The sequence below is a fragment of the Clostridium muellerianum genome, assembly GCF_012926525.1.
GTDB classification, from domain to species: Bacteria; Bacillota; Clostridia; order Clostridiales; family Clostridiaceae; genus Clostridium_AM; species Clostridium_AM muellerianum.
In genome coordinates this window covers 115,343-173,013 of the sequence record NZ_JABBNI010000066.1, presented here as the reverse complement: position 1 = coordinate 173,013, position 57,671 = coordinate 115,343, and the positions used below count along the sequence as shown (strand labels likewise).

At 29.1% G+C, this 57,671-nt stretch carries 55 protein-coding genes and 1 riboswitch (1 of these 56 cut by a window edge); of the genes, 4 read left to right on the top strand and 51 right to left on the bottom strand.

All coding sequences use genetic code 11. From position 1 onward, the window contains the following. Window positions 1-2: 2 nt before the first annotated feature. The 3 genes from HBE96_RS24435 to HBE96_RS24425 all read left to right on the top strand — a co-directional run bounded on the left by HBE96_RS24435 (window position 3) and on the right by HBE96_RS24425 (window position 2,726). Complete coding sequence (locus HBE96_RS24435) at window positions 3-524, top strand: sigma-70 family RNA polymerase sigma factor (protein ID WP_169300323.1); 522 nt, start codon at window positions 3-5, stop codon at window positions 522-524. Then, a complete protein-coding gene (locus HBE96_RS24430) occupies window positions 514-1,449 on the top strand; it encodes a DUF4367 domain-containing protein (RefSeq protein ID WP_169300322.1) in 936 nt (311 codons plus the stop codon). Before HBE96_RS24435 ends, HBE96_RS24430 begins: the two co-directional genes overlap by 11 nt. A 197-nt stretch (window positions 1,450-1,646) precedes the next feature. Then, window positions 1,647-2,726, top strand: a complete 1,080-nt coding sequence (locus HBE96_RS24425) for a protease complex subunit PrcB family protein (protein ID WP_243187056.1) — start codon at window positions 1,647-1,649, stop codon at window positions 2,724-2,726. 224 nt (window positions 2,727-2,950) lie between these two features. On the opposite strand, the gene dut is transcribed toward HBE96_RS24425, so the two are convergent. The 14 genes from dut to purB form a co-directional block, all read right to left on the bottom strand. Beyond that, complete coding sequence (gene dut / locus HBE96_RS24420; RefSeq protein ID WP_169300321.1) at window positions 2,951-3,397, bottom strand: dUTP diphosphatase; 447 nt, start codon at window positions 3,395-3,397, stop codon at window positions 2,951-2,953. A 114-nt stretch (window positions 3,398-3,511) separates the two neighbouring features. After that, on the bottom strand, window positions 3,512-4,384 hold the full coding sequence (locus HBE96_RS24415; RefSeq protein WP_169300320.1) for a radical SAM/SPASM domain-containing protein: 873 nt from the start codon (window positions 4,382-4,384) through the stop codon (window positions 3,512-3,514). Window positions 4,385-4,589: 205 nt separating this feature from the next. Beyond that, window positions 4,590-6,038: an amino acid permease gene (locus HBE96_RS24410; protein WP_169300319.1), complete on the bottom strand. Its 1,449-nt coding sequence runs from the start codon at window positions 6,036-6,038 to the stop codon at window positions 4,590-4,592. Between the two features lie 120 nt (window positions 6,039-6,158). Beyond that, window positions 6,159-6,336, bottom strand: a riboswitch (Lysine riboswitch). 276 nt (window positions 6,337-6,612) lie between these two features. Continuing rightward, window positions 6,613-7,071 (bottom strand): translation initiation factor IF-3, encoded by a 459-nt coding sequence (infC, locus tag HBE96_RS24405; protein ID WP_425350799.1) that lies wholly within the window; start codon window positions 7,069-7,071, stop codon window positions 6,613-6,615. 283 nt (window positions 7,072-7,354) lie between these two features. Continuing rightward, window positions 7,355-8,596, bottom strand: coding sequence for a flagellar filament capping protein FliD (gene fliD / locus HBE96_RS24400; protein ID WP_169300318.1), 1,242 nt, complete (start codon window positions 8,594-8,596; stop codon window positions 7,355-7,357). 380 nt (window positions 8,597-8,976) lie between these two features. Beyond that, window positions 8,977-9,924, bottom strand: coding sequence for a sulfite reductase subunit C (gene asrC, locus HBE96_RS24395; protein WP_169300317.1), 948 nt, complete (start codon window positions 9,922-9,924; stop codon window positions 8,977-8,979). A 15-nt stretch (window positions 9,925-9,939) separates the two neighbouring features. Beyond that, on the bottom strand, window positions 9,940-10,731 hold the full coding sequence (gene asrB, locus HBE96_RS24390) for an anaerobic sulfite reductase subunit AsrB (protein WP_169300316.1): 792 nt from the start codon (window positions 10,729-10,731) through the stop codon (window positions 9,940-9,942). Further along, window positions 10,732-11,733, bottom strand: coding sequence for an anaerobic sulfite reductase subunit AsrA (asrA, locus tag HBE96_RS24385; RefSeq protein WP_169300315.1), 1,002 nt, complete (start codon window positions 11,731-11,733; stop codon window positions 10,732-10,734). 172 nt (window positions 11,734-11,905) lie between these two features. Beyond that, window positions 11,906-12,595: a Crp/Fnr family transcriptional regulator gene (locus tag HBE96_RS24380; RefSeq protein WP_169300314.1), complete on the bottom strand. Its 690-nt coding sequence runs from the start codon at window positions 12,593-12,595 to the stop codon at window positions 11,906-11,908. A gap of 118 nt (window positions 12,596-12,713) precedes the next feature. Beyond that, the gene (gene clpA, locus HBE96_RS24375; RefSeq protein ID WP_169300313.1) at window positions 12,714-14,933 is read right to left on the bottom strand and encodes an ATP-dependent Clp protease ATP-binding subunit ClpA; all 2,220 of its coding nucleotides are present in this window, start codon (window positions 14,931-14,933) and stop codon (window positions 12,714-12,716) included. 2 nt (window positions 14,934-14,935) lie between these two features. Continuing rightward, on the bottom strand, window positions 14,936-15,235 hold the full coding sequence (locus HBE96_RS24370) for an ATP-dependent Clp protease adaptor ClpS (protein WP_169300312.1): 300 nt from the start codon (window positions 15,233-15,235) through the stop codon (window positions 14,936-14,938). Between the two features lie 46 nt (window positions 15,236-15,281). Then, on the bottom strand, window positions 15,282-16,748 hold the full coding sequence (lexA, locus tag HBE96_RS24365; RefSeq protein ID WP_169300311.1) for a transcriptional repressor LexA: 1,467 nt from the start codon (window positions 16,746-16,748) through the stop codon (window positions 15,282-15,284). A gap of 161 nt (window positions 16,749-16,909) precedes the next feature. Then, a complete protein-coding gene (locus HBE96_RS24360; protein ID WP_169300310.1) occupies window positions 16,910-17,164 on the bottom strand; it encodes a hypothetical protein in 255 nt (84 codons plus the stop codon). A gap of 158 nt (window positions 17,165-17,322) precedes the next feature. Next, complete coding sequence (gene purB / locus HBE96_RS24355) at window positions 17,323-18,759, bottom strand: adenylosuccinate lyase (protein WP_169300309.1); 1,437 nt, start codon at window positions 18,757-18,759, stop codon at window positions 17,323-17,325. A gap of 205 nt (window positions 18,760-18,964) precedes the next feature. On the opposite strand from purB, the gene HBE96_RS24350 reads away from it, so the two are divergent. After that, window positions 18,965-19,204 carry a DUF378 domain-containing protein gene (locus HBE96_RS24350; RefSeq protein ID WP_169300308.1) on the top strand — a complete coding sequence of 80 codons (240 nt, stop codon included), beginning with the start codon at window positions 18,965-18,967 and terminating at the stop codon, window positions 19,202-19,204. Between the two features lie 27 nt (window positions 19,205-19,231). On the opposite strand, the gene HBE96_RS24345 is transcribed toward HBE96_RS24350, so the two are convergent. From HBE96_RS24345 to topA, 37 genes are all read right to left on the bottom strand, one after another. After that, window positions 19,232-19,492: an HPr family phosphocarrier protein gene (locus HBE96_RS24345; protein ID WP_169300307.1), complete on the bottom strand. Its 261-nt coding sequence runs from the start codon at window positions 19,490-19,492 to the stop codon at window positions 19,232-19,234. 174 nt (window positions 19,493-19,666) lie between these two features. Beyond that, complete coding sequence (locus HBE96_RS24340; protein ID WP_169300306.1) at window positions 19,667-20,860, bottom strand: pyridoxal phosphate-dependent aminotransferase; 1,194 nt, start codon at window positions 20,858-20,860, stop codon at window positions 19,667-19,669. Between the two features lie 130 nt (window positions 20,861-20,990). Beyond that, window positions 20,991-21,347: an SMR family transporter gene (locus HBE96_RS24335; protein ID WP_169300305.1), complete on the bottom strand. Its 357-nt coding sequence runs from the start codon at window positions 21,345-21,347 to the stop codon at window positions 20,991-20,993. Window positions 21,348-21,349: 2 nt separating this feature from the next. Continuing rightward, window positions 21,350-22,597, bottom strand: a complete 1,248-nt coding sequence (locus HBE96_RS24330; protein ID WP_169300304.1) for a glycosyltransferase family 39 protein — start codon at window positions 22,595-22,597, stop codon at window positions 21,350-21,352. 45 nt (window positions 22,598-22,642) lie between these two features. Continuing rightward, the gene (locus HBE96_RS24325; RefSeq protein ID WP_169300303.1) at window positions 22,643-23,509 is read right to left on the bottom strand and encodes a decaprenyl-phosphate phosphoribosyltransferase; all 867 of its coding nucleotides are present in this window, start codon (window positions 23,507-23,509) and stop codon (window positions 22,643-22,645) included. Window positions 23,510-23,783: 274 nt separating this feature from the next. After that, window positions 23,784-24,044 carry a stage V sporulation protein SpoVS gene (gene spoVS / locus HBE96_RS24320; protein ID WP_007060056.1) on the bottom strand — a complete coding sequence of 87 codons (261 nt, stop codon included), beginning with the start codon at window positions 24,042-24,044 and terminating at the stop codon, window positions 23,784-23,786. A 140-nt stretch (window positions 24,045-24,184) separates the two neighbouring features. Further along, a complete protein-coding gene (gene rny / locus HBE96_RS24315; RefSeq protein WP_169300302.1) occupies window positions 24,185-25,726 on the bottom strand; it encodes a ribonuclease Y in 1,542 nt (513 codons plus the stop codon). Window positions 25,727-25,987: 261 nt separating this feature from the next. Beyond that, window positions 25,988-27,055 carry a recombinase RecA gene (gene recA, locus HBE96_RS24310; RefSeq protein ID WP_169300401.1) on the bottom strand — a complete coding sequence of 356 codons (1,068 nt, stop codon included), beginning with the start codon at window positions 27,053-27,055 and terminating at the stop codon, window positions 25,988-25,990. Between the two features lie 475 nt (window positions 27,056-27,530). Continuing rightward, window positions 27,531-28,118, bottom strand: coding sequence for a CDP-diacylglycerol--glycerol-3-phosphate 3-phosphatidyltransferase (gene pgsA / locus HBE96_RS24305; RefSeq protein WP_169300301.1), 588 nt, complete (start codon window positions 28,116-28,118; stop codon window positions 27,531-27,533). After that, a complete protein-coding gene (gene rimO, locus HBE96_RS24300) occupies window positions 28,102-29,439 on the bottom strand; it encodes a 30S ribosomal protein S12 methylthiotransferase RimO (protein ID WP_169300300.1) in 1,338 nt (445 codons plus the stop codon). The genes pgsA and rimO overlap by 17 nt, the downstream gene beginning before the upstream one ends. 93 nt (window positions 29,440-29,532) lie before the next feature. Continuing rightward, window positions 29,533-31,800 (bottom strand): FtsK/SpoIIIE family DNA translocase, encoded by a 2,268-nt coding sequence (locus tag HBE96_RS24295; protein WP_169300299.1) that lies wholly within the window; start codon window positions 31,798-31,800, stop codon window positions 29,533-29,535. A 101-nt stretch (window positions 31,801-31,901) separates the two neighbouring features. Next, entirely contained in the window at window positions 31,902-32,582 is a 681-nt protein-coding gene (locus HBE96_RS24290; RefSeq protein WP_169300298.1) for a ClpP family protease, read from the bottom strand. Between the two features lie 64 nt (window positions 32,583-32,646). Then, complete coding sequence (dapG, locus tag HBE96_RS24285) at window positions 32,647-33,852, bottom strand: aspartate kinase (protein WP_169300297.1); 1,206 nt, start codon at window positions 33,850-33,852, stop codon at window positions 32,647-32,649. 54 nt (window positions 33,853-33,906) lie between these two features. Beyond that, window positions 33,907-34,179, bottom strand: a complete 273-nt coding sequence (locus tag HBE96_RS24280; protein WP_169300296.1) for a YlmC/YmxH family sporulation protein — start codon at window positions 34,177-34,179, stop codon at window positions 33,907-33,909. Between the two features lie 272 nt (window positions 34,180-34,451). After that, window positions 34,452-35,750 carry a M16 family metallopeptidase gene (locus HBE96_RS24275; protein WP_169300295.1) on the bottom strand — a complete coding sequence of 433 codons (1,299 nt, stop codon included), beginning with the start codon at window positions 35,748-35,750 and terminating at the stop codon, window positions 34,452-34,454. A 75-nt stretch (window positions 35,751-35,825) separates the two neighbouring features. Next, window positions 35,826-37,973 carry a polyribonucleotide nucleotidyltransferase gene (locus tag HBE96_RS24270; protein WP_169300294.1) on the bottom strand — a complete coding sequence of 716 codons (2,148 nt, stop codon included), beginning with the start codon at window positions 37,971-37,973 and terminating at the stop codon, window positions 35,826-35,828. A gap of 154 nt (window positions 37,974-38,127) precedes the next feature. Further along, window positions 38,128-38,391, bottom strand: coding sequence for a 30S ribosomal protein S15 (rpsO, locus tag HBE96_RS24265; RefSeq protein ID WP_169300293.1), 264 nt, complete (start codon window positions 38,389-38,391; stop codon window positions 38,128-38,130). Between the two features lie 113 nt (window positions 38,392-38,504). After that, on the bottom strand, window positions 38,505-39,443 hold the full coding sequence (locus tag HBE96_RS24260) for a bifunctional riboflavin kinase/FAD synthetase (protein WP_169300292.1): 939 nt from the start codon (window positions 39,441-39,443) through the stop codon (window positions 38,505-38,507). A 6-nt stretch (window positions 39,444-39,449) separates the two neighbouring features. Continuing rightward, a complete protein-coding gene (gene truB, locus HBE96_RS24255) occupies window positions 39,450-40,325 on the bottom strand; it encodes a tRNA pseudouridine(55) synthase TruB (RefSeq protein ID WP_169300291.1) in 876 nt (291 codons plus the stop codon). 21 nt (window positions 40,326-40,346) lie between these two features. After that, window positions 40,347-41,306: a DHH family phosphoesterase gene (locus tag HBE96_RS24250; RefSeq protein ID WP_169300290.1), complete on the bottom strand. Its 960-nt coding sequence runs from the start codon at window positions 41,304-41,306 to the stop codon at window positions 40,347-40,349. Continuing rightward, complete coding sequence (gene rbfA / locus HBE96_RS24245) at window positions 41,293-41,658, bottom strand: 30S ribosome-binding factor RbfA (RefSeq protein ID WP_169300289.1); 366 nt, start codon at window positions 41,656-41,658, stop codon at window positions 41,293-41,295. Before rbfA ends, HBE96_RS24250 begins: the two co-directional genes overlap by 14 nt. Window positions 41,659-41,732: 74 nt before the next feature. Continuing rightward, window positions 41,733-43,820, bottom strand: a complete 2,088-nt coding sequence (infB, locus tag HBE96_RS24240; RefSeq protein ID WP_169300288.1) for a translation initiation factor IF-2 — start codon at window positions 43,818-43,820, stop codon at window positions 41,733-41,735. Between the two features lie 18 nt (window positions 43,821-43,838). Then, the gene (locus HBE96_RS24235) at window positions 43,839-44,153 is read right to left on the bottom strand and encodes a ribosomal L7Ae/L30e/S12e/Gadd45 family protein (protein WP_169300287.1); all 315 of its coding nucleotides are present in this window, start codon (window positions 44,151-44,153) and stop codon (window positions 43,839-43,841) included. After that, a complete protein-coding gene (gene rnpM, locus HBE96_RS24230) occupies window positions 44,143-44,412 on the bottom strand; it encodes an RNase P modulator RnpM (RefSeq protein WP_169300286.1) in 270 nt (89 codons plus the stop codon). The genes HBE96_RS24235 and rnpM overlap by 11 nt, the downstream gene beginning before the upstream one ends. Window positions 44,413-44,435: 23 nt before the next feature. Then, window positions 44,436-45,551 carry a transcription termination factor NusA gene (gene nusA, locus HBE96_RS24225; RefSeq protein WP_169300285.1) on the bottom strand — a complete coding sequence of 372 codons (1,116 nt, stop codon included), beginning with the start codon at window positions 45,549-45,551 and terminating at the stop codon, window positions 44,436-44,438. 17 nt (window positions 45,552-45,568) lie between these two features. Beyond that, window positions 45,569-46,036 (bottom strand): ribosome maturation factor RimP, encoded by a 468-nt coding sequence (gene rimP / locus HBE96_RS24220; protein ID WP_169300284.1) that lies wholly within the window; start codon window positions 46,034-46,036, stop codon window positions 45,569-45,571. 218 nt (window positions 46,037-46,254) lie between these two features. Next, window positions 46,255-47,304, bottom strand: a complete 1,050-nt coding sequence (ispG, locus tag HBE96_RS24215; RefSeq protein WP_169300283.1) for a flavodoxin-dependent (E)-4-hydroxy-3-methylbut-2-enyl-diphosphate synthase — start codon at window positions 47,302-47,304, stop codon at window positions 46,255-46,257. Between the two features lie 163 nt (window positions 47,305-47,467). Continuing rightward, entirely contained in the window at window positions 47,468-48,478 is a 1,011-nt protein-coding gene (rseP, locus tag HBE96_RS24210) for an RIP metalloprotease RseP (protein WP_169300282.1), read from the bottom strand. A gap of 37 nt (window positions 48,479-48,515) precedes the next feature. Beyond that, complete coding sequence (locus HBE96_RS24205; protein ID WP_169300281.1) at window positions 48,516-49,679, bottom strand: 1-deoxy-D-xylulose-5-phosphate reductoisomerase; 1,164 nt, start codon at window positions 49,677-49,679, stop codon at window positions 48,516-48,518. Between the two features lie 291 nt (window positions 49,680-49,970). After that, a complete protein-coding gene (locus HBE96_RS24200) occupies window positions 49,971-50,768 on the bottom strand; it encodes a phosphatidate cytidylyltransferase (protein ID WP_169300280.1) in 798 nt (265 codons plus the stop codon). A 143-nt stretch (window positions 50,769-50,911) separates the two neighbouring features. Further along, entirely contained in the window at window positions 50,912-51,673 is a 762-nt protein-coding gene (locus tag HBE96_RS24195) for an undecaprenyl pyrophosphate synthase (RefSeq protein WP_169300279.1), read from the bottom strand. Between the two features lie 78 nt (window positions 51,674-51,751). After that, window positions 51,752-52,309, bottom strand: coding sequence for a ribosome recycling factor (gene frr / locus HBE96_RS24190; protein ID WP_169300278.1), 558 nt, complete (start codon window positions 52,307-52,309; stop codon window positions 51,752-51,754). 20 nt (window positions 52,310-52,329) lie between these two features. Continuing rightward, window positions 52,330-53,043, bottom strand: a complete 714-nt coding sequence (gene pyrH, locus HBE96_RS24185; protein ID WP_169300277.1) for a UMP kinase — start codon at window positions 53,041-53,043, stop codon at window positions 52,330-52,332. Window positions 53,044-53,174: 131 nt separating this feature from the next. Next, on the bottom strand, window positions 53,175-54,095 hold the full coding sequence (tsf, locus tag HBE96_RS24180) for a translation elongation factor Ts (protein ID WP_169300276.1): 921 nt from the start codon (window positions 54,093-54,095) through the stop codon (window positions 53,175-53,177). A 75-nt stretch (window positions 54,096-54,170) separates the two neighbouring features. Then, on the bottom strand, window positions 54,171-54,872 hold the full coding sequence (gene rpsB / locus HBE96_RS24175; RefSeq protein WP_169300275.1) for a 30S ribosomal protein S2: 702 nt from the start codon (window positions 54,870-54,872) through the stop codon (window positions 54,171-54,173). 281 nt (window positions 54,873-55,153) lie between these two features. Further along, entirely contained in the window at window positions 55,154-55,930 is a 777-nt protein-coding gene (codY, locus tag HBE96_RS24170; protein WP_169300274.1) for a GTP-sensing pleiotropic transcriptional regulator CodY, read from the bottom strand. Window positions 55,931-56,186: 256 nt separating this feature from the next. Next, window positions 56,187-57,671 carry the 3' portion of a type I DNA topoisomerase gene (gene topA / locus HBE96_RS24165; RefSeq protein ID WP_169300273.1) on the bottom strand. It continues 621 nt past the right edge of the window, so 1,485 of the gene's 2,106 nt are visible here — the last part of the coding sequence; its start codon lies beyond the right edge, outside the window; its stop codon occupies window positions 56,187-56,189.

The following is a 57,671-nucleotide window of genomic DNA, read 5'->3' as shown; positions in this document are numbered from 1 at the left end:
ACATGGACAAGGAACTAGAAAGGTTAATGAATAGTTATGGAGATGATGTACTAAGGATTGCTTACATGTATCTTAAAGATAAATATTTAGCAGAGGATGTTTTTCAAGAAGTATTTATAAAGATTTATAAAAACTTTTCTAAATTCGAAAAAAAAAGCAGCGAGAAAACTTGGATTATGAGTATTACTATAAATGCTTGTAAGGATATATTAAGAAATGCTTGGTTTAAAAAGGTGTTTACGTTGGATGATAGCAATAATTTTTCATTAACAAATCGTTATGTAGACATAGACGTAGATGATAAAGTTATTAACTCAATCCAATATGAAAAATTATTAAGCGAAGTTATGAATTTACCTCGTAAATATAAAGAACCTATACTACTTTATTATTATGAGGAACTATCTACTGCAGATATAAGTAAAATTCTAAAGATACCAGAAGCAACAATCCGAAGTAGACTTTTTCGAGCTAGAAAAATGTTAAAAATTAATATAGATGGGAAGATTGAATATGAAGGATAATATGGATAATTTTAAAGAAACCTCAAATTTGATCCTGAAAGATATTTATGCTAATGATGAATTAAAAAAATTGACCTTAGAAAAATGCAAAACTCAAAAGAAGAGCAGAATAAAACCCATAATCGCCACAGCGGCTTCTGCAGCTTTTTTAATAATTGGATTTACATATAATTACTTTTTCAACAATTTAATTACTGCCCATAATTATATAAATAGCGATGAGCAAAAATATAAAAATCCTGCAAACAATGATAAAGTTAAAGAAGCCTTAAAAACAGATGATAGCAAGAACTTAGCTAAACCAACAAGTAATTCTTCAAATGATAAAAATGATAAATCCGAAACATCATCAACTGGTAAAGCAAATATTGCATCATCAAAAAATAGTAATAGCACTAATAATATAGCTTCTAATACTTCGAAAACAGATAGTAGTATAAGTGAATCTTTTAAAAATTCAACTGATGTTTCTTCAAACAAAAATTTAGCCCAAAATTCTTTAGTTGAAGGTGAAAACAATAAAGAATCCTCTAATGGATTTCGTGGTTTAGCTGCGTTACACAAAAACTTGGATATGTCAACTGCTGAAAAGTATTTTGAAAGCAGCATTATAACTCCATCTTATGTTCCAGAAGGATTTAACCTTACCGATATATCCATTCCGGATACAAAATTGAAGTGCATTAAATTAAATTACAGCTCAGGTTCCTCATACTTTCAAATATATGAAAGTAAAAATTTATCTAATGTAGAGGGTGCTAAAGTTGTACCTATTAAAAATAATAAAGCTTACATCAATTATTCTAAAGATAGTAAGTCTATAACTACTACACAAATAACCTGGATCATGAATAATATTCAATATGATTTATCAAGCACTTTGCCAGAAGATGTATTAATAAATATAGCTAAATCTATTAATTAAAAAAACATAAAAATTCTTGAAACATTTTTGACTGTAGATACGTCTAATTTAATATACGGAGGAAGTTCTATATATTTTATTATTTTAGTAGGGTATTAAATTATGCCCTATTAAAATAACGCTTCACAATTTAAGATTTTTAAGACATAATTTCATATTTAATTAACTAAAGCAATACGTTCAGGGAGGTCTCATTTATGAGAAAAAAATTTTTAATATCCATGTGCATTACTTTCTCAATAGGGTTAGTATGCACACCAATTAAAGCCAAAGCTCAGGTTTTAGCTTCAAGTTGTTTTGCATCAAATCCTACTTCTATAACTTATAATAGTTCTAATTTCAATGCTGTATCTGAAAGTCAAGCTCCTAATGAGTTACTAAAAAAAGTAGAACTCTATAAAAATAATGAGGGCTTTGTTTCTTATAGCGATCCTACTTCTAATAAATCATATATAGCTATTATGAGAGGCGAAAAAACTACTACTGGTTATGGAATTACTGTAAAAAGTGTATCGAATTCTGATGGAAAAATAAATGTACTCGTTGAAGAAACTAATCCTGATAAGAATTCTGTACTATCACAAGTTGTAACTTATCCTTATACTATAATCGAAACAGATATTCCTTCATGTGACATAGCTGTAAAAAATTCTAATGGTAAAAATTACAGCTATTATGATATAGAAAGAAGTTTGCCGCCTATAATTGGAATATCATGGGCTTCTGGAAATTTAAAAAACATCTATAAAGAAAATAATTTTATATTTTTGCAAATTGAAAATTCTAATGGGGTATCACAATTCTTCTATCTTAATGACAATGATGATGGAAAGAATAAAATTAAAGATTTAAAATTAGACAGTAATGTTACTATAAAATACGCACTAGGAACCCCTCAGAAATATAAAAATAATTCTTCTTTCCCTTTGACTGAAATAATGTTACCTGTTGATAAATCATCCTTTACCGATAAAAATTGGAAAGACTTAGGTTATTTTAAAAACTCAGATAAAAATATGCAGTGGACATTATCCTATGATAATGAACTTATGAAGGAAAACATAAACAATTCAAATATATATGTAGTTGACAGCAATGGAACTATAATTCCTACTCAAGCTTCTTTAACAGATGATAAAAAATCTATAAGAGTTACTCCACTGAAACCTTATACCGCAGGAGAAACTTACTATTTATTTATAGCAACTGATGTAACTTCTAATATTAAAGTTTCCAATCAGGGTTTTAGAATGCAATTTCAAGTATCTGTTCAATAAAAAATAGTACTTATATTATTTATAAGTACTACTTTTTTTCTTATTAATTTAAATATGGTAGCTTGTACCAAAACCATTGAGATTATCAAACGATATTACCTGTAACGCTCCCACCAATTTTTAAGTAGAATTTATCGCTGATATGCCTCTATAGATAAGTTGTTCTAAGACTCAAATAAGGAGTATTCCTTATAAGTAAACTTCCCTTAAGTATAATAATCACTTTATTTTACTCCTGTTGATCCAAATCCACCTTCAGATCGTTCAGTTTCAGATAATTGCTGCACTTTTATTATATTAACTTTAAGTACAGGCTTAACTACCATTTGAGCTATTTTCATGTTCTTTTCAACCTTAAATGGTAACTTGCCATGATTGATAAGTATTATACCAATTTCTCCCCTATATCCTTCATCTATAGTGCCTGGTGTGTTTAAAACTGTTATAGAATGTTTAAGTGCTAGTCCACTTCTTGGTCTAACCTGTGCTTCTGTATTTCTTGGGAGTTCTATTTTTATACCTGTATGAATAAGTGCAGTTTCTGATGGAGGTATAATAACTTCTTCTATAGAAAATAAATCCATACCTGCATCGCCATCATGGGCATACTGTGGAAGCTTTGCTGTTTCGTTAATTTTTGTAATTTTTAATTGTATTGTACTTTCTTTCATCATAGTATCTCCTTTTAATAGTACTTAATTTATATACATTTTTAAACTCATAGATTTTAATTAATAGCTATCTTACTAAAAATATCAAACAATATATGTTTTTCTAAACACAACTTAAATATTAAACCTTTTTTTATATCCACATTTTCTACACAACTCTTCAACTACTTTTCTACTTGAAAATCCATTAAAAAGATTATTAGCCCTATCACTCTCTACTATTTTAGAGAAATTAACTTGATGTATATTTCCTAAATTAATTATCCCTTCACCATCAAGACAACATGGTATTACAGTTCCATCTACTAATATTCCAACTTGATTTCTTAGTCCATGACAAAAGCTGCTGCTATTATCTTCTTTTTCATTTAGATCAGGCCATTGAAATTTATACTCTTGATTTAAGTATACTCTATCACAAACTTTAATTCCTTTACCCGGAATAATTTTCTCTTCAATTTTGTATGGCAAATTAAACGCCTTTTCTATCATTTGAAGAATATATCTATTTTTTTCTATCTTGCTGCTATCATCTTTTTCTAGATTCCATAATCTAAGTGATATTAACATTTCTGTACTCTGAACAGCTTCTTTAACAAATGAAATAATGTTATTAATATATTCATCCTTACCATTAATTGTTTCATTTCCATCAAAACTATGGAGTGAAAAGTTAATTTGTCTTATAAAAGGTTTCTTTAGTATTTTTTCCTTAACCTTATTTATAAGAGTTCCATTAGTAGTTATATTTACCTTAAAACCTTTTTCATAACTCAAATCTAAAAAACTATCTATCTCAGGATGTAAAAAAGGTTCTCCTTTTACATGAAAGTATATATAATCAGTATGCATTTTTATTTGATCCAATATTTCACTAAAAGTTTCTACTTTCATAAATTCAGGCGAACGTTTGGTTTGAGGACAGAAATCACAAGAAAGGTTACATACATTTGTAATTTCAATATAAAACTTTTTAAATTTTTTCATTAGTTTAAACTCCATCTCTGCGCATATTTTATTTAATAGTTATTTCATATGTATACTAAAATATGATACATGTAAAACAAAAAAAATTCAATAATATATATTCTTATAAAAAATACACGCTAATTCATAAATTTAGCGTGTATTTTAAATAGTACTCTGTTTAATTATTATAAACGAAACTTATTTGAAATACTAATCTCTATACTTATTTTTCATGATGAACTTCTAAATCAACATCCATTAATTTAATAACCTTTGTATTATGTTTCTTTTTATATCCAAACCATAATACCAAAAATAATGGCAATCCTATATATGATGAAATAACTCCACTCCAGTCTATATTACCTGACTCAAAATAAGTTAATCCTTGACCTAAAATAACTACTATACATAACACTAATGCTATTATTGGTCCCAATGGGAATAATTTAGCTGTATATTTTAATTTTTTTAAATCATGTCCTTGAGCAACATAAGCTCTACGGAAGCGATAATGACATAAAGCTATACCTAGCCAAGCAACAAAACCAGCAAGTCCTGATGCAGCTACAAGCCATACATAAACTGTAGTTTCTGCATAAAGTCCTGTCAAGAAACAAAGCGATGCTATTATTGTAGTTAATATTAATGAATTTATAGGAACTCCTCTTGAATTAACTTTTCCAAGAAATGCAGGAGCTTTCCCATCCTTAGCCATAGCATATAACATTCTGCTTGATGCATACATTCCTGAATTTCCAGCAGATAGTACTGAAGTTAAAATAACTGCATTCATTAATGATGCTGCTGCTGCAATGCCTGCTCTTTGGAATACTAATGTAAATGGACTTGTATTAACTCCAGCATCCATATAAGGAATTAATGCTCCTACAACAAATATTGTTCCAATATAAAATAATAAAATTCTCCAAAATATTGTATTTATTGCCTTAGGGATAGTTTTCTCAGGTTCTTCGCTTTCGCCAGCAGCTACACCAACAAGCTCTGTTCCTTGAAATGAAAATCCTGCAATTAAAAACACCATAAAAATTGATTTAGCACCACCTACAAAAGGTGCTTCACCAACTGAAAAATTCTTAAGACCAATATAATGTCCATTAAATATTCCAAGTATAGTTGCAATACCTACTATTAAAAATACAATAACAGTAAATACTTTAATGCTTGCAAACCAAAACTCTGATTCTCCATATGCTCTTGCTGATAAAAGATTAAGTCCAACTATTAATGCAAGAAACAGAACACTCCATATAACAGACGGAACCTGTGGAAACCAAAATTTCATAATTAACGCTCCTGCAACCATTTCTGCGGCAACAGTAATAGCCCAATTATACCAATAGTTCCACCCCATAGCAAAACCAAATGCTGGATCCACAAACTTTGATGAATAAACACTAAAAGAACCTGAATCTGGCATGTAAGTTGCCATTTCCCCTAAACTAGTCATTAAAAAATATACCATAACTCCTATACAACCATATGCAACTAAAGCTCCACCTGGACCTGCTTGTTTAATTGTTGCTCCAAGAGCTAAAAATATTCCTGTTCCAATAGCACCTCCCATTGCAATCATGTTAAGATGCCTTGCTTTTAAACTTCTTTTTAATTCACCTGAGTTTTGAGTTTTTGCCTGATCAATCTGTCCCATTTTTATCCTCCTTATCGGTAATCTTTTCCGATAAGTGAATTAACCAAGATAAAAAATGCCCTGAGAAAGCACTCAGGACATTAAAATATGCACCTAACCATAAAATACATATTAATCTCAATGAATGATAGCTCTCCACAAAATTAAACTTTGTGACAGTCTTGTATATATTCTATACCAAGTCCAACCTATAACATTAAAGCATTTGTTATAGGTTTCGGCAAAATTTCCTTTCAGAATGTATCATAGCGCTTACCTCAACAATCTTACTTTTAAATCCCGCACCTCTATCTTAGTTATTCACCTATAATTAATTATTATACACTCAAGTTTACACTTAGTAAACACACATATATACCTTTAAATTCATAAATTTAACTAATATACAAGTTTTCAAAGAAGATAACTCGGCTTTTCATCGAATTCAAGCCTAATACTTGTAAAAAATTTATAAATAATTAATACACAAATTGTATATATATTTATTAACAAGTTAAATTAACTTACTAATAAATATAACTAAATTTGTATTTATAACCAAATGGTAGTAAAAAGCAACCATTTGTAAAACACTTTATCTTTTAGGAGTTAATATCATAATCATATTATTTCCTTCTAATTTAGGTGCCTTTTCAATTACTGCTATATCACCTATTTTAGAAATAAATATATCAAATACCTTATTTCCTGCATGTGTATAATTGTTTTCTCTTCCTCTAAATCTAATAGATACTTTAACTTTGTTATCATTAGATAAAAACTTTTTAGCATTATTAGCTTTAATTTCTATATCATGTTCTTCGATATTAGGTCTTAATCTTATTTCTTTAATATCAACAACTTTTTGATTTTTTCTTGCTTCTTTTTCTTTCTTAGATTGTTCATAAAGAAACTTATTATAATCCATTATCCTACATACCGGTGGCTTAGCTTTTGGAGAAATCATTACTAAATCTAACCCTTCTTCTCTTGCACGATTTAGAGCTTCGTTAGTTTTAATAATTATGCTTTCCTCTTTGTCTGCCAATCTAATTTCATTTTCCCTAATGCCTTCATTTAAATTAAAATTTTTATTAATAATACAACACCTCCATAATTTTTACCTAGTAGTTTTTTATACGATAGCTACCACCCGTAACACTCCCATTTTAAGAGGGATATAACGAAACGAATGCTATGCTTATAGATAAGTTCTTCTAAGACCCAAATGTAAAGTGGTTAAGTGCCTAAATGGCATTTAACGAGCATACCTAATGGTAATCAATTTGACCAGTGTCACAATTAAACTTCACCTGAATCTAAGAATCACCTTATTCTTATCTCATTAAATTAAGAAAACTCCCCTGCTGCAGCGTACTTTGCATAACAGCGTAATTATTATTATAACCAATATTTTGATTAACTTGTACAACAATATTCGGATTAATTTCAACTGCTCTTGCAGCATTAGTTATTTTATTACCAATTCCTGTATATCCTGAAAATACATTTTTTACTCTTTCATCATCATTTTCAATTGCATCATTAAATTTTTTCTTATCTATAGTTAAGCTATTATCTTCATTAATAGTTATTCCTATATTTTTTAATCTATATTCATTTCTTTTTATTGCACTTGATGATGATTTTAATATATTAGAATCTAAATCATTATTTTGTATATCACTAGAAAACTTGTTGTAACTGTTTAGAAAATTTTCAATACCGCTTTTTATTTTATTAGTATCATTTTTAACAGCTATTTTAATTGAACTTTCAGTACTTTCCTTAAGATTCAAATTAACTTTTCCATTGTCCAAACTTATATTATTTGTTTTAGAGATATAGTTTACCCCGTTTATATTACAATTTGCATCTGCAGCCTCTTGAATTTTGTTATTAACCCCAACTGAGGATACTGCATTGCCAACCTTGTCTACAATTTGAAATGAGTTACTTTTTCCAGTTTCATTTGAATCAATCCTCATATACATTAAATTAGTTTTAGAATCCTTTATTATTGAAGCTTTAACTCCAGCATTAGAATTATTTACAGCACTTGTCATATTGTTTAAAGCTTTTTCATTATTATCACCTGCATCTACTTTAAAGGATATGTCTATAGCCTTACCATTATAACTTATTGTAAAAGTATTATCTCCTTGATTAAAAGTTGTTTTATCATATGCATTAACATCACTACTTCTATTACTTTGATACTTAGCAATATTTTTAACTTCTACACTATAAGTCTTATTCGAAGCTCCCTCTTTTGCTGAAGCTGAAACTTTTTTATCATCACTGGAAATAGCAGTTTTGGATTGAAGTAGTCCACTCTTACTTTCATCCACTAAATTTTTGCCTCTGGTAAATAATTCTGAAGCATCATTTCTTACTGTAGATACTGAATATATTTTACTAGAAGAGTTTTTAATATTATAGTAATAATCATTATTATTATTAAGTTTTGTAATATTGTACGCCATAGAAAGATCATCTAACGTATTATGCTTTCTAATGCTACTTGTACTGTCTATCATAGGAATATTTTCATAACTCCAATTTGATCCATTAATCATTATAATCCCCCTCCATAATATAATATTTCCAATTTGCTGTTATTTATATTATCGCATATTTTAAGAATAATTTATATAACTTCATGATTTTTTCTTATTTTTTTAAGCTAGCAAAGTTATGTAGTTAAATTAGTATATAGAATACTTATAATTTTCACTTCATATTTTACACAGCTATATAAATCATATAAGAAAAAATAGCAATTATAGATATTAGTATATTTTGTATAAGCATAACTAAAATTTATATCATAATTTTTCTGCTAAATACTTGTACTAGTCCAACATGATACAAAATATACTAGATAATTAAATTATTTTTAGTGTACTCACGGTTTATTGCATTTATTAACTATATCTAAATAAGACTTTACTTAAGCTCACCAATTAATATTTTCTTTAACTTCAGCTTTAGGACTTAAATTTACATCCTTTAAGGCCCACTTTTTGAATTCTTGAAAACCTGTTCTGTCAACAATATATCCTATATGTTCCTTTCCACCAGGAGCATCTTTATCAATATATTCTTCTATATAGTCATAAGTATTTAAAATTATTTTTATAATACTTTCTTCATCTACCCATTTAATGAAATCTTGAGCAAGTCTAGGTCCCTTTTTGCCTGTTCTACCCATAATAACTAACTTGTAATATTTTTCACTGCTTCTTGTCCATGCACCTGTTGGGCATTTTCCTACACATTCTCCACAACCTATACATTTAGCATGATCTCTTAGAACTTTAAAGTTTTCAAAACTTAAAGCATCCGCACATCTTTTTTTACAATTCTTAACACAAGATTTACATCCTATGCACCTATAACTATCATATTGCGGTTCTGTCATTCCTATAATTCCAAAATCCTGCATTCTAGCCTTTATGCAATCATTAGGACATCCTGTCAAAGCTATTTTTACATGACGATCATTAGGAAAAATAGCTTTTTCTATTTTCTGTGCAAAAACACTAGTATCATAATTTGCAAAAGGACAAACTTTATTTCCTATACAAGCAGAAACATTTCTTGTACCTGATGCCGAATATCCACTATTAATATCCTTTTGATTTATTTCTAATCCTTCAATAACAGGTTGTATAATCTTATTGATCACAGGAATATTTTTCATATTAATACCAGGTATTTCAAATCCCTGTCTAATTGTAATATGAACTGTTCCATTACCATATTCTTCTGCAACTTTTTGAATTACGGAAAAATGCTTTGCTTCTAAATGTCCACCTGGAACTCTTATTCTAATGGCAGTTTTTCCTCTTTCCTTAGTTACTCTAAATGCATTTTTCTTAAGAGCCTTTGTATTAATATCCATAATTGACCTCCTTCTTTAATCTATTAAGTGCTTAGCTTCAACGTAATTAAATACTGGACCTTCTAGACAAATATAAGTATCATCCATTTTACAATGTCCGCATTTTCCTACACCACAGCACATTTTTCTTTCATAGGAAACCCAAATATTTTCCTCTTTTATTCCCCTCTTTAAAAATTCTGCTATAGTAAATTTAATCATTATTGGAGGACCAACTACAATAGCTTGTACTTCTTCTAAATTTTCAATCTCTAAATCTTTAACATAAGTTGTAATTAAACCTACATTGCCTTTATAATTTTCATCACCTTTATCAACTGCTAATATAGTATTAATATTTTTGTTCCATCTTTCTATGTCATCTCTAAATAATATATCTTTAGGTGATTTAAATCCCATTAAAACATTAAAGTTTTTAACTTCATATCTATTCTTTGAAAAATAATCTATAATTCCCTTAACTGGTGCTAACCCAGTTCCTCCTGCTGTTATAATAAGCTCTTTTCTTTTATATAAATTTAAATCAAATCCATTTCCGTAAGGCCCCCTCATAAAAAGAGTATCTCCCTCAAAAAATGTATGAATAACATCTGTAACTACACCTACTCTTCTTATAGTTAAACCTATATATCCATCTCCTATTTCACAGACAGATATAGGCGCTTCTCCATATTTAGGTATAGAAACTTCAAAAAACTGTCCTGGTTTAACTTCTCTTATATATTCCATCCTAAAAGTATAATCAATATCTGTATGCTTAGTAATCTTCAATATCTTACTAGGCTTTGGTAAATATACATTTTCCATTTATTTCACCTCTTCTACTGCATTATTTAATTTATTCAAACAACTTGAAAAAGATATATATTCTGGACATGCATCATCACATCTTCCGCAGCCAACACACATATGATATCCAAATCTCTTTTTAAAGTCATAAACTTTATGCATAACCTTAAATCTCATCCTTTCTCCTTTTTCTTTTCTAAAGCTGCCACCTCCAGCTACATCTGTAAATCCATCTACTTGACAGGAAGCCCACACTCTTCTTCTTTCTCCTACGTTTCTATTGTCCTTATAAAAAATGTCCTGCATAGTGAAACATGTGCAGGTTCCACAGACAACATTACATCTTCCACAAGCTATACATCTTTCTGAATACTCTTTCCACATTTCATTTTTAAATATACTCTGATCTATATTTTCTGGGATTTTTACTTCTACATCATTAGACTCTACAAATTTAGGTTCTACATTACACTGTTCCATATAATTAAAATAACCCTTAAACTCTGCATCTTTGCACTCTACAAAAACCCTATCATCTTTATACTTTACAAATAAGCTATATTCTTCTGTTTTGTTGCTATTCATACTTACACAAAAACAATTTTCAAAACTATGCTCACACTCCATAAGTACAAATTTAACTTTATCTCTTAATGTTTTATAATAACTATCTTGAAAACCATTTCTTAAATAAATCTCATCTATCCTTTTTACAGCATGAATATCACAACTTCTTAAAAATATTAATATCTTCTTATCCTCTACCTTGGGTTCTTTTACAGAATTTTCTGTAAAATAAAATAATGTTTGAGTAATTGGAAGTATAACTTCTTTTGGTGAAAAATTAGACTTTTTATTAAATTCTATTTCTTCAACAATATTAACTTGTCCGTATCTAACTGTATCTGTGTCTGAAAACGTTCCTTTACCTTTTAAATTTACTGGCGCGTATACTTTATATTCTTTCTGTAACTGGTCTAAAACTTTATTAAAATCTTTATTATTCATTGTAAATGCCATTTATTAAATTTCCCCTCCTTAAAACCTTGCTATTCATTCATAATTCTTTTACATGTATTGTTATGTATTTAACATATCATAAACTTAAAAAAATTAATGTGATATAAATCACAGTTACAAAAAATAAAAAACCAAGTTTGTATTACTTTTTACAAACTTGGTTTTTTAGTAATTAAATTCCTCTAAAGTATATAGATAGTGCGTTAGGGTCAGTAATCAATATTTTTTTGTTATGAAATTTTATCATTCCTTTTTTCTCAAAGTTATTTACACAACGTGAAATAGTTTCTCTAGTACTTCCAAGCATATCAGCTAAATAAGTTATGCTTATATTCAAATCTATAATTGTACCTTCTTCAGTTTTAATTCCATAATCCTTAGATAATTTCCAAAGCTTTGCTGCAAGCTTTTTATCCATCTTTATTGGAACTGTATTTTTTAACTGTCTATAAAGTCTTCTTATTTTTCTGGCCATAGAATTAATTATAATATATGTCAGATCAAAATCATCTGACATAATTTCCAACAAATCATTTTTAAAAAAGTACAAAATGTAGGTATCTTCAAAAGCTTCGCAGCTTATGGATGCTGGTAAATCATCAAAAATAACCTCATTTATAAACTCACCATCACTTAAAATGTATATAACCCTTTTTTTTCCATCTTCTGATATTCTGTACATGGTTACTTTACCACTTAAAATCATATAAATTTTATCTACCTTATCTTTTTCACAAAATAATTTTTCGCCCTTATTTAACTTTATTTTAAATGATTTTATTTTTAACAATTCTAAAGTAGACTTATTTATATCTTTAGATAAAGGTAGCCTGTTAAAATCTTCATCAGTGACTTTAATCATATGCTCAGCCCCTATAATTTAAAATATAATCAAAAATAACAATTCAATATTACTTTATGTTTATAAACAAAATTTTCATTTTCTAACTACTCTAGCTAAGAATTAATCAACATATTTTTTAACTAATAAAAACCTTATTGTCTTTAACATCTATAACTGTAGTCTTTTCATTATCCATATCTTCAAATAGCACCTTATCAACAAAGTAAGGTTTTATTTGCTGAGATATTATCCTTATTATTTCTCTTGCTCCATATTCTAAAGATAATCCTTTACTTGCTAACCAATTATAACATTCTTCTGTAACCTGTATTTTTATATTTTTAGTTTTCAATTTTTCTTCGAACTCTTTTATAGCCTTTTTAGCTACTAAAAGTGCCATATCTTCATTCATCTTATTAAATACTATAATGCTATCTAATCTATTTCTAAACTCTGGAGAAAAGAATCTCTCTATTTCTTTATCTATACTTTCATTCCCTACAGTTCTTCCTCCAAATCCCATAAGTGGTTTTCCAATAGATCTAGCTCCCGCATTAGAAGTCATTATAAGTATTACATTTCTAAAATCAACTTTCTTACCTGTACTGTCCGTAAGTGTTGCATAATCCATTAACTGCAAAAGTACATTTAAAACATCTGGATGAACTTTTTCAATTTCATCTAATAGCAGTACACAATAAGGATTTTTTCTTACTGCATCTGTAAGAAGTCCTCCTTCTTCATAACCTACATATCCTGGAGGGGCTCCAATAAGCCTTGCTACTGTATGCTTTTCTTGATATTCACTCATATCAAACCTTATAAGTGGAATATTTAATGCCTTTGATACCTGCTTGCATATCTCTGTTTTTCCTACACCTGTAGGTCCTACAAACAATAGATTAGATACAGCTTTATTTTCATCATTAAATCCCGCACGAGATTTTTTTATAGCCGTTACTATGGAATCTACTGCTTTTTCCTGTCCAAATATCTCTTTTTTTATTGTTTTATCTAAGTTTTTAAGTATAGTAGCTTCATCTACTGATACAGTTTTTTCTGGTATTTTAGCTATAGATGCAACTATTTTTTCTACATCTTTAGCATGTATTTCAGAAGATTCCTCATCTTTTAAATGAAGTTTTACATAAGCTCCTACTTCATCCATAACATCAATTGCTTTATCTGGAAGATACCTATCTGTAATATATTTTGCTGAAAGCTCAACTGCAGCTCTTAGGGATTCTTCTGTATATTTTACATTATGAAACTTTTCATAGCTTTCTTTAAGTCCTTCTAATATATTAAAGGCATCTTCTATAGACGGTTCCTTCACCTCAATTTTTTGAAATCTTCTTGCAAGCGCCTTATCCTTTTCAAAAACCTTCTTATACTCATCATAAGTAGTAGAACCTATAAATTTAATATTTCCTTTAGCTAAAAAGGGTTTTAGTATATTAGAAGCATCTACAGAACCTCCTGAAACCGCTCCAGCACCTATTATAGTATGAATTTCATCTATATAAACAATGGCCTTCTCTTCTTTTTCTAAACTTTTAAGCACATTTTTTATCCTATTTTCAAAATCACCTCTATACTTAGTCCCTGCCAAAAGCGTTCCCATATCTAAAGAATATACTTTACTTCCTTGAAGAAACTTAGGAACTTTATTTTCTGCAATCATTATCGCTAAACCTTCTGTAATTGCAGTCTTACCTACTCCAGGTTCACCTACATGAATTGGATTATTTTTAAGTCTTCTTGAAAGTACCTGTATAGTTCTATCTAATACTTCTTCTCTTCCAATAAGTGGATCTATTTGTCCATTTTTAGCTCTTTCTGTAAGATCTATAGTATACTGATTTAGTGGTCTTTCTGACTGTTTTTCATTGTTTTCTTCATAAATATCTTCTTCTATTTCTTCTAAATCAAATTCCGAAGCACCGTGACTTATATAATTTAATATGTCTAATCTTTGTATTCCTTGTTTTTTCAAAAAATAGCTAGAAAAACTTTCTTCCTCATCATACATAGCCACAAATATATCCCCTAAATTTATCACATCTTTTTCTGCGGATAACACATGTTGCCCTGCTGCAGCTACTATATTTCCTACTCCAATAGTTTCTATTGGCTCTCCTTTTTCTATTAAATCCATATTATCTTTAAAATACTTGATTAAATCTTCTTTTATATATTCTACATTACCACCACAATTTTCTATTATACTTTTTCCTTCTTCAAAAAATAAAGAAGCATATAAAATATGTTCTGGTGTAAAATATTCATGTTTCGAATATTTTGCTTCATTATACGCAGCTGTAATAATTTCATTCACTATAGTATCTACTTTCATTTTTACTCCTCTTCTATACTAAATTTCAATGGAAATCCACCTTCCTCCGATGCATCCATTGCTTGTGCCATTTTAGTAGCAGCTATATCATAAGAATAGATGCCTGCAATTCCTATGCCGCTCCTGTGTACATCATACATAATCTTTGTAGATTCTACTACAGATTTTTTAAAAATTTCTATTAAAATTTTCACCACAAATTCCATAGTAGTATAATCATCATTATATATAATTACTTTATACATTTTAGGTTTTCTTATTTTTATTTTCGTATCTTGTTTTTCGATAGTTTTCTGACTCATTTATAACAACTCCACAGTTAAAATTATTTATTCTATGCCTAAGTCTCTAATTTTCCTTAATTATTCCTACTGCTATTCCTATAATTCTTGCTCCTTCATCATTAATAATAATAGGTTTATATTTTTTGTTTTCAGGCATAAGATATATACCATCTTTTTTACTTATAAATCTTTTTAGTGTAGCATTTCCATCTAAGTTAACTGCTACAATATCTTTATTCTGCGCTGTATACTGCTTTTTAATTATTACATAATCTCCATTATTTATATTAGCACCGATCATACTATCTCCTCTAACTTTTAATATAAAACAACTATTCATTCCCTTAAGCCAATAAGTGGGCACATAAAATATATCTTCGATTTCTGGATTCATAAGTATTGGTTCTCCTGCTGCTATATCATTATATATTGGTAACTTTTTCAATTCCTCTTCATTATATTTATATTGCGAATCTGCATCTTTTACCATTACTTCAGAAATATTATTTATATCCCTGGATAATTCGTAATCTTTTCCATGTTTTATGTCACAATATTTAAATGACTCTATAGAATAATCAATGCTTTTCTTTTCCATATATCTTTCATATTTTTTAGTGAGCACATGTCCCTTTACTTTTGACGGTAAGCCCAAACTGCTAATTTTACGGGTTTTAATTAACCATCCGTTTGAATTTTTGCAATTATCCTTACTAACTATATAAGTAGTACTTGAATAAGTCTCATTACTATTTAATTTTCTTATTAAATCTAATTGTACTTTCGTTAGATTTTGACTTTCATCTACTATAATATGGGTATACCTTTCATCATTTCTATCTTTTTTACATTGTTCTAATGCTATTAATGACATATCTTCTAAATCAATTAGTTTTTTTTCTTTTAATTTCTCATTATATAAAACCATAGTTTTAAAAATAGCATCTCTAATATTAGAATTCTTCAATAATCTTTTAGGCCCCTTTACCTTAAAGGTACTTCTTCCTACCCTATCAGCAGTTTGATATTCCTCAATTGTATTATAATTACAGCTTTTAATCCAACTTATTTCATCTATTATAAACTCCACATATTTACTATTTAATATTCTAATGCTTTCACATGACTTTTTAATCTGTGCTATACACTCAGTCACTATAGCTTGCTTTTCTTCTTCATTTTTTAATAAATTATAATTAATATGTTTTTTATCACAACAAAAATATTTATATACAATATCTTCTATATTATGTATGCTTAATTTATCTTCTGAATTTGAAAATAATGTTATATAATTAAATTTGGTATTTTCTTTTGCTTTAATATACATTTTTTTAATATAGCCAGTTTGGTCGCTATCACCAGTAATCATTAAAATTCTATCTTTATCATATAAACAGTAGTAATTTTCTAAATAAACACTTCTGTATACTGCTGTAGTAGTTTTTCCTGAACCTGTTACTCCCTTTAATAAATTGTATCCCAATGATTTATTTTCAATCAATTTTATTTGTGCTGCATTTAATTTCATAACTACACCCCCTTATAGGAATAACCTTTAATTTAAGTATATTATAACTTAAATTATGCTACTATGTTATAAATATTTTATTAAAAATAAAATTCAACCAAACTTAAAAAAGCTTAGTTGAATTTATTCTATTATAGCTAATTAATTTTTAACATTAAATTTCATCCAACATATTGTTTTATCTTTTTAATGTATTTTCTATCATTACTTATCCTTAAAAGGCTTTCTATAAAATATTTACTGTGACTTTTAGGCATCTGTTTTTTTTCTACTAATTTAATCATAACCATGCATATATCATATTTTTTAACATGAGTATGTCCATATCTAAAATCTTTATGCCTATTGTGAACTATATAACCATTGCCAGTTTTATAAACCTTAAAATCTGAACTTTGATATATTTGTGTGCTCACTTATATCACCCCATAATTATAGTATCACGATGTTATTATAAAAATATTAAGGATAACTATATATTATGCATAAATATCAGTATAGAAAACTAGTATATATTATATTCTATCACATATACTAGTTTTTCGTTACAATTATGAAATGTTTTAATATTCTATTATACGTTTATTTCCGCTTCTTCACCTAATAAATCTTTATTTTTCTCTAATATAGGTTGTATTTGTTCTTCTACAAAATCTACTACCTGTCCTGGTGCTCTTCCAACAAACTTCACAGGATCTATTAATGATAATATCTCTTCTGAAGTCATGTTAAAGAAAGGATCATTTATTATTCTTTCTATAAGATCATTGTCCTTGCCTTCAACCTTTACCATTTTAGCAGCTTCCATGGAATGCTGTCTTATTCTTTCATGAAGTTCCTGTCTATCTCCACCCTTTTTTACAGCTTCCATAATTATATTTTCAGTAGCCATGAAAGGAAGTTCCTTTTTAACATGTGATTCAATAACCTTTGGGTATACTACCATATTTGAGGATACATTCATGTAAAGATTTAATACACCATCTAATGCTAAGAATGCTTCCGCTACAGATATTCTCTTATTTGCAGAATCATCTAGTGTTCTTTCAAACCACTGAGTAGCTGCTGTTATTGCTGGATTTAAAGAATCAACTATTATATATCTTGAAAGTGCTCCTATTCTTTCTGATCTCATAGGATTTCTTTTATATGCCATAGCCGATGAACCTATCTGATTCTTTTCAAAGGGTTCTTCCATCTCTTTCATATTTTGAAGGATTCTTAAATCGTTACTAAACTTATATGCACTTTGAGCAACTTCAGAAAGAGTATTAAGTATTGTTGAATCCAATTTTCTGGTATAAGTTTGACCTGTTACCATAAATTCTTTATTAAATCCCATTTTTTCAGTAACCATTTTATCTAATGTCTTTACTTTACTTTCATCACCATTAAAAAGTTCCATAAAACTAGCTTGAGTACCTGTAGTTCCTTTTACTCCTCTAAATCTCATATGATCTACTAAAAAGTCTATATTTTCTAAATCTAAATAAAGATCTTGAATCCAAAGTGATGCTCTTTTTCCAACAGTAGTTAATTGTGCTGGTTGAAGATGCGTAAATCCTAAGGTAGGTAAATCTTTATACTCTAAAGCAAATTTGGTTAAAGAGTTTATTGTACTAATAATTTTTTTCTTTATTATTAAAAGAGCTTCTCTCATTATTATTAAGTCAGTATTGTCTCCTACATAACAGCTAGTAGCTCCTAAATGTATTATTCCTTTAGCTTTAGGGCATTGTACACCATAAGCATATACATGACTCATAACATCATGTCGTACTTCTTTTTCCCTCTTTTCAGCCACTTCATAATTTACGTTGTCTACATTTTTTTTAAGTTCTTCTATTTGTTCATCACTTATATTTAAACCTAATTCTTTTTCACATTCAGCCAAAGCCACCCATAGTTTTCTCCATGTCTTAAACTTCATTTCATCAGAAAACAAATAACTCATTTCCTTAGAAGCATATCTAGTATTTAAAGGTGTGTTATATATATCTCTTTGTTTCATAATAAATTTACCTCCAATGCGTATATAATTTAAAATTATGCCTTTTTAATTCACATTATAACATATGTTTAATTAATTTCATATATATTATGTTCGTATTTTTATTTTTTATTATTTAACTTTAATAAACTGTTCTATTTTATCAAATAGAACTAATATACTTTACTATATATTAGATTTATGAAATTGGGAGGTATTAAGATTTATGTACAAGTTTAGCCTTTTGGATAAAATTTCTCTTGTTTTAGTAATCTTAGGTGCTGTTAATTGGGGTCTTATAGGTTTATCAAATATTAATTTAATAGGACTTTTTTTGGGAGAACCAGCCAATTTAATAGGTAGGCTTATTTACATAATAGTAGGTGTTGCAGGAATTAATATATTATTTATTCTCTTCAAAATGAAAAAAAATATAAAATTTAATCCAATAAATAAAAGGCTCTAAAGAGCCTTTTATTTATTTTCAATATAATTATTCATCCAATGAATCTATTAATTTAGTAACTTCTTCTACAGCTAATCCTTCATCATCACCTGATGCAATAATTTTAATAGTTGCATTCTTTGTAACTCCTAAAGATAAAACTCCTATTAAGCTTTTTACATTAGCTTTTTTGCCATCAAACTCTATAGTTATGTCTGATTTAAAAGAGGATGCTTTCTTTACTAACAATGTAGCTGGTCTAGCATGTAATCCTGTTGCACTTTTAACTATAACTTCTTTTGATACCATCTATTTCACCTCTATCTTAAATTTTTTTACATTTTATGCACTTTCCATTTTAATTATATCATTTTCTACAAATGTTTCAATAATTATTTTGCATGTAAATGGTTATATTGTGATAATATCCCCATTATTTTTCTAAGTATCTCGATAAAAATAGTATACGTAAAATTTTAATTTTTATTTCAATTCTAATACAAACTTCTGTATCCTATCTAATCCATTTTTTATATTTTCCATAGACGTAGCATAAGATAATCTTACATAGCTATCCATTCCAAATCCTATTCCTGGTATAACTGCTACTTTCTCTTTTTCCAAAAGTATTTGTGAGAAAGTTAAAGAATCCTTAATTTCAGAATCATTAGATTTTTTGCCAAATACTTTTGATATGTTCATCATTACATAAAAAGCTCCTTCAGGGTTAGTACAAGATAAATTATCTATTTCATTTATCTTACCTACCATGTAATCTCTTCTATTTTTAAATTCCTGCACCATCTTATCCATATCTGAGCTTTTTCCCTTTAAAGCTGCTACAGATGCATATTGAGCAATTGAATTTGGATTGGATGTAGTATGACTTTGAATATTTGACATTAATTTTATTATTTCTTCACTAGCTGCTGCATATCCTATTCTCCAACCAGTCATAGAATAACTCTTAGAAACTCCATTTATAGTAATAGTTCTATTGTAAGCATCTTCTGAAAGACTAGCAAAACTTACATGTTTTTCATTTCCGTATATAAGTTTTTCATATATTTCATCGGATAATATTAATAGATCATGTTTCTTAGCTAATTCTGCTATAGCTATTAGTTCTTCTTTTGTATAAACAGTTCCAGTAGGATTATTAGGACTATTTACAAGTATAATTTTTGTTTTATCTGTTATTGCTTTTTCTAAATCCTTTATATCATATTTAAAGTTATTAGCTTCACTAGTTTCTACAAATACAGGTACGCCGTCTGCTAACTTAACTAATTCAGGGTAACTTACCCAATATGGTATTGGTATTATAACCTCATCACCAGGATTTAATGTTGCTGAAAAAGCGTTAGCTAAACACTGCTTAGCTCCTGTAGAAATTATGATCTGTGAAGTATTATACTTTACACCATTATCATTATAAAATTTATCTACTATAGCTTCCTTTAGTTCCATAATTCCAGATGCAGGTGTATATTTTGTAAATCCTTTTTTTATAGCGTCAATAGCAGCATTTTGTATATTTTCTGGAGTATTGAAATCTGGTTCTCCTGCTCCAAATCCAATTACATCAATTCCTTCTGACTTCATTTTTTTTGCTTTTGCTGTTATAGCTAATGTTAAAGATGGTTGAATTTGTTGTGCCTTTTTTGATAGTATCATTTTTTATTTCCTCCATAATATAGTAAATTTAAATATTTATATTCTATAACTAAATCTATTTTAATTATAATTTAAAAGTTGGTTTAGTTATAATATATCATTACACTAATATGTTTATGATTAAATATTTTTAACTTCTAGATACTAGCATTACACCTATTATAATAAAAACAACTCCTGCTACTCTTATTATTGATATATTTTCCTTAAAAAGAAAATAAGAAAAAAACATAACCAATATATAACCAATACTAACCATAGGATATGCATAACTTAATTCTACTTTACTTAAAACTTTTATCCATAATAAAAAACTTACTCCATAGGCTATAATGCCAAGCATTACTGGTGCATTTTTTAAAATACTTAAAATGCTTGATATTAGATATCCTCCAGAAAAATTTAGCTGCAAATTAACTGCTCCATATTTAACCAAAACTTGTCCAATAGCTCCTAAAAAAACTGAAATCAAAATCAATCCTATCATAATCATAACTCCTTGCATATATTTACTGAGGTTTCAATAAAGTTATAAAAAGCATATATTATTACAAATATTTCTGGGAAAGCATATCTTCCCTGACCTTCTGTTACAAAATAAACTGATGTAAACATAAAAAATAATACAACTGAATATAAATGAAATTTATTTAATAATTCAGTTTCCCTTTTGAATATACTTTTCAATATAATTATACTATAAAATAGTATATACATAATACCTAAACCAAATATTATATTCCTTATATTACTAGTTATTCTTAAAATTTTCCCTTTTGTATAATCGCTTAAAGAACTTCCATAGGTGCTGTATGAAGCATCATCTCCTACAAAATATGTGTTAAATAATCTTTTAAAACCTAGCTCTACAAATTGAACAGGATGACCTTTTATCCACTTCTTAGCTGCAGTGCTTAACATCTTATTTTTTTGAGTCATATTTGCTTTTTTATACTCATCTGTTTTTACTAGAGAATTTTCTACATCCTCAGCAGCCATCCATCTTCCAACTTTATTTTGAGAATTATTATTTATATATAAAACTATTCCTCCATTATTAGACACATAGGTAAATTGTCCCATAAGTTTTGTATTTCTATAAATCCAAGGTGAAATTACTAATGCTGAAATTAAAAGAACTATGGCAGAATTTACAAAAGATTTTTTAAACTTTCTTTCCTTAATTAAATCAACCAAAAATACTGCAAAGAAGAATATCAAGAAAAAAGGCTTTATCATAGTATTTAGTCCTGTTAAAATGCCAATCCATAAATATTTGAATTTACTTTTTCCGAAATATATATTAGTAATTAACAGTACAATTGTTGTAAATAATATTTCTGTTCCAAGTATAGTATTATAAAATATATTATTAGGCATAAATACAAAAAAAGCGAACATTATTTTCTTTTTCATTTCTTTAATATTTAATTTATCTAATATAGATATAAAGCATACATTACTTATAATAGTAAGCACTATATTAAATATTTTAGCCTTAAGCACACTAGCTCCAAATAATTTAAATATACCTCCTAGAACTATACAATATCCTACAGATGTATATGTATCACCCCATGGAAGTCCATTAGCTATATCCACTGATAAATTATAATAATAGTCAAAATCAGAAAAAGGTTTAGTATTTACAAACGTTACCCATAATACAGCAAATAGCAACCCAATAGCTAGTACAACTTTGTAATACATACTTTCTTTTAAACTTTTGGTTTCCATATATAAAAATCCTTTCTACATTACAATGTTTAATTTAAAAAATTGTTATAATCTCAAATATATTATAGAGAAAACTGTTACTCCCCATATAATTATATTTACTAAAAAAGGTTTATCCTTCTGAAATACATCTTCTGGCTTTCCACCTATATTTTTTTTATCCATTAGGTATTGATATCTAAAAATACCATACAATACAAATGGAATAGTAAATATCATTGTTTTACTTTGTACAGAGCTAAAAGTATACAAGCAATATGCCATAAGAATAGATGGTGTTACTATAGTTAACATTTTGTCCAACATATCCACTGAATACTCTTCAAGTATTTTTCTATGAGAACTACCTTTATCTTTTAAAGTTATAATTTCACTTTTTCTTTTATTAAGAGCTAAAAATAAAGATAATAATATGGTACATAAAAACAACCATGAAGATACCTGTACTCCTGTAGCAAGACTTCCACTCTCTACTCTTAAAACAAATCCTAATGTTATTACCATTACATCAATAATTACCACATTTTTTAGTTTAAAACAATATGCTATATTCATTACCATGTATATTACAAGTATAGCTAGAACCTTAACAGTTAAACATATATATGAAAAGTATAATACACTGCAAACTATAAAAAGATACAAAATGATTGCTTGCTTTTTTGACACCCTTCCACTTGCAAGCGGTCTATTTTTTTTCTCAGGATGACATCTATCCTTTTCTATATCTACTATATCATTTAATACATATATAGAAGACGCTGTAAAACAAAATAAAATAAATGTTAAAATATTTACATACAATATATGTGTGTTAAAAACATTACCTGAAAAAACTATAGCTGCAAATATAAAAAAGTTTTTAATCCATTGCTTTGGTCTTAATAATTTTAATATCGCTTTAATGTCCATCTTTTCCTCCTAAATTACTAAAGGTTGTATTATTATATACCTTTTACATTTTAACACAGCTTATAATATAGTCAATATTATTTAATTTAACATATATTAGATATAAAGTAAAACTTACTCTAAACAAACTCTTTTAAATTCAGTTCACTAATTAAATTTATATAAGCTATCCTAATGCTTAATAAGCGTTAAACACTAGCAATTACACTATTTATTATATAACAATAAAGGATTTGAACTAAGATTCAAATCCTTTTCATAAACTTTATTATTTTTATCTTGGTTGTACAATTAATTTTATAGCAGTTCTTTCTTCTCCATCTATCTCTATGTCAGTAAATGCTGGAATACAGATTAGGTCTATTCCACTTGGTGCTACGAAACCTCTTGCTATAGCAACAGCTTTTACAGCTTGATTTAATGCTCCTGCTCCTATTGCTTGTATTTCTGCAGCTCCTCGTTCTCTTAAAACTCCTGCTAGAGCTCCTGCAACTGAATTTGGACTTGATTTTGCTGAAACTTTTAATACTTCCATAATAAACCTCCTATATGTTATATTAACTTAATTAGTTATTGTTACTACTTTATAATATTCTACAAAAAATTAAAAATTCCTTCTAAATTTTGTAAAGCTTTAAACTTCACAGAATTCAGAAGGAATAATGTTAACCTTATTTACTTTGCATATTCAATGGCGCGGGTTTCTCTTATAACATTTACTTTTATTTGGCCAGGATATTCTAATTCACTTTCTATCTGTTTTACTATATTCCTTGCCATTTCAACAGCACCTGCATCATCAATTTCTTCTGGTTTAATCATAATTCTAATTTCTCTACCTGCTTGAATGGCATATGACTTTTCTACGCCTTCACATGTATTTGCTATTTCTTCTAATTTTTCTAATCTCTTAATATAGGCTTCTAAAGTTTCTCTTCTCGCTCCAGGTCTCGCAGCTGATATCGCATCTGCTGCCTGAACAAGCACTGCCTCTAAAGATATAGATTCTACATCACCATGATGTGCTGCAATAGCATTAACTATTATAGCTGACTCACGATATTTTTTAGCCACTTCTGATCCAATAATTGCATGAGGACCTTCTACTTCATGATCTACGGCTTTACCAATATCATGTAGCAATCCAGCTCTCTTAGCTATAGTAGGATCTATTCCAAGTTCTGAAGCCATGAGTCCTGCTAAGTAGGCAACTTCTATAGAATGTTTTAATACATTTTGACCATAACTGGTTCTATATTTTAATCTTCCTAACAATTTTATTAATTCTAAATGAAGACCATGTACTCCCGTTTCAAAAGTTGCTTGCTCGCCTTCTTCTTTGATATCATTTTCAACTTCTTTTTTAGCCTTTTCTACCATTTCTTCGATTCTTGCCGGATGAATTCTTCCATCAATAATTAGTTTTTCTAGTGCTATTCTTGCTACTTCTCTTCTTATTGGATCAAATCCTGAAAGAATTACTGCTTCAGGTGTATCATCAATTATTAAATCTACACCAGTAAGAGTTTCAAGGGTTCTTATGTTTCTACCTTCCCTACCAATTATTCTTCCTTTCATTTCATCATTAGGAAGAGTAACCACATGAACTGTAGTCTCAGCTACATGATCTGCTGCACACCTTTGTATAGCGCAAGTTATTACTTCTCTTGCTCTCTTGTCTGCTTCTTCTTTAGCTTTCGTTTCTACTTCTTTAATCATTATCGCAGATTCATGTTTTATTTCCTTACTGATTTCTTCCAGCAAAATTTCTTTAGCTTGTTCTGTTGTTAAACCCGAAAGTTTTTCTAATTCTTCTCTTTCTTTTTCATATAATTTTTCTACACTTGATCGAATTTCATCAATTTCCTGCTGTTTTTTACCTATACTTTCTTCTCTTTTTTCCAACATATCATTTTTCTTGTCAAGTAATTCTTCTCTTTGAATTAATCTTCTCTCAAGTCTTTGGTTTTCATTTCTTCTATCTCTTGATTCTTTGTCTAAATCTGATCTTAACTTATGAACTTCTTCTTTAGCTTCAAGTATAGCTTCCTTCTTTTTAGATTCAGCATCTTTTTCTGCTTCCTCTTTCAATCTATTAGACTCAATTAGAGCCTGTGATTTTATAGCATATGCTTTATTTCTAACAACATAAAACTCTACTAATAAACCGATAGCTATTATTAAGCCAACAATAATTACGTATATAATAGGATTCACATGAACACCTCCTTTGCTTTTTATGCATCTATCCTTTAGTTAAATATGCAAGCATAGAAAAGGTGACATATTTATTCAATTGGTATTTATTTAATACATGACAAACCAGAATTTGTCTTAATTTTATATTATATTTTGCCCATTGTCAAGTTTTATGTTCATTATTTATGTTATTGTTTTCTTGAATAATTATACTTGTAAATTATATAAATAACACCTTAATAAATCGCAAGTTTTTTACAACTTGCGATAAACTAAAATTTATTTACTTTCAGTATTAGTTTCTTGTTTAGCCTTACTTTCTTCTTTAGCATTGTTCTTATTATTGCTAGGTTTTACAATTGGCAAATCATATTTCTCTCTTATTTTATTTTCTATTTCAAGTAATATACTTGGATTTTCCTTTAAAAATTGTTTTGCATTTTCTCTTCCTTGACCAAGCCTATTTTCCTTGTAAGCAAACCATGCCCCACTTTTCTGAACAAGTTCTTCTCTTACTCCTACATCTAGCACATTTCCTTCTCTTGATATTCCTTGATTATACATTATATCAAACTCTGCCTGTTTAAATGGTGGTGCAACTTTATTTTTAGTAACCTTTACTCTTGTTCTATTACCTACTATTGAATCTCCCTGTTTTATAGAATCTATTCTTCTAATGTCCATTCTTACTGAAGCATAAAATTTTAATGCCCTTCCACCTGGTGTAGTTTCAGGATTTCCAAACATAATACCAACTTTTTCTCTTAATTGGTTTATGAATATAATTACACATTTTGACTTATTTATAGCTCCTGTAAGTTTTCTTAAAGCTTGAGACATAAGTCTTGCCTGTAGTCCTACATGAGAATCTCCCATTTCTCCTTCTATTTCAGCCTTAGGAACCAAAGCTGCAACAGAATCCACAACAATTACATCTACAGCCCCAGATCTTACTAAAGCTTCAGCTATTTCTAATGCTTGCTCTCCTGTATCTGGTTGGGATACTATTAAGTTTTCTGTATCTACCCCTAATGCTCTTGCATATACTGGATCTAATGCATGCTCTGCATCTATAAATGCAGCAGCTCCTGAAGCCTTTTGTGCTTCAGCTACTACATGTAATGCAACAGTAGTTTTACCTGAAGATTCAGGACCAAATATCTCTATTACTCTGCCTCTTGGAACGCCACCTATTCCCAAAGCTATATCAAGATCTAAGCATCCTGTAGATATAGCTTCTATATCTAAAGTACTATGTTCTCCAAGTTTCATTATAGATCCTTTTCCAAACTGTTTTTCTATCTGTCCAAGCGCAGCTTCTAAAGCCTTTAACTTTTCACTATTAATGTTTCCCAAAAGGGTCACTTCCTTTCTTAAACTACAATTATATAATAATATAAAATTTACCCACTCAAAATTCGAACATTTGTTCTAAACTAATTATATAATATATTATATGCTTGGTCAACTACATAAACATAAATTTAAAAATAACTTTAGGCTATTATATGAAATAGTTATTATTTATCCATATTCCATAATTATTGACAACATTAAACATATTTAATCTTTATTACTAAGCATTAACTTATAATTAATTTTGTCAAACAAAAATCTTACGAAAATAAATATATTGAGCAAAATAAAAGTAAACTTCAATTACATGCAGATCAAATTAAAGTTAATTATTTGTAATTTACTCATATCATAATAATATAAAAGTTAAAATACAAATCCATATAAGACTTTAACTTGACCACACCTTAATTCAAATTTACTTTAAATGTTACGTAATACTTTACTATCAATTAAATAATATTCACTACTTATCCGTTTTCATAACCTCTTTATTTTTAACAAAATAATCTACCCCTGAAATTATAGTGATAATTACTGCCAATCCCATTGCTATATCAGTAGTTGCATTTAAAAACTTATGCGGGTAATTAATAAACCTTCTAATAATGCCCAAAGATACATGATTATAATTTAAGTTTACTAAAGCCAATACAATTGCTATTATCTGTGTAACTGTTTTAGCTTTTCCCCATTTACTAGCTGCTATAACTATACCTTCAGCTGCAGCCACTGCTCTTAATCCTGTAACTGCAAATTCTCTAGCAATAATTATAGTAGCTACCCAGCTTGGTATTATACGATATTCAACTAATGATACTAAAGCTACAGTAACTAATAATTTATCTGCTAAAGGATCCATAAATTTACCAAATCTAGTTATTTGATTTCTACTTCTTGCTATGTACCCATCTAACTTATCTGTTATAGATGCTATTATAAATATAATAATAGCAATAAGCTTCCCGTAGGGTAATCCCTTTATAGTTATAAATATTAGAAAAAATGGGATTAATATAATTCTTAATATTGTAAGTTTATTTGCAAGATTCATCGCATACAACTCCTATTAAATCATATTCCAGGCTGTGGGTAATTTTTACATTAACTATGGAACCTATTTCTAGCTTCTTATCACAGTTAAAGTAAATTAATCCATCTATTTCTGGCGACATTTCATAACTTCTTCCATACCACTCTTCTTCCTTCCCTTCAACTAGCACTTTATATATCCTTCCAATTTTATTGCTGTTAATTTCTTTTGATATTCCCTGTTGAATACTCATTAATTCTTCTTCTCGGCTTTCCTTTACCTTTTCGTCAATCTGATTTTTCATTAAAAAGGCAGGTGTTCCTTCTTCTTTAGAATATTTAAATACTCCCAATTTATCTAATTTTGCTTCTTTAATAAAGTCTTTTAATTCCTTGAAATCTTCTTCAGTTTCACCTGGAAAACCTACTATAATGGATGTTCTAAGAACAATATTTTTCACCTTTTCTCGAAGTTTATTTATATTACCTACTATCTGCTCTCTAGTTCCTCTTCTCCCCATAGTTTTTAAAACATTATTACTTATATGTTGAAGTGGAATATCTAAGTATTTACATACCTTAGGATTATTGGCTATTTCCTCTATAAGTTCATCTGTAATTTCCTCTGGATAACAGTACAATATTCTTATCCACTCAATATCTTCTATTTCAGAAAGCTTACTTATAAGTTTATTAAGAACCTTTTTACCATATATATCTATTCCATACATAGTGGTATCCTGAGCTACAAGTATTATCTCTTTAACTCCTTGAGTTGCTAAACTTTTGGCTTCTTTTAGAATACTTTCCATTGATCTACTTCTATATTTTCCTCTTATTTTGGGAATTATACAATAAGTACAGAAGTTATTACAACCTTCTCCTATTCTTATGTAAGCTGTATGTGATGGTGTAGTTAAAATTCTATTTCCTTCATTTACTCCTACATCCCTATATTCACAACTATATACTTTTTCCTTACTATTTCTAATACATTTATCTATGCTTTCATTTAATTTATCATAATCATTAACTCCAAGCATTACATCTATTTCAGGCATAAGTTCCATAAGTTCTTTTCCATATCTTTGAGTAAGACATCCAGTTACTACCAACAACTTACAATTATACTTGTTTTTATATTTAGACATTTCTAATATAGTATCTATAGATTCTTGTTTAGAAGATTCTATAAACCCACAAGTATTAACAATTATTATATCTGCTTCTTTTTCATCATTTATTATTTCATGCTTAGCCTTGATATTGCTGAGAATAATTTCAGAATCTATTCTGTTTTTATCACAGCCCAAGCTTATTAGTCCAACTTTTAAATTATCCACTATTTTTCCTCCTGAATATATACTGTTAAAAATAAAAATATCTATTTTATTTTAAATCTACTTTTTGTATTTTACAAGTAAGTTTTTAAATAATTATAAATCTTGCCTACTTATAAGCACTTGTCTTGGTTTACTTCCATCTCTACCAGAAATAATCCCTTTTTCCTCCATTTGATCAATTATTCTAGCTGCTCTATTATATCCTATTCTAAGTCTTCTTTGCAAAAGCGATGTGGATGCTTGCCCCGCATCTACAACTATTCTAGTAGCTTCTCCTAATAATTCATCACATTCTGAGTCATTACCACTTGAATTATTATCTATTTGGTTTATTATTTCGTCTTTATACTCTGGCTCCCCCTGCTGTTCTTTAATAAAGTTAACTACATTTTCAACTTCATTTTCTGAAATAAATGCGCCTTGTATTCTTATAGGTTTAGATTCTCCCACAGGATAAAATAACATATCTCCTTTACCCAAAAGTTTTTCTGCACCAGCTGTATCAAGTATAGTTCTAGAGTCTATTTGACTGGATACAGCAAAAGATATTCTTGATGGTATATTAGCCTTTATAACTCCTGTAATAACATCTACAGATGGTCTTTGTGTTGCAATAACTAAATGCATTCCTGCAGCTCTTGCCATTTGTGCTAGTCTTCCTATATAATCTTCAATATCATTTGGGCATACCATCATCAAATCTGCCAACTCATCAATAATTATAACTACGAAAGGAAGTTTACTTTCAATTTTACCTTTTTCAAATAGTTCATTATACCCTTCAATATTTCTTACTGAGTTTTCTGCAAAAAGCCTATACCTTCTAGTCATCTCTTGAACTGCCCAGTTTAAAGCTCCTGCAGCTTTTTTAGGATCTGTAACTACAGGTATTAACAAATGAGGTATTCCATTGTAAATACTTAATTCAACCACTTTAGGATCTATCATTAAAAGCTTAACATTATCTGGTGAATACTTATAAAGTAAACTTATTATAAGAGTATTTATACACACACTTTTACCTGAACCTGTTGCACCTGCTATAAGCATATGAGGCATCTTACTAAGATCTGAAGCAACACAATTTCCTCCTATATCTTTTCCAAGGCAATATGCTAAATTTTTATTAGAATTTACAAACTCAGGTGATTCTATAACCTCTCTTAAATAAACAGGCATAAGATCTCTATTGGGTACTTCTATTCCTATAGCAGATTTACCAGGTATAGGAGCCTCTATTCTAACCCCTGAAGCTGCTAATCCTAATGCTATATCATCAGCTAAATTAACTATTTTACTTACTTTTACACCTGGACTTGGTTGTAATTCGAATCTAGTAACCGAAGGTCCTTTACTAACCTGATTAACTTTAGCTTCAACTCCAAAACTAGACAAGGTTTCCTCTAATTTATTAGCATTATTAATTAATTCTTTTTTATCTTCTCTATTTAATTTGGATTGAACATTAAGTTTAAGTAAATCTATAGGCGGAATTTTATATTGTACATTTTGTATATTATGTGCTGATTTTATCTGCTTATCCAATTCCATATTTATTGAATCATCTACAGCCTTATCTGCAGCACATTGAATTTGTATTTTTGAGGCCTTGTCCTTTAAATTGTCATCCTTCTTAACATCAATACTATCTACTTCTTCATTATTTTTCTTATCAGCAGATTTCATAAAATCTAATATCTTTATTCTATTATTTATATTTTTTATAAAACCTTCCTTTTCTTCATTACTCTGCAATTGATTACTGCTTTCAGCTTCTTCTTCCTGAATAATAGAATCATCATCTGTGCTATTATCTTTTAATGCATACTTAATGCTATGCAGTATATCATATATACTAACTTTACTCATTAGTATAAAGCATATTATGTATATAGAAATAAAAATAACATAAGAACCTACATTACCAAATAATTTTAACAAGGGTATGTCAATTAAAAAACTTATAATTCCCCCATGTAGTACTTTATCTGATTCATATATTCTTTTTATACCTAAATTTATATCATTATTTACATAGTAGTTAGGCATAATTATCATCTGTATAAATAGCAAAGTATTTATCATAAACATTAATATTCCATAAAACTTTTTACTAAAATTTATTTTATTCTTTTTTACTATACAGCAGAATCCTATAAAAATTATTAAAATAGGAAAAACAAAGGCTCCAAGTCCTGCAATGGCTATTAATATCTTTCTTACAAACTTACCCAAAATTCCTGAAGAATCAGATGAAAAAACACTAATTACCATAAGTATTCCCATAGTAACTAGCAAAATCCCTTTTATATCACTGTTCAATTTATACTTTTCTTTTTTTCTAGCCATTTTCTTAGCCATGTAACTTATCACCTCCAGTTAATAATTCTACACTTAATAAAAATTTCCTTTTGACTTTCCTATAAATATAAATTACCATAGGAAATACCTATGGTGATTTTTTATTCTACATTAACTTTTTTCTCCATAAGAGAATTTAACTTCTTTATAGCATCACTTATACCACCCACTTCATCTATTAAACCTTCATCTACTGCCTGTTCACCTATTAATATAGTACCCATGTCATTTAAAAGCTCATCAGTTTGAACCATAAGCTTTTGTACTTTTTCCCTCTTTATTCTAGATGTTCTTACTATAAATTCTGTTATTCTTTCTTGCATTTTATTAAAATACTCAAAGGTTTGAGGAACACCTATAATTAAACCATTCATTCTTATAGGATGAATAATCATTGTAGCTGAAGGTGATATAAAAGAGTAATCGGCCGATGTTGCAAGTGGCACTCCTATAGAATGACCTCCTCCAATAACCAAAGAAACTGTAGGTTTGCTTAAACTCCTTATCATCTCTGCTATAGCGAGCCCTGCTTCTACATCCCCACCTACAGTATTTAAAACTACTAATAACCCTTCTATATTTTCATCATTTTCTATATTTATTAATTGGGGTATAACATGCTCATATTTAGTACTCTTGGTTTGAGGAGATAAAATCATGTGTCCTTCAATTTGACCTATTATAGGAAGCACTTGAATTTTATCTTTACCTTTTTCATTATTCATAACTCCTAGTTCTTTTATGTTTTCTAATTCTTCTTTTTGTTCTTTGTTTTCTGACATAATAATCCCCTCCTTAATATGAACTTATTCTATGCATTAAAGGGGACTACTATTCATTTTACAATTACTCTTTACCTAATTTAAATTCACTATGAAGCGCATTTATAGCATTTTCTGCATCTTTATCCTGTACAAGACACCATATAGTTGTATGAGAATCTGCAGTTTGCAGAACTTCTACATTATTTTTTAATAATACTTTTAATATTTTTGCCATAACACCTGGAATACCTCGCATCCTACTTCCAATTACAGCAATCTTTGTGCAATGTTCAACAAAAGAGTATTTTAACCCCAAATTCTTCATTGCTATTTTAAAACTTTCCGTATCTTTTTCGTCTATAGTAAATATTTTTTGCTTTGGGAATATACTAATTAAATCTATACTTATCATATCATTAGCTAATTCATCTAATAACATGTGATAATTTTCATTACCTTCATTTTCACTATACTCCACTATAACCTGAACTCTACTTCCCATTGAAGTTATTCCTGTTATAATATTATGCGAATTAGTTACTGTGCTATTGCTTATTATTGTACCTTTGCACTCACTAAGAGTATTTTTAATAACGAGAGGTATATTTCCTTTCATTGCAATTTCTACGGCACGAGGATGTATTACCTTTGCACCTTGATCAGCAAATTGAAAAACTTCATTATATCCTATTTTTTCAATTAATAGTGCATCCGAAACTATTCTTGGATCTGCGGTCATTATGCCATCTACATCTGTATATATTTGAACTTCCTTGGCCTTTAAAGCCACTCCTAAAAGGGAAGCTGTAACATCACTTCCACCTCTTCCTAGGGTAGTTATAAATCCTTTTTCACTTCTTCCTTGAAAACCTGCCACTACTGGAATTTTTCCTTGTTTTATTATATTCATTATATTATTTGTGTCCATTCTTAAAACAGAAGCATCATTATAATTATCATTAGTTATAACGCCTGCTTGTCCTCCAGTTAATGGTACTGCCTGTATACTGTTTTTATCTAATTCTTCACTCATAACTACAGTGCTTATAATTTCCCCACAGCCCATCAATAAATCTACAGCTAATTTATTACTATTCTTAAATTCTTCACCTATTAATGAAAGAAGAGTATCAGTTGCATAAGGCTGTCCTTTTCTTCCCATAGCAGATACTACTACTACTGGCGAAAACCCTTCTTCTTTAGCTTTTAATATTTTGTCAACCACCATTAATCTTCTTTCATGAGTAGAAACAGAGGTCCCTCCAAATTTTTGTAATAATATATTCATTTTTTCCTCCACAACAATTTATATTAATATTATATTAAGGAGACCTCTTATATGTTAATGAGATCTCTTTATCATTTTTTCATCCGCATCTATTATTATGGTTTTAGAACCAATCTTTTTTACACACTCCCAGGGCACTTCTATAAAGTCTGTTTTTCCAAATAATCCAAGTTTAGATTTATTATTGCTAAGAATTAATAACTTTAAATTTCCTTCTTCATCAATTACTACATCATTATTGCCTAAAGAATTAAACTTATCTCCATCATTTACATTTATCACTTCGTATTTTTCCATTTCACTGTACAACTTTATATTATCACTCATTTAAAACAACCTCCTAAATATAACTAATATCTAACTTTATTTTCACACTTTAAGCTATTATACAAAGCAAAATTTTTAAAAAGTTCAAATATCAAATAACAATAGTTTCTATCTCATCTCAGAAAATCTACAATTTTAATTTTCTAGTGTCAGAAAGATTTTTTCTTATTTATTATTTGAACTTTGTTATCTTTTAAGTTGCTTCCTACCATGCCTATAATATGAACTTTTAGTTATTCATTTTAAATACTATGAGTTATATTAGGTAGTTATTACACATGTTTACTTTCTTCATTTCTAAATGGTATAATATCCTTTTCCATTATATCAGTTAAAAGAGATAAATTCACTTTTTCTCCTACAAAAGCTGAATTTATTATGCCTTTTTCGAAAGTTTTTTTCATAATACAATCTAAATTTTCCTTATCTATCCTGTCAATCTTCTGTATTATATCCTGTGGAGTGTTAATCCTATTTAAAAACAGAACAGATTTACCATTATTAAACATCCTGCTGCTAGTACTTTCTAAGCCTAAAATATAACTTCCCTTAAGCTGTTCTTTGGCCTTAACTAATTTTCCTTCGTTTACACCAAATTTTATAAACTTTTCTACTTCTTCTTTTATAGTACATACTACATCAGCTGCATATTTAGGGTTTAAACTAGTATATATATTTACTACTCCTGTATTGTTAAAAGCTGAAACATATGAATAAATTGAATAGCAAAAACCTTTTTCTTCTCTTATTTTTTGAAATAGTATAGAAGAAGCACCACCGCCTAATATGTTACTTAAAAGTAATAATGTATAAATATCTTTATTTCCTGTTTCAATTCCTGGTATACCCAAGCTTAAATGAAGTTGTTCTATACTCTTCTTCTTAAAAAGATGATTTCTTTGTAATTCCGGCTTTGAATAAACAGTGATCTTTTTGTTATCACTATTCCAATGTCCAAAATATCTTTCAACAAGTTTTTCTATATTTCCCTTATCAAATTTACCTGAAATAGATATTACTGAATTTTCAGGTATATAGTGTGAAGAAATATACTTTTCAATTTGATCCTTGGTAAAAGATTTAACTGTATCTATACTTCCTAATATAGGAAGCGATATAGAATCCTTTTCCCATATGGCTTCGCTGTGGAGATCTGACAATACATCTTCTGGCGAATCCTCATTCATATTAATTTCTTCTATTACCACACCCTTTTCTTTTTCTATATCTTCAGGTGAAAATTTACTATTGAAAAGCATATCAGATATTACATCTAAACTCAGTTCTAAATGTGAATCTAATACTTTTATATAAAAGCAAGTAGCTTCTTTTCCTGTAAAAGCATTTATTTGCCCTCCAACATCTTCTATACATTCAGCTATTTGAAGTGCAGTCCTTTTTTGAGTACCCTTAAAAAACATATGTTCTATAAAATGAGAAATTCCATTGTTAGTTTTATCCTCATTTCTTGAACCATTTTCCACCCATAAACCTACACTTACGGAATTAACATAGTCTATATTTTCCACAACTACTCTTAACCCATTACCTAACTTAAATAAATTATACATTATCTCCTCCTGAGGAATTAAATAATTTTATTGCTTAATATAAAAATAAAAAGGCACCATAATGCCCTTCTATTTTTATTCTTCCTTTGATTCTTCCTTTGATTCTTCCTTTGATTCTTCTTTTGATTCTTTTTCCTCTGAATCTTTTATTGCATCTTTCCTTGATAAATTAATCCTACCTTGATTGTCAATATCTGTTACTTTAACAAGTATTTCATCACCGACAGACACTATATCTTCAACCTTGTTTACTCTAGCAAAATCTAATTTAGATATATGAACCAATCCTTCTTTACCTGGAAGTATTTCTACAAAAGCACCGAAAGTTGTTATCTTAGTTACTTTTCCTAAGTAAATTTCTCCTGATTTTACTTCTCTAGTTAAATCATCTATAATTTTCAAGGCTCTTTTTGCACATGTGCTATCATCACACATTACAAATATTTTTCCATCTTCTTTTATATCAATTTTAACACCAGTTTCAGCAATAATTTTATTTATTACCTTCCCACCAGGTCCTATTACATCTCTTATTTTATCAGGATCAATATTCATTGTATAAGTTTTAGGGGCATATTTTGAAAGTTCTTCTCTTGGGCCACTAATACAGTCATTAATTTTTTCTAATATAAATAATCTAGCTTTTTTAGCCTTAGCTAAAGTTTCTTTTATACAATCATTTGATAATCCATGAATTTTTGTATCAAATTGTATAGCAGTAATTCCAACTTCTGTACCAGCCACTTTAAAGTCCATATCTCCAAAAAAGTCTTCTATACCTTGTATATCAGTTAAAACTTTTTCTTTAGATAAATCTTCACTAGTTATAAGTCCCATAGCTATACCTGCTGCAGGTCTTTTTATTGGAACACCAGCATCAAGAAGTGCCAAAGTGCTGCCACATACACTAGCTTGAGAAGTTGAACCGTTTGAGCTTAAAACTTCTGATACAAGTCTTATAGTATATGGGAACTCATCTTCATTTGGTATAAGTGGCTCTAAAGCCTTTTCAGCTAAAGCTCCATGACCTATTTCTCTTCTTCCTGGTCCTCTTAATGGTCTAACCTCTCCTACACTGTAAGATGGGAAGTTATAATGATGCATATATCTTTTAAATTCTTCTGAACCAAGTCCATCAAGAATTTGCACATCCCCTAAAGCTCCTAAAGTAGCTACAGTCATTACTTGAGTTAATCCCCTTGTAAATAAACCTGTACCGTGAGTTCTTGGAAGTAATCCAACTTCACAGCTTATAGGTCTTATTTCCTCAAAGCCTCTTCCATCAGGTCTTCTGCCTTCATTTAAAAGCATATTTCTTACTATTTCTTTTTGAAGCTTATATACTACTTCAGCTATATCCGCACCACTTTCTGGATACTTTTCTGCAAATTCATCATTAATTTTTTCTTTTGCAGAATCTATAGCTGCATTTCTTTCATCCTTATCCATTATGTACATAGCTTCTTTTATCATCTCAAAAGAAAAATCTCTAACTTCTTTTTCTAAATCTTCATCTACTTTATATAGATTAGGTTCTACCTTTTGCTTTCCTAATTTTGCCATAGCTTCTTCCTGGAAAGCTACTATTTTTTTGCACTCTTCAAATCCAAACATGATGGCATCATACATTACATCTTCCGGTATTTCTACTCCTCCAGCTTCAACCATCATAACTCTTTCTTTAGTTGCACATACTGTTAAATTTAATGTACTTTTTTCTCTTTGTCCTAGTGTTGGATTTATTACAAATTCACCATCTACTAATCCTACAGATACAGCACCTAAAGGTGTGTTAAAAGGAATACTTGAAAGACATAAGGCTATTGATGCACCATTTATAGCTAATATGTCTGGAGCATTATCCTGTTCTACAGATACAACAGTACACACTACCTGTACGTCATTTCTGTAACCTTTTGGGAATAACGGTCTTAAAGGTCTATCTATAGCTCTAGCATGAAGAATTGCCTTTTCCGAAGGTTTTCCTTCTCTTTTAATAAATCCTCCTGGTATTTTACCTACAGCATATAATCTTTCTTCATATTCTATGCTTAAAGGGAAGAAATCCACCCCTTCTCTTGGTTTTTCTGAAGCATTTGCATTAATAAGGACTACTGTTTCACCATAACTTACAAGTAAAGCACAATTCGAAAGCATTCCAACCTTACCATAATCTATTTTAAGAGTTCTTCCTGCAACAGTAGTTTCTAATGTTTGATTCATAAGTAAATTAACCTCCTCTCAATCGGTTATAATATTATTATCATTATTTATCAATTATATTATACAATTATTAAACTAATTCAACCATGGATTTACAATAATTCTTAAAATTATTGTTTAAAATAATAGAGCGGTTTTAAGCCGCTCTAAAAAACTATTTTCTTAAATTTAACTTTCCGATAATAGTACGATATCTTTCAATATCTTGATTCATTAAGTAGTTTAAAAGACCTCTTCTTTTACCAACCATCATTAAAAGACCTCTTCTTGAGTGATGATCTTTTTTATGAGTCTTTAAATGATCATTTAAATGATTAATTCTTTCAGTAAGTAGTGCTATTTGCACTTCTGGAGATCCTGTATCTCCTTCATGTCTTGCGTATTTTTTCATTAATTCTTCTTTCATTGCCTTTTCCATTATCTACACCTCCAAATGTTAATCCCCTATATTCCAAGAAAAGCGTCGGCAAGTCGAGTTTCTTAGCATAAGGATCACAAACGTATTATAACAAATCTAAATTCACTTGTAAATTAATTTTTAAAATTAATTTCTAGTTTCTGTTTTTTTGCATACATTTTGTCTTTTTTTAATTGCTCAGCTAAAAATTGTATTGAACTAAACTTTTTTTCATCTCTTATTCTATCCATAAAATAGATTTTTATATGCTCATTGTATATATTTTCATTAAAATCTAACATATGGGTTTCTATACTTAATCTATTATCATCTACAGTTGGATTGTATCCAACATTAGTTATGCCCTTAAAAAATTTACCTTTATAACTAACTATAGTGCAATAAACACCGCCTCTTGGAAGTAAAAATCTCTTATCATAATTTAAATTTACAGTAGGAAATCCTAACGTTCTGCCTAATTGTTTTCCTTTAACCACATCACCCTGCAGCATAAAAGGTCTAGTAAGCATTTTATTTACCTTTTTCACATCTCCTTCATCTGAAAGGCTAGTTCTTATAATGGAACTACTGACTACCTGTCCCTTATATTTTACTGGTTCCACTACACATAGGTCAAAACCATATTTTTTACTTAGTTTCTTTAAAAGCTCTACATCGCCAAGGTTTTTATACCCAAACCTATTGTTAAATCCTACTACTAATCCTTTAGCTCTATAATGGCTTACTAAATTTAGTATAAAATCTTCAGGTGACAGTTGCATAAGTTCTTTGTTAAAGTTAGCCATATTTAGTACATCTAGTCCATAAGATTCTAAAACCTTTACTTTACTAGAATTATCCATAATAAGCTTAGGTACTAATTCCTTATTAACAACACTAAGTGGATGATTTTTAAAAGTAAATATCATACTCTTAGCTTTGTTTTTTAAAGCAAGTTTTATAGTTTTATTTACTAAACTTACATGTCCTATGTGAATACCGTCAAAACTTCCTAAAGCAATATATGTATCATACTGTAAATACTTTTTAAAATTATCTTCCATTATAATCATCTTAAATTACCTCTGAATTAACAGTTTTGTCATTTTAAATCCAAAATTTTGTTTCATACCTATACCAATAAACTTTTCTTTTCCCAAATAAACCTTATATAATATATCCTTTTCTATGTTTTCAATTAACATAGGATCTTTTAATGTAACTCCATTAAGTAATAATTTTTCATATTTTTCATCTATGTAAACCGCTGGATATTTTTCTAAAGCCATATCCATTGGAATTAAATATTCATTAATATTTTCTCTATTCAACTTATCTAAATCCACTGATTTTTCTATACCAAAGCTTCCTGTTCTAGTCCTTTGAAGATTCCACATAGTACCACCGCACTTAAGTTCTTCTCCAATATCATAGCAAAGACTTCTTATATATGTGCCTTTAGAACATTTTACTTCAAATACTACTTTAGGTAGTTCAATATCTATTATGTTTATACTATGTATAGTTATTTTTCTCGGTTTTCTTTCTATCTCTATTCCCTGCCTTGCTAAAGAATATAATCTTTGTCCATTGACTTTTAAAGCAGAATACATGGGCGGAATTTGCTCTATGTTTCCTTCAAAGCTTTCAATAACCTTTTTAACTTCTTCAACATTCAAATCCACAGGAGAATTTTTAATTACTTTTCCTTCCCTATCATAGGTATCTGTAGTAATTCCAAGCCTTAATTCTACTTTATATATTTTGTAATCACTCATTATATAGTCTACAAGCTTAGTAGCATTTCCTATGCATATAGGAAGTACGCCTGAAGCTTCTGGATCTAAAGTTCCTGTATGACCTACCTTTTTGGTATTAGCAATAAACTTTACTTTTTTTACTACATCAAAGGAACTCATTCCCAATGGTTTATTAACATTCAATATTCCATCCATATACATCAACTCTTTTTCTGTTTATAGTGAATTTCTTATTTCTTTAAGTATTAAATCCTTAGCTTTTTCTATACTCTTATCCTTAATAGCTAATCCAGATGCCTTTATATGTCCACCGCCGTCAAATTTTTCTGCAATTTTTCTTACATCTACCTTTGACTTGGATCTAAGGCTTGCTTTTATACCTGAGTCAGTTTCTTTTACAAGCAATGCTACTTCTATAGTATCTATCTGCATAGCAAAGGCTATAATATCAGATGTATCCGTATCCTTTACATTTCCGTTTTGTAATAACATATCCTTTGTAATAGTTATTACACATATCTTATCACCAACTAACTCCATATTTTCAATTGCTTTTCCATAAAACTTTATTCTTTCAAATTTTTTATTTTCAAATATAATCCTATGGATTCCACTAAAATCAATACCTGTACTAATTAAATCTCCTGCTATAGTATGTGTAACCAAAGTAGTTGATGAATACTTGAAAGCTCCTGTATCTGTAATTAATGATGTATATAAACATGCTGCTATGTTTTTAGTAATCTTTACACCCATAATTTTCAGCATTTGATACACAATTTCACCTACTGCTGCAGCATTAGTATCCACATAATTTAGATCTGCATATAATTCATTTGATAAGTGATGATCTATATTAATTAATGTATATTCTCTATTTTCTAAATTTAAATTTGCATTAATTCTTTTTACATCACCGCAATCCAAAACTATTACACATTCAGTTTCAGAAATCACGTCACATTTTAATCCTTCTATTTGTTCTGAACAAGGTAAAAATGCAAAAGATTCTGGTACTTTTTCTTTGCAAAGTATGTAAACTTCCTTATTAAGTTCTTTTAGTCCCTGCATTAAAGCAAGGGCAGAACCTAAAGAATCTCCATCAGGAGATTCATGGAAAGTAATAGCAATTCTATTACTTTCCTTTATTTCTTTTAGAATGTTATTCATTATCATGATGCTCTTTCTCCTTTATCTTGTGTAAAAGTGCATCTATATGCATACCTTGTTCTATAGTATTATCTAACTCTATAAGTATTTCTGGTGTGTATCTTAAGTTTATTTTATGCCCAACTTCTCTTCTAATAAATCCTGCAGAACCTTTCAAAGCTTCAAAAGTAGCATTTTTAGATTCATCATTTCCAAAAATACTTACATATACTTTAGCATATCTTAAATCTTTTGTTACATCTACTTTAGTAACACTTATCATAGCACTTAACCTAGGATCTTTTATGTCATTTTGAATTATTCTGCTGATTTCCCTTTTCATTTCTTCGTTTATTCTACCACTTCTATATTTAGCCATATAATATCACCTCGTTTTTACATAGTATATATGACATAACCATTTTTAATTCTAAATTTCTTAATATTTTTAAATTAAAGTTTATCTTTTTTTATTTCTTCCATAGTGTAGGCTTCTATTTCATCGCCTTCTTTTATATCATTAAACTTTTCAATAGAAAGACCACATTCATAACCTTCTGCTACTTCTTTAGCATCATCTTTAAATCTCTTTAAAGATGCAAGCTCTGATTCGAATATTACTATACCATCTCTTATAACTCTCACGCTGCTATTTCTTGCGATTTTTCCATCTGTTACATAACAACCTGCAATAGTTCCTACATTAGATATTTTGTATACCTGTCTTACTTGAACTTTTCCAAGTACTACTTCTTTATAATCTGGTTCAAGCATTCCAATCATAGCTGATTTTATATCATCTATAGCATTATATATAACTCTATAAGTTTTTATGTCTACAGCTTCTTTATCTGCTGCTGCTGTTGCATTATTATCAGGTCTTACATTAAATCCTATAATTATAGCATTAGATGCTGAAGCAAGAGTAACATCAGTTTCAGTTATAGCACCAACTGCTCCATGTATAACTCTAACCTTTACTTCTTCATTAGATAACTTTTGAAGAGACTGTTTTAATGCTTCTATAGATCCTTGAACATCTGCTTTAACTATTATGTTTAACTCTTTAACTTTTCCTTCTTGTATCTGATTATACAAGTCCTCAAGAGAAACCTTATGTGTTGACTGTAAATATTCAGCTCTTAACTTTTCTTTTCTCTTATCAGCCATTTCTCTTGCAGTTTTTTCATCTTTTACTTGGTGGAATCTATCTCCTGCTGCTGGAACTTCAGATAATCCAAGTATTTCTACTGGTATAGAAGGACCTGCTGATTTGATTTTTTTACCTTTATCATCAAACATAGCTCTTATTCTTCCATAAGTAGACCCTACTATTATAGAATCTCCAACATGTATAGTACCATTTTGAACTAATAATGTAGCTACAGCTCCTCTTCCCTTGTCAAGCTTAGATTCTACTACTGTACCTTTACCATTTCTATTAGCATTAGCTTTTAATTCTTGCATTTCAGCTGTTAAAAGTACCATTTCAAGTAATGTGTCTATTCCTTCTTTTGTATGCGCTGATACAGGTACACAGATTATATCTCCGCCCCAATCTTCTGCTACCAAACCATGTTCAGTTAATTCCTGCTTAACCCTATCCGGATTAGCTCCTGGTCTATCCATTTTATTTATAGCTACTACCATAGGAACATTAGCCGCCTTACAATGGTTTATAGCTTCTACAGTTTGTGGCATTATTCCATCATCTGCAGCTACTACAAGAATAACTATATCTGTTATTTGAGCACCTCTTGCTCTCATAGCAGTAAAAGCTTCATGTCCAGGTGTATCAAGGAATGTTATTTTTTCTCCATTTATGGTTACAGTATATGCACCAATATGCTGAGTAATTCCGCCTGCTTCTGTAGATGTAACTTTTGCTTTTCTTATAGCATCTAGTAAAGATGTCTTACCATGATCAACATGACCCATAACTGTTATAATTGGAGGTCGTTTTTGTAAATCATCATCCTCTTCCTCTTCCTCTTCTTGCTCTACAGACTCTTTATCTATATCTTTTTCCTTTTTAGCTACTAAAGCATCAAATTTTTCTGCTAATTTTTCCGCAGTATCAAAATCTATTTCTTGATTTATAGCTGCCATTACACCCATAAAAATAAGCTGTTTAATAACTTCTGTAGTAGGTTTTCCAAGTTTTTCTGACAATTCCTTTACTGTTATAGTTTCATCTATTTCTATAACTTTTTCTACAGCACTATTCTCACTATCATCATTAGTATTTTCCTGTGTTTTATTTTCTTTATTTTTATTCTTAATTTTAGTCACCTTTATACTTTTCTTTAAATTTTCTTCAGCTAGATCTTCATATTTCTCTTCTATACTATCATCTGAATCTGCTGATTTTTCCTTTTCTTTTTCTGAAAAAAGTTCTTTTATTAGTTCTGCATCTTCCTCTTCAATAACGCCCATATGATTTTTAACTTCTATGCCAAACTCATCTAAAAGAATACTGATTAATTCTTTACTTGATATTCCTAGCTCTTTTGCTAGTTCATAAACTCTAATTTTTGACAAAGTATTTCACCCCCGAAACTAAATTTCTTTACATTCTTTCCATAAGATAAGTAATCTCTCACTCATTTTTTTGTCAGATACACCTAAAACTTTTATTTCTTCCATACCTAAAGCTTTTCCTAAATCTTGTTTATTATAGCCCTGTAAAACAGGAACTTTATATTTATCACTATAATTTAAAAATTTACTTAGTGTGTTCTGTGATGCATCTTGTGACAGGATAACTAAGGATATTTTTCCTCTTTTTAAGGCATCTTCACATTTATTATATCCCTCTAATACTTTTCCTGCACGTTTTGTTAATCCTAGAAATTGAAAAAATTTATTTTTCATTTTCTACCTCTCGCTTTAGCCTATCGTAGATTTCCTCACTTATCTTGGTTTCAAGATTTTTTTCAAGTTTCTTACTTTTAAAAGCTTTTTCTAAACATTCAGTGCTTTTACATATGTAAGCTCCTCTTCCATTTTTTTTACCTGTTAAATCTACACTTACTTCATTCTCTTTACTTTTTACCACTCTTATAAGCTCTTTTTTAGGTTTCATTTCCATACATCCTGTGCACATTCGCTGTGGTATTTTTTTAATCTTCATAATATAACCACCTCACCTAAAATTTACATATTATGTTCCTCAAAAATAGTTTCTACAGGAACATCTTCTTCGATTACATCTTTTTCAACAACATTTTCTGCCTGTGATTTGCTTTTAATATCTATTTTCCAACCTGTAAGCTTTGCTGCTAATCTTACATTTTGGCCTTCTTTTCCTATTGCTAGTGATAATTGGTTATCATCAACTACAATTTGAGCAAATTTGTTATCTTCATCTAAAGTAACATCTATTACCTTTGCAGGACTTAAAGCATTCGCTATATATTCTTCTGGCAACTTGCTCCATTTAATAATATCTATTTTTTCATTTTTAAGCTCATTTACTATACTTTGAACTCTTATTCCCTTTGGTCCAACACAAGCTCCCATTGGATCTACATTTTCATCATTTGAATTTACAGCTATTTTTGTTCTTGATCCGGCTTCTCTTGAAATAGATTTTATCTCAACTGTGCCATCAAATATTTCAGGGACCTCAAGTTCAAATAATCTTTTCACAAGACCTGGATGTGTTCTTGATATTACTATTTGTGCACCTTTTGTAGTATTTTTAACTTCTACAATATACAATTTTATTTTATCATTAAAATTATATTTTTCTCCTGGCATTTGTTCATTTGGTCCAAGAACTGCCTCTGTTTTTCCAAGATCTACAAGAACATTATTTTTGTCTTTTCTTATAACTGCTCCTGTTATTATGTCATCTTCTTTTTCTATAAAATCGTTGAATACAATTCTTCTTTCTTCTTCTTTTATTCTTTGTATAACAACTTGCTTAGCTGCTTGTGCTGCTACTCTTCCAAACTTTTTAGGTGTTACTTCTATGCTTACTACATCATCTACATCATAATTAGGGTCTAGTTCCCTAGCTTCTTCTAAAGAAATTTCATTTATTTCATCAAAAACTTCATCAACTACACTTTTTTGTGAGTACACATGAATTTCTCCATTTTCCCTATTCATTGTAACCTTAACATTTTGATTGTTTCCGCCTTGGTTTGCATAATTCTTTTTATATGCAGCAACTAGAGCATCCTCTATAGTTGTAAATAATAAATCTTCACTAATTCCCTTTTCTTTTACTATTTCTTTTAAGGCTTCAATAAATTCCTGATTCATTTTTCAATATACCCTCCTTAAAACTTACCTTTTAAACTAACATTTAAAATTTTTTCCCTAGGAATAGATATTTCTTCTTTTTCTTTAGTTTCAATATTCAATTCTTCATTATTAAAACTTACTAATGTTCCTTCATATTTTTTCTTTCCATTTAATAATCCAGATATTTGGGCTAATACATCATTTCCTATATATTTTTGTAGGTGTTCATCAGTATGCAAAATTCTTTCTATTCCTGGTGAAGAAACCTCCAAATAATATCCTTCTCTAATAGGATCTTCTACATCCAACATATCACTAACCGCTCTACTAACTTTTTCGCAGTCTTCAAGTGATATTGTTCCATTTTCTTTATCTATATATATTCTTAAATAGTTATCTTTTCCTTCTCTTACTAACTCTAAATAGTATAATTCATAATTTAATTCTACTACTATAGGTTTTATCAATTCTTCAACTCTATTTATTAAAGTACTTTTATTCATTATAATCCCTCCTTACTTGTATGTTCTGCAATTTTTCATAAAAAATGAATTTTTTGCTCTAATTTAAAAACGCAACTAACGCTGCGTTTTTCACAAAATAGAAAGAGCGGGTTGTAACCCACTCTACACTTTCAATAAACTTCTGTAGATTTCCCAAATTCATTTTAACACACCAAATTAGTTATTTCAAGAAAAAGTTAACAAATGCTGCAAGACGCTTACATACTTTCAATTTCTTTTAAAAGTTCATTTACTAAATCTTTTTCGTGTACCTTTTTTATAATTATACCCTTTTTAAATATAAGTCCTTCACCATTTCCTCCAGCTATACCTATATCTGCTTCTCTAGCTTCTCCTGGTCCATTAACTACACAACCCATTACAGCTACTTTTATATTTTTATGGCAGTTAACTAATCTCTTTTCAACTTCTTCTGCTATCTTTATTAAATCTATTCTAGTTCTTCCACACGTAGGGCAGGAAACAAACTCTATTCCTTCGTCTAAGTATCCTAGGGATTTTAATATTTCCCTTCCAACTTTTACTTCTTCTACAGGATTTCCAGTTAAAGATACTCTTATAGTATCTCCTATACCTTGAGATAAAAGTGCTCCTATACCAATACTTGATTTAATCGTTCCTCTCCAAAGAGTTCCTGCCTCAGTAACACCAAGATGCAGAGGATAATTTACTTTCTCTGATATCATTTTATAACTTTCTATCATTTGAATTGCATTTGAAGACTTTATAGATATAACTATATCACTAAAATTAATATTTTCAAGGATATTAACATGTTCTAAAGCACTTTCTACTAAGGCTTCTGGACACACACTTCCATATTTATTTAATATATCTTTTTGGAGAGAACCTGAATTCACTCCTATTCTTATAGGTATACTTTTTTCTTTAGCTGCTTTTGCAACTTCCTTTACTTTATCTATACTTCCAATATTTCCAGGATTTATTCTAAGCGCCGACACTCCATTTTCTATAGACTTTAAAGCTAACTTATAATCAAAGTGGATATCTGCTACTAACGGAATGTTTATTTCTTTAACTATTTTCTTTATAGCTTCACTAGCTTCCACATCTGGCACAGCGCATCGTATTATATGACATCCAGCCTTTTCAAGTTCTTTTATTTGATTTACTGTTTCTTTTACATTTCTAGTATCTGTATTAGTCATAGATTGAACTGTAATTTTAGAATCTCCACCAATGAAGATATTTCCAACTTTCACTTTTTGGGTTTTTACTCTATTCATCTTTTCCATCTCCCACAAAAATTATGATCTAAAAATTCAAAATTGAGAATGAAGATACTCTTCATTCCCAACATAAAATTCTAAATAGAAAGTAATTCATCTTAAATTAATGATTTAAGTCTTCTACTTTTTCTACTATATAATTCATTAATATTAACTTTTGTTAAAATTTAATAGGATAAAGTATATCCTTTATAGTAACTAAGACCATCAACCCCATCAGCAGTGCAAAACCTACATAGTTTATGACTCCAACCTTGTTTTGATCCACTTTTTTTCCTGTAATTAACTCAAATAAGAATAAGAATATATATCCACCATCTAATGCAGGAATAGGTAAAAGATTAAATATTCCAAGTTGTACTGTTATATATGCTCCAAAAGCAGTAAGAGTTAAAATTCCAGCTTTAGCAGCTGCTCCTGAAAGTTTTATTATAGTTACAGGTCCTCCAAAATCATTTTTGCTAACTTTTCCTTTAAAAGCAGATCCAATAAAAGAAAATGTTTGTTTTACTAAAGAATTAGTTTCAATAAATCCATAAGATACAGATTGACCTATAGTAGGCTTTTGAATTGCTGTAGCATAAACACCAACAATAAATCTATTATCTTTCGCATCTTTCACAGGCGTTACTTTTACATTCCTTGTTTCGCCATTACGTACATAACTTATATCCATAGGCTTCCCTGCTGAAGTATATACTTCAGTTTCAAAATCCTCCCATGTTAGAATTTTGGATCTGTTAACTTTCACTATTTTATCACCAGATTTTATTCCCATAATGGCTGCTGGTTGGTTTGGAACTACTTTGTCAACTACTGGTAATAAGTAACCTTTTGCTGCCGCTATAATAGCAAAAAGCACTATGCCCAATATAAAATTCATTACTGGTCCTGCCAAAACGACACTAAGTTTACGCAATGGACTTTTGTTATTAAATGCTCTAGGGTCTGTAGATTCACCCTCATCGCCTAACATTTTTACATATCCACCTATAGGAAGTATTCTAATAGAATATATTGTCTCTTTTCCATTTATTTTAAATATTTGTGGTCCCATGCCTATAGCAAATTCTTCCACCTTTATGCCATTTAATTTTGCTAAAGTAAAATGTCCAAGTTCATGAATTATAATTAAAATGCCGAAAGTTATAATGGCCGCTATAATATACAAATACATTCCTCCTTTTATAGATTAAGTTATCTATAAATTATTTTTTATTTAACACTTTATTATTAACATATTCTTTTACTCTTGAATCTATTTCTATTATATCTTCTAGCAAATAGTTTTCTTTTGATCCAAACTTCCCCATACATTCTTCTAGCATATTTCCTATATCTAAAAACTTGATTTTCTTATCCAGAAACAGTTGTACTGAAGCCTCATTAGCAGCATTTAATATAGCTGGCATTGTACCTCCAATTTTACCTGCTTCATATGCAAGTTTTAAAGGTTTGAAAGTATCTAAATCTGGTTTCTCAAAACTTAAACTTTTTAAACTATAAAAATCCAATGCTTTTATTACAGATTTCTCCCTTTTAGGATAATTTAAGGCATACTGTATTGGTAGTTTCATATCCGCACTAGCTAGTTGAGCTATAACACTTCCATCAACATATTCCACCATAGAGTGTACTATACTTTCTGGATGAACTATAACTTGAATATTATCATAATCTATATCAAAAAGCCAATGAGCCTCTATAACTTCTAATCCTTTATTCATAAGAGTAGCTGAGTCAATAGATATTTTTTTACCCATTTTCCATCTCGGATGGTTTAAAGCATTATCTACTGTAACTTGTAAAAGTTCCTCTTTTCTTTTTCCTCTAAATGGTCCACCTGACGCAGTAACTAATATTTTATTTACTGATGATTTATCATTCCCCTGCAAACATTGAAAAATAGCTCCGTGTTCTGAGTCCACAGGCAATATATTTATTTTATGTTTTTGTGCTTCAGACATAACCAACTTACCTGCTGCCACTAAAGTTTCTTTATTAGCTAATGCTATATCTTTACCTGCTTTAATAGCTTTTAAAGTTGGGACTAATCCGATCATACCTACTACAGATGTAACTACTGTGTCCACTTCAGGCAGTGTGCTTATTATATTTAAGCCTTCTATTCCAAATAATATTTCTGTACTAATTTTTTTATTATTACAATATTCCTTAACTTCATTAAAAGCATGTTCTTCCATTAATACTGCATAAAGTGGTTTAAATTCTTCAATAATACTTATTATCTTATTTGAACTACTGTTAGCTGAAACAGCTACTAATTTAAATTCTTCCTTTTGAGATCTTATAACTTGTATAGTTTGTGTTCCTATAGATCCTGTTGCCCCTAGTATAGCTATGTTCTTCATGTTATCATCTCCTATATATGTATAAATTACATTAAAGTAAATATTCCATTTTACATAATTTAATTCCAATTAACAACATGATTAACTATACCATATTTATATCCCAAAATAAAGTAATCATAAATATTGTCTACAAAATATTAAAATATAATCCATATAAAAAGCATATTATAGTGTGATTTCAAATATTCTATAAAAGTTCACACCATAATATGCTTTTCCTAATTTTATGTTTTAACTGCCATTTTAGTAATAATTATACTAACTTTAAAATTCAATATAATATATTTTTTATATTCCTATTATAAAAGTTAAATAATAATATACAATAACAGATGAAAACAATATACTATCAAATCTATCTAATACTCCTCCATGTCCAGGAATTAAATTACTATAATCTTTAACACCAACGTATCTTTTTACTGACGATGCTGTAAGATCTCCGAACTGGCAAATTGCTCCACAAAGTGCACCTATAATAAAAAAATTATAAACAGGTATATGTATTCCATTCAAATTGAATATATATCCAAGTATTCCACAAGATAACGTACTACCAAGTATTCCACCTACAGAACCTTCCACAGTTTTTTTAGGACTTACTTTAGGACATAATTTTGTTTTTCCAAAAGCCTTTCCTGTATAATAAGCAAACGTATCACACAACCATGAAGAAACAAATATCAACCAAACTAAATACCTTCCAAAAGGTTTATTATTTACTAATACAATAAAGCTAAAAAATACTGCTACATACAAAAATACAAATATAGTTATAGAAACATCTATAAAATTATATTTTAAATTTATTACAGGTATACACATTAAAATAAAAACAGCTATTATAATCATAAAAAATGCAAACCTTAAACTTGTTCCTGTATCTAAGCTTATATAATAAATTATACACAGTAAGTATCCTATTAAACTTACAGCATTAATATTCTTTTCTTCTACTACTTTATAAAATTCATACATTCCTAATAATGATAAAACCATTATTGCATATTTTAAATACATTCCACCTAAAAATAAAAATATAAGAAAAGGTGCTAATATAACTGCTCCAATATATCTATTATTCACGCCATCATCTCCTAAGCTATAGTTTTTAACCATGGCTAACGCATAAACACTTCCTCCTTATAGAGAGAAAGATAATCACTAATACACCAACTAAAATTCAATACAATATGTAAATTAACTTAATGTATTTTAAGTTAAAAATGCTATTTTACTCCTCCAAATCTTCTATCTCTATTTTGGTAGTCATATATTGCTCTATGTAAATCCTTTTTAGTAAAATCAGGCCATTTAATATTTGAATACCAAAATTCTGAATAAGCACACTGCCATAGTAAAAAATTACTAAGTCTTTGCTCACCGCTTGGTCTTATTATTAAGTCCGGATCAGGCATACTATTAGTGTACATATATTTTGATATAAGATTTTCATTTATACATTCTTCATTCAACTTATTGGATTTTATATCCTCATACATAAGCTTAAATGCACGAACTATTTCATTTCTTCCGCCATAATTCAATGCCAAATTCAAAGTTAAACCAGTATTATTTTTTGTATTGTTATATGCATCTATTAATTCTTTTTGACATGCTGATGGTAATTTTGATATCTCTCCAATATGATTTATAATAACATTATTGCTATTTAATTCTTTAAATTCTTTTCTTAAATATTGAATAAGTAAATTCATAAGAGCATTAACTTCGTCAGAAGGTCTTTTCCAATTTTCTGTAGAAAAGGCATATAAGGTTAAATACTTAACACCTAAAGCACTTGCTTCTTTTACAATACCTCTTATAGTTTCTACTCCTGCCTTATGTCCCATAGTTCTAGGAAGTTTTTTTTCTTTAGCCCATCTACCATTACCATCCATTATTATAGCTATATGCTTAGGAATTCTGCTCATATCAATTTCTATATTTTCACTTCTATCTTTCTTTTTAGCGCTAAAAAAATTTAACATAGACTATTCTCCATTCACAAGTATAATAATTAAATTTTATATGTTAATAAAAACCTGCGAGTTCGCAGGTTTAAATAATTATAGTGACATAATTTCTTTTTCCTTAGCTTCTACAACTTTATCTACTTCTTTAATAAAAGCATCCGTCTTTTTTTGAATATCATCTTCAGCCTTCTTTATTTCATCTTCTGATATGTCACTTTCCTTTTTCAATGCTTTTATCTTATCATTACAATCTCTTCTAATTGATCTAATTGCAACTTTTGAATCTTCTCCATCTTTTTTTACATTCTTAACAATATTCTTTCTTGTTTCCTCTGTAAGTTCTGCAATAATTAGTCTAATCATTTCTCCATCACTGGATGGATTAATTCCTAAATCGGACTTTAATATAGCTTTTTCAATAGCTTTAAATGATGACTTATCCCAAGGTTGAATAGCAAGTACCCTTGGTTCTGGAACTGATATGTTTGCAAGCTGGTTTAATGGAGTCATGGTTCCATAATATTCAGCTTCTATTTTATCAAGCATAGCAGGGTTAGCTCTTCCTGCTTTCATAGAAGCTAATTCTTTTTTTAATACTTCAATAGTTTTAGTCATTTTTTCATCTGCTTTTTGGATTATATCTTTTATCATAGAAAATACCTCCTTATTTTTTATTCTTTGCAAACTAATGTACCAATTTCTTCTCCCAATATAGCTTTTCTTATATTCTCTGGATTATCTAATCCAAATACTAAAATAGGAATATTATTATCCATGCACAATGATGTTGCCGTAGAATCCATAACCTGTAATCCTTTTTCTAATACTTCTATGTAAGTTAATTTATTAAATTTTGTAGCATCTGAATATTTATGAGGATCTTTATCATAAACTCCATCTACTTTTTTAGCAAGAAGTATAACATCTGCTTCAATTTCAGCTGCTCTTAATGCTGCCGCAGTATCCGTTGAAAAGTATGGATTTCCTGTACCCGCTCCAAAAATTACTACTCTGTTCTTTTCTAAATGTCTCATAGCTCTTCTTCTTATAAAAGGTTCTGCTACTTCTCTCATTTCTATTGCAGTTTGAACTCTTGTATTAACTCCAATGTTTTCAAGAGAATCTTGAAGTGCCAAAGCATTTATACATGTAGCAAGCATACCCATATAATCAGCGGTAGTTCTATCCATTCCTTCTCCGCTTCTTCCTCTCCATATGTTTCCAGCACCTACTACAGCCCCTACTTCAACGCCCATATCTATTAATGCCTTTATTTCTTGAGCTATTTTATTAGTAACATCAAAGTCTATTCCATACCCCTTGTCTGCCGCCAAAGCTTCTCCTGACAGTTTCAACATCACTCTTTTATATTTAGGCTTACACATATATTATACCTCCAAATTGTAAAAAATTACATACTATTTAAATTTAAAGTTTCATTTTATATAAAATTTAAACAAATGCAAAGTAATCTTGCTTTAAAAAAAGAGAACACGCAGTGTTCTCTTTTCAGTTGCTATTTACCCTGTATCTGCTTCTGAACTTCTTCAGCAAAATTTTCTTCTTTCTTTTCTATACCTTCACCTTTTTCAAATCTTACAAAATCACCAATTGTTATTGGAGCACCAACTTCTTTTGATTTTGCTGCAAGATATTTTTGAATAGTAAGATCTGAATCTTTTACCCAAACCTGCTCTACTAAACAATTTTCTTTATAGTATTTTTGAATTCTTCCCATAACCATTTTTTCAACGATTTTTTCTGGTTTTCCTTCATTTAATGCTTGAACTCTATATATTTCTTTTTCTTTTTCTAAAGATTCATTATCAACTGAATCTTTATTTAAAAATAATGGATTTGTTGCAGCAACTTGCATAGCAACATCTTTTGCAACTTCCTTTAAAATTTCGCTATCTTTTTCACATTCAAGTTTTACAAGAACACCAATTCTTCCGCCACCATGTATATAGCTTTCAATTACTCCATTTTGAACAGAAAGTTTTTTAAATCTTCTTGCTGCCATGTTTTCTCCAAGTTTTGCTATTAAATCTGTTACAGCACCTTGAACTGTTTTTTCTTCATTTGCTATGTATTTTTCTTCTAAGAAATCTTCTATTGTAGCTGCATCTGTACTAGCTGCTTGTTTTGCAACATTTCCAGCAAATTCTACAAAAGCATCATTAATTGAAACGAAGTCTGTTTCACAGTTAACTTCTACTATTGAAGCAAGTTTTCCATCTTCTGAAACATAAGTTTTAACTATTCCTTCAGCTGCTATTCTTCCAGCTTTTTTAGCAGCAGCTGCTAAACCTTTTTCTCTTAATATTTCAACAGCTTTTTCTGTATCTCCATTAGATTCATTTAAAGCTTTCTTGCAGTCCATCATGCCTGCTCCAGTTCTTTCCCTTAGTTCTTTAACCATCTGTGCAGTTATCATCGTAAATTCCTCCTAATTCAAACTTGATTTAAAAGATAAATGAAGAAAATTTCTTTCTTCATCTATCTTACTAAATTATTCAGCTAATTGTTCGCCTTGTCTTCCTTCTATAATAGCATCTGCCATTTTAGCTGTTATTAATTTTACAGCTCTTATAGCATCATCATTTCCAGGTATTACGTAATCAACTTCATCTGGATCACAGTTTGTATCAACTATAGCTACAACTGGAATCCCAAGAATTTTAGCTTCTAATATAGCATTCTTTTCTTTTCTTGGATCAACAATAAATAATGCTCCTATATTTCCAGCATTCATTTCTTTTATTCCGCCTAAGTTCTTTTGTAATTTTTCTTTTTCATTTTTAAGTTTTATAACTTCTTTCTTAGGAAGAACTTCAAAAGTTCCGTCTTCTTCCATTTTTTCTAATTCTTCTAACTTACCTATTCTGTTTTTAATTGTTGTAAAGTTAGTCATCATTCCACCAAGCCATCTATTATTAACAAAGTGCATTCCTGATCTCTTTGCTTCTTCTTCAATAGCTTCTTGAGCTTGCTTTTTAGTTCCAACAAATAGAACATCTTTTCCTGCTTCTGAAACGCTTCTTATGAAATCATAAGCTGATTCTACTTTTTTAACTGTCTTCTGTAAATCTATAATATAGATTCCGTTTCTTTCTGTGAATATGTATGGAGCCATTTTAGGATTCCATCTTCTTGTTTGATGTCCAAAGTGAACACCTGCTTCTAATAATTGTTTCATTGAAATAACTGACATAAATTTTTCCCTCCTAGTTTTTACCTCCATTATCTTCATATTTATAAAACACCTTTAATTAAAGGCACTATTCTATAAATTGGATAATGTGCGTATTTTCTTACCTTAGTAGTATATCATAAGCATTAAAGCTATTCAACTACAAATTTAAATACTTTTATTAAAATTATCCTCAAATTTATTAATTTTTATTCAACCTAAAAAAATGCCGAAATTTCAAATAATTAACATAATTAAACCCACATGACTTATTCATGCGGGTTTATAAAACATTTCATTCACTATTTTATTTTCTTCAACTCGTCTAATAATTTTTCATTAAGTATTCTTATATGTGTGCCTTTCATACCTAATGACCTAGATTCAATAACCCCTGCACTTTCAAATTTTCTAAGTGCATTTACTATTACAGATCTTGTAATACCAACTTTATCCGCTATTTTAGAAGCAACAAGTAATCCTTCACTGCCGTCTAATTCATTAAATATGTGTTCTACAGCTTCTAATTCTGAATAAGAAAGAGTACCTATTGCAAGCTGTACTACAGCCTTTTTTCTTGCCTCTTCTTCAATTTCATCATGCTTAGCTCTTAATATTTCAAGTCCTATTATAGTAGCACTATATTCAGATAATATTAAATCTTCATCTGTAAAGTTTTCATCAAACCTTGCAAGCATTAATGTACCTAATCTCTCTCTATTTCCATTTATAGGTACTATAGTTGTTAGCTTATTTTTTATGGCACAAGGTTCACCTTCATCATAAACACAAATACCATTATTAGTTAAATTCGAAAGTGTTTCATGGATATTAAGTAATTTATTATTGTACCCTTCTGGAAATCTCATTTCACTTAAAACTTTCTCTTTAACTGTTTCGCATTCAAAACCTGTTGAAAAGTTATATCCAAGTACTTTTCCTTTTCTGCTTATAATGTAAACATTACACGCTAATACTTCACTTAATAAATTACATATATCATCAAAAACAACTGGCTCCGTTCCTGATTTTTGCAATATTTTATTTAACATTCTTGTTTTATTTAACAATGATGTCATTTGTATTCCTCCTTTTTATTTTTTATACTAGTCCTAACCATTATACTTATACATCTATCTGTACCTTATTTAGCTATATGAATTTTTCTATTCAACTATTAAAATTTCAAACAAATATGAGTTATTGTATTAATAATTTAGACTTTTTTAAATATTTAGAATTATTGTCCATACTCTAACATGATAACATAATACTTATTACATTTCAACATCAATTTTATAAAATTCGACATTTTAGTTAATATATCTTATTATCCTATTCATTTTTATTAACATTCTGAACCTCAGTACTATCGGCTATATTCTTACATTCATTATTAGAACACTGCAAATAATCACCTTTGCTTTTACTATGTTTTTTTACCATATAACTCCCACAAACAGAACATTTCTGTGAAACTGGTTCAAGCCAACTTACAAAATCACACTTTGGATAATTACTGCATCCATAGAATCTTCTTCCCTTTTTACTTCTTTTAATCAGAATATTTCCACCACATTTTGGGCATTTAACATCTAATTCTTCTACTATAGCTTTAGTATTTTTACATTCTGGATATCCGGGACATGCAAGAAAATCTCCAAACCTTCCATGCTTTATAACCATAAACCTTCCACACTTTTCACATTTTATATCTGTAACTTTATCTTCTATAGTAACTTTTGCTACTTCTTTTTCAGCTATATCTATAGCATCTTTTAGTGGAGTAAAAAATTCATTTACTACTGCATTCCAATTTTCTTTTCCTTCTTCTACATAATCCAACTTTTCTTCCATCTCTGCTGTAAATTCTACATCTACTATTTGTTTAAAATATTCACTAACTATATTATTCACTATATATCCAAGTTCTGTTGGTTTTAAAGTCTTCTTTTCACGTTCCACATATTTTCTATCAAGTACTGTAGATATAATTGGAGCGTAAGTACTAGGCCTTCCTATTCCTCTTTCTTCTAAAGTCTTTACTATAGTAGCTTCTGAATACCTAGCTGGAGGCTGAGTGAAATGTTGCTTGCCTTCTATGTTTTTCTTTTGAAGTATTTCTCCTTCTTCAAGTAAGGGTAAATTTATGTCTTCTTTTTCTTCTTCTGTGGCATACTCATATACCTTCATAAATCCATCAAACTTCACTAAGGATCCATTCGCTTTAAGTGCATATCCTCCATTTGCTATATTAACAGATGTAATATCCATTATGCACGAAGCCATTTGACTTGCCACAAACCTATTCCATATTAATGTATACAACTTATACTGCTCATCCTTCAAATTTTCTTTAGCAATTTGAGGAGTTATTTCTACATTAGTTGGTCTTATAGCTTCATGAGCATCCTGTGCATTTTTCTTTCCCTTAAAGCTTCTTAATTCCTTTGGTACATAGTTTTCTCCAAATTTTTCGCTAATAAACTTTTTACAGGCTTCTTGAGCTTCATTAGCTATCCTAACGGAATCTGTTCTCATATATGTTATAAGACCTACTGTTCCATACCCTTTTACATCAACACCTTCATATAATTGTTGCGCTATTGACATAGTTCTTTTAGTTGCAAAGTTTATTTTTTTATAAGCATCCTGCTGAAGAGTACTTGTTGTAAACGGAGCTAACGGATTTTTATTTTTTGATGTTTTTTTAATGGACTTTACAACAAATTCTCCACTATTAAGTTCTGCTATGATTTTATCTACTTCTTCCTTTGTGCCAATTTCTATTTTCTTCTTATTAAAAGTAGTAAGCTTAAC

What these genes read in the sequence shown, in the direction of transcription:
- HBE96_RS24435 (WP_169300323.1), top strand. Translation starts at nt 3, where the DNA reads ATGGACAAGGAACTAGAAAGGTTAATGAATAGTTATGGAGATGATGTA.
- HBE96_RS24430 (WP_169300322.1), top strand. Translation starts at nt 514, where the DNA reads ATGAAGGATAATATGGATAATTTTAAAGAAACCTCAAATTTGATCCTG.
- HBE96_RS24425 (WP_243187056.1), top strand. Translation starts at nt 1,647, where the DNA reads ATGAGAAAAAAATTTTTAATATCCATGTGCATTACTTTCTCAATAGGG.
- dut (WP_169300321.1), bottom strand. Translation starts at nt 3,397, where the DNA reads ATGAAAGAAAGTACAATACAATTAAAAATTACAAAAATTAACGAAACA.
- HBE96_RS24415 (WP_169300320.1), bottom strand. Translation starts at nt 4,384, where the DNA reads ATGAAAAAATTTAAAAAGTTTTATATTGAAATTACAAATGTATGTAAC.
- HBE96_RS24410 (WP_169300319.1), bottom strand. Translation starts at nt 6,038, where the DNA reads ATGGGACAGATTGATCAGGCAAAAACTCAAAACTCAGGTGAATTAAAA.
- fliD (WP_169300318.1), bottom strand. Translation starts at nt 8,596, where the DNA reads ATGATTAATGGATCAAATTGGAGTTATGAAAATATTCCTATGATAGAC.
- asrC (WP_169300317.1), bottom strand. Translation starts at nt 9,924, where the DNA reads ATGGATATTAATACAAAGGCTCTTAAGAAAAATGCATTTAGAGTAACT.
- asrB (WP_169300316.1), bottom strand. Translation starts at nt 10,731, where the DNA reads ATGGAAAATGTATATTTACCAAAGCCTAGTAAGATATTGAAGATTACT.
- asrA (WP_169300315.1), bottom strand. Translation starts at nt 11,733, where the DNA reads ATGGCATTTACAATGAATAATAAAGATTTTAATAAAGTTTTAGACCAG.
- HBE96_RS24380 (WP_169300314.1), bottom strand. Translation starts at nt 12,595, where the DNA reads ATGATTAAAGTCACTGATGAAGATTTTAACAGGCTACCTTTATCTAAA.
- clpA (WP_169300313.1), bottom strand. Translation starts at nt 14,933, where the DNA reads ATGAAAGTAGATACTATAGTGAATGAAATTATTACAGCTGCGTATAAT.
- HBE96_RS24370 (WP_169300312.1), bottom strand. Translation starts at nt 15,235, where the DNA reads ATGAGTCAGAAAACTATCGAAAAACAAGATACGAAAATAAAAATAAGA.
- lexA (WP_169300311.1), bottom strand. Translation starts at nt 16,748, where the DNA reads ATGAAATTAAATGCAGCACAAATAAAATTGATTGAAAATAAATCATTG.
- purB (WP_169300309.1), bottom strand. Translation starts at nt 18,759, where the DNA reads ATGAAACAAAGAGATATATATAACACACCTTTAAATACTAGATATGCT.
- HBE96_RS24350 (WP_169300308.1), top strand. Translation starts at nt 18,965, where the DNA reads ATGTACAAGTTTAGCCTTTTGGATAAAATTTCTCTTGTTTTAGTAATC.
- HBE96_RS24345 (WP_169300307.1), bottom strand. Translation starts at nt 19,492, where the DNA reads ATGGTATCAAAAGAAGTTATAGTTAAAAGTGCAACAGGATTACATGCT.
- HBE96_RS24340 (WP_169300306.1), bottom strand. Translation starts at nt 20,860, where the DNA reads ATGATACTATCAAAAAAGGCACAACAAATTCAACCATCTTTAACATTA.
- HBE96_RS24335 (WP_169300305.1), bottom strand. Translation starts at nt 21,347, where the DNA reads ATGATAGGATTGATTTTGATTTCAGTTTTTTTAGGAGCTATTGGACAA.
- HBE96_RS24330 (WP_169300304.1), bottom strand. Translation starts at nt 22,597, where the DNA reads ATGGAAACCAAAAGTTTAAAAGAAAGTATGTATTACAAAGTTGTACTA.
- HBE96_RS24325 (WP_169300303.1), bottom strand. Translation starts at nt 23,509, where the DNA reads ATGGACATTAAAGCGATATTAAAATTATTAAGACCAAAGCAATGGATT.
- spoVS (WP_007060056.1), bottom strand. Translation starts at nt 24,044, where the DNA reads ATGGAAGTATTAAAAGTTTCAGCAAAATCAAGTCCAAATTCAGTTGCA.
- pgsA (WP_169300301.1), bottom strand. Translation starts at nt 28,118, where the DNA reads ATGAATCTTGCAAATAAACTTACAATATTAAGAATTATATTAATCCCA.
- HBE96_RS24295 (WP_169300299.1), bottom strand. Translation starts at nt 31,800, where the DNA reads ATGGCTAAGAAAATGGCTAGAAAAAAAGAAAAGTATAAATTGAACAGT.
- HBE96_RS24290 (WP_169300298.1), bottom strand. Translation starts at nt 32,582, where the DNA reads ATGTCAGAAAACAAAGAACAAAAAGAAGAATTAGAAAACATAAAAGAA.
- dapG (WP_169300297.1), bottom strand. Translation starts at nt 33,852, where the DNA reads ATGAATATATTATTACAAAAATTTGGAGGGACCTCTGTTTCTACTCAT.
- HBE96_RS24280 (WP_169300296.1), bottom strand. Translation starts at nt 34,179, where the DNA reads ATGAGTGATAATATAAAGTTGTACAGTGAAATGGAAAAATACGAAGTG.
- HBE96_RS24275 (WP_169300295.1), bottom strand. Translation starts at nt 35,750, where the DNA reads ATGTATAATTTATTTAAGTTAGGTAATGGGTTAAGAGTAGTTGTGGAA.
- HBE96_RS24270 (WP_169300294.1), bottom strand. Translation starts at nt 37,973, where the DNA reads ATGAATCAAACATTAGAAACTACTGTTGCAGGAAGAACTCTTAAAATA.
- rpsO (WP_169300293.1), bottom strand. Translation starts at nt 38,391, where the DNA reads ATGGAAAAGGCAATGAAAGAAGAATTAATGAAAAAATACGCAAGACAT.
- HBE96_RS24260 (WP_169300292.1), bottom strand. Translation starts at nt 39,443, where the DNA reads ATGATTATAATGGAAGATAATTTTAAAAAGTATTTACAGTATGATACA.
- truB (WP_169300291.1), bottom strand. Translation starts at nt 40,325, where the DNA reads ATGGATGGAATATTGAATGTTAATAAACCATTGGGAATGAGTTCCTTT.
- HBE96_RS24250 (WP_169300290.1), bottom strand. Translation starts at nt 41,306, where the DNA reads ATGATAATGAATAACATTCTAAAAGAAATAAAGGAAAGTAATAGAATT.
- rbfA (WP_169300289.1), bottom strand. Translation starts at nt 41,658, where the DNA reads ATGGCTAAATATAGAAGTGGTAGAATAAACGAAGAAATGAAAAGGGAA.
- HBE96_RS24235 (WP_169300287.1), bottom strand. Translation starts at nt 44,153, where the DNA reads ATGAAAAATAAATTTTTTCAATTTCTAGGATTAACAAAACGTGCAGGA.
- rnpM (WP_169300286.1), bottom strand. Translation starts at nt 44,412, where the DNA reads ATGAAGATTAAAAAAATACCACAGCGAATGTGCACAGGATGTATGGAA.
- nusA (WP_169300285.1), bottom strand. Translation starts at nt 45,551, where the DNA reads ATGAATCAGGAATTTATTGAAGCCTTAAAAGAAATAGTAAAAGAAAAG.
- rimP (WP_169300284.1), bottom strand. Translation starts at nt 46,036, where the DNA reads ATGAATAAAAGTACTTTAATAAATAGAGTTGAAGAATTGATAAAACCT.
- ispG (WP_169300283.1), bottom strand. Translation starts at nt 47,304, where the DNA reads ATGAATAGAGTAAAAACCCAAAAAGTGAAAGTTGGAAATATCTTCATT.
- HBE96_RS24205 (WP_169300281.1), bottom strand. Translation starts at nt 49,679, where the DNA reads ATGAAGAACATAGCTATACTAGGGGCAACAGGATCTATAGGAACACAA.
- HBE96_RS24195 (WP_169300279.1), bottom strand. Translation starts at nt 51,673, where the DNA reads ATGTTAAATTTTTTTAGCGCTAAAAAGAAAGATAGAAGTGAAAATATA.
- frr (WP_169300278.1), bottom strand. Translation starts at nt 52,309, where the DNA reads ATGATAAAAGATATAATCCAAAAAGCAGATGAAAAAATGACTAAAACT.
- pyrH (WP_169300277.1), bottom strand. Translation starts at nt 53,043, where the DNA reads ATGTGTAAGCCTAAATATAAAAGAGTGATGTTGAAACTGTCAGGAGAA.
- tsf (WP_169300276.1), bottom strand. Translation starts at nt 54,095, where the DNA reads ATGATAACTGCACAGATGGTTAAAGAACTAAGGGAAAGAACTGGAGCA.
- rpsB (WP_169300275.1), bottom strand. Translation starts at nt 54,872, where the DNA reads ATGTCAGTTATTTCAATGAAACAATTATTAGAAGCAGGTGTTCACTTT.
- codY (WP_169300274.1), bottom strand. Translation starts at nt 55,930, where the DNA reads ATGACATCATTGTTAAATAAAACAAGAATGTTAAATAAAATATTGCAA.